Below are 57,671 nucleotides of genomic sequence, written 5' to 3'. Positions count from 1 at the left end.
TCGCCCAAACAACCGGACAGCTTGCCAGCACAATGAATGACATTGTATCGAGCTATCGATTGGAAGTGTCAGAAGTCAACCAACAACTGCAAGAGTTCAAGCTCTCTTAAAACGAAAAAAGTGGCCTCGCGCCACTTTTTTTTATTTCTGATATTTCTGCTGAGTAGAGCTACTTTCGCAGCCCTAGAGAAATTCGCACGAAGTCACCATCTTCAAACTCAACCTTGTGGTCAAAAAGCGAAGAAGAATAAATCGTACGTAAGAAACTATGCCTTTCACCATGTGTGCCGCGAAATAACATCGAAATGTCAGCAACAAGACGATTACGGTTGTTAAAGTGTGCGTTTAAGTCTTGCGATAGAACACACAACAAGCACCCTTTGCTATTATGCTGCAAATCGACTTTCTCTGGACTTGATACTAAGACGGTCGTATTTAACTCTTTCTCAAGTGTATTGACCAAGAGTAAAAAACTGTCTAAATGCGGCAGCTCATCACCCTCAACTGGCGTGAGAAGGTTGTCCAGCATTGACTCAATATCTAAGTTTTGCGCTCGCGCATGACTCACCAACGAACGCACTTTCTTCTTAAATGGCTTGTACTTTTTACTGTTGGCCGCCTTGTTTAACCAAGCAGACAGGATATCGTTAACATCTGAGCGAGACTTTCTCGACAGTACTTTACCAGTATGATTGGTGCGCAAATGGAGCAAAGCATGAAGAGCGAGTTCAGCCAGTAGAGGTTCAAACTCAGGTTTAATTTTAGTATGGATACTGCGCATATTTACTAAAGATGGGTACTCGGTAAGAACTTGGTCAAATCACATTCGATTGGGGAACGACATGCTACCGAAAAGCAACCTTTAAGTACAGCCATCAAGCGGCCCCATATCGATTAACTCTGCTATCTATAGCTCAAATCCATGATTAAATTATGCAAAACTCGCCAATCGTTGCTCAACTATCTGCTTCGCTTGCAGGATTTTGTTCACCTTAGGATGCTTTGGGTCCTGCTTCATTAAGTTCGCGATCACAATATCAATACTGGTTGTAAACTGCTGCTCAAGAGACTGACGGTCTGGATGGCCCGCTACGTTGTACTTAAGCATCGCATTAATAAAGTGCGAATGGTGATTGATATAATATGGCGCCTCTTTCGCTTTGATCGCTAAGGAATCAACCATACTGCCAGACGACTCTTTGGCACGTGCACTCTTTATCGCATCCAACTTACTCGCGAGACGCATATCAACACGTTTCAAGATCAGCCCATTCACCGCTGCCGCTAGATTCTTCTTTGAGACATTTTGTTGCTGCAGTCCCGGTACCCACTGCTGAACTAGGCCCAAACAACCAATGTGCAGCGCAACCGCAATAAGAATCAATTTACGATGTTGCCAATGTGTCTGTGCATACAAAACATCGAGGCGTTTTGGTGAGCACACAGGGTTACAGCTATTCATCTGCAATAATAGCTGATATAGCCCTTTGGTCACCTTACGAGAATCAATCACCGATGGCTGTGCTAGAACGAGGATCTGATTGAGTGTCGCTTTCAAGCTAGCAGGGTTTAACTTACCTTTAATTTGAAAAGCGATGATAATATCGAGAAACAGACGTAACTCTTCGATTTCAACCCGCTGAGCATCACTCACTATCGCATCGTCGTCGGCTTTCGCGAGGCAGCACAGCGCTTTGTCATACTCACCTACCCCAACATGCAGCATTGAACAGTTAATCGTCAGTTCAACGCGATGAGGGAAGCGCTGACACAAGTTACTCATCACAGCGACCGCACGTTCCACATTGCTATCAAGCAACGATTGGTACGCCGTAATCTGTGAGACGATAGGATCTTCAGGATAACCTAGTAGCTCGTACTCATGCGCCAAAGCCAACGCTTTATCATCATTTCCTAATTCAAGGTGAAGAGTGATCTGTTTTATCAGGGGCCATGGATGTTTAACTTGCTGATGCAGGCGTTCTAAGACTTCAAACGCTGCGCCGTAATTGTTTTGCTCAACATAGTAATCAACCACGACTTTGTGGCAGCCGAACCATTTCTCCCCTTTACGCCTTAATTGAGCGTCACAGATATTCATCACACTCTCAAAATATCCCAGCACTAGATGCTTATGCACCGCGGTCAGAATATCGCGCTTCAGCAGACTGACTGACACGGTCTGTTTGAGCTGAATATAGTTGAATGGATGGCCAAGAATGTTGTCAGGTTCTAACTCCTGCACTTCTTTGAGCTGTGCTTCATCACTGCTATTGGCGATCATGACAAAAGAGCAATCACGAGAAAATGATCTGCTCTGCTGATATAGGAAAAAATACTTAGCACCCACGACGCGTTTCTGGCTCATGTACGAGCAAATGATCACGTCAAACGAATATTGGTTAATCAACTGTCGGTAGGTAACAACGTTCTGTGCTTTATGCACTTTGTCATCAGCACTACCCATTTTTTTCAGCATGTTTTTAATCGAGGAACAAAGCATGCTGTTTTCTTCAACGATCAATATTCGCTTGTTTCTTAAATCTAAATTGCCAGCCATCTATCTGTATCTATCGCGTTCTCTAAGAATGAGACAAGGTAAAAGCCAGTTTTCACTAGCCCTATCTATCCGATGTTCTAGATACACAACAGAGAAGGAGTTTACAAATCAATCAATCTAAAAAGATAACTATTCTTTTATATTCATATAGTTAAAATGAATTTCACATCCACATTAGAATTCACAATGAAAATACTAAAAAGAAAATCATAAACAAAATGCGGCCCTTTTGTTCACAAAACAAACAACAATAATGAATGGGGCATTGGGAAATTTCAGCAGAAAAGCAAAAAACCCGGCAACTCTAAGAGTTACCGGGGCTTTCTAAGAAATGGGTAAAACACCTACTCGTAAAGTATGACGGATAGTGACACTAGCTTGAAGTGGGGTGAAGTTTTCTCAGCCCTATCCTGCCCCATAAGCGAAACACTTTAACGACACCTAGCACAAATCTCGCAGTGGATAACTATTTGGTCTCTGTTCTATTGTACATTCACAAGGCAAAAAAAATTTGAGTGCATGTCGAAAATGGCGAAGTGCAAACGTCCTTGAGAAGGAAACAACAAACCAGAAGGAAACTTAAGATGAAATACATGCTTTTGCTTTACGCAGCACCTGATCAAGAGCCGGCATTTGGCACCCCTGAATTTGACAAGATGATGGAAGATTTTGCCATTACCACTGAGACTTTCGAAAAGGATGGGATATTTGTAGGAGGCGAAGGGTTGCAGGAGACTGAAACGGCAACTTCACTACGGATTAAATCCGGTAAGGTGGAAACCATGGACGGCCCCTTTGCGGAAACACGTGAACACTTGGGGGGATACTACATCATTGACGTTCCCGACTTGGACGCCGCACTGCGATGCGCAGAAATCATTCCCGTGGCTAAATTTGGCACCATCGAAGTCCGCCCTCTATTGGATTATAACGAAGCAATCTAACGTATGAATAATGCCCCTTCAAAAACTATCGCTGTCAGTCATGTGATTAATGATGTCTTGAGTAAAGACAGAGGGCGGCTTTTGGCTGGGCTTATTTCACGCCTTGGTGATTTTCAAGTGGCCGAGGATGCACTACAGGAAGCATCGATTGCAGCGTTGAAGCACTGGACTCGATCTGGCCCTCCTCATAACCCTGCGGCTTGGCTGCTAAGAGTCGGTTTAAATAAGGGCATCGATCATTTTCGCATGATGCAACGAGAGCAGCGTAAAGCGGGGGATCATGCTGATATTTTCACCGATGATAAGGTGTATGACGTTCCTGAAACCATTCCGGATGAACGTCTGCGCCTTATCTTTACCTGTTGTCATCCAGCCTTGGAAGAAAAATCGCGTATCGCTTTGACCCTACGTACCGTGTGCAATTTGACTACAAAAGAAATTGCTGCCGCTTTTCTTGACAGCGAGCATACAATGGGACAGCGATTGTATCGCGCAAAAGCAAAGATCAAAGCCAAAGGAATTCGGTTCTCTATCCCTGAAGCTGATAGATGGCATGACAGGCTGGATACGGTGTTAACAACCATCTATTTGATATTCACCACTGGCTATGTCATGGAAGCTGAATGCCCTCGCTCCCTGTGCCAAGAGGGTATATTTTTGGCCAGACTTCTTAACAAACTACGGCCCAATGATCCGGAAATAGAAGGGGCACTTGCATTAATGTTGCTTACGGATGCGAGAAGCACAGCTCGAATAAATGACGATGGAGCCATGGTACCCATTGAAGAACAAAACACTTCACTATGGCAACAAAACAAGATTGATGACGCTCAGCGTACCCTTTCCAATGCGATCGAAAAAAGACAACCAGGGCCGTTTCAGATTAAGGCTGCTATTACAGATTGTCATATGACAAGGCCCAGCCCCGATTGGTACCAGATGTCTTTGCTTTATCAATCGCTATGGCGATTCGAACCTACTCCGGTTGTCGCCTTGAACTGGGCAGTAGTGATTGCAGAAACCGAGCGTGCAGAACTTGCGCTCAAAAAATTGGACGAATTAAAAGAAGACCTTAAAGATTACCAACCTTGGTATGCTGCACGTGCACATATTCTCAGTAAATTAGGGCAGAAAACAGAGGCGAGCATTTTTTACAAACTGGCGATTGAGAGGTCATTAAGTGTATCGACACGTAAGTTTTTGAAGCTGCGATTACGAGATGTCAAAAATTGATTTGCTCTTTGTGGGCATTAATGAGGTAGTCAACCACTCTTTAGTTGCTCAATAGACGTTAAAAAGGCATCTACGGTACCACCAGAAAAGCAAAAGCCCCGGCAACTCTAAGAGTTACCGGGGCTTTCTAAAGAAATGGCACGCCCTATAGGATTCGAACCTATGACCACATCCTTAGAAGGGACGTGCTCTATCCAGCTGAGCTAAGGGCGCGCTACAGGGACAGGATTATACGAGGATGAGCCGTTAAAACAAGGGCTTTGTTTAACATTATGATCTGATTGACTAAAAAAAGGTCACGGAACTCTATTTTGATTAAAAACACCACAAAGCAAACGTTTGCTTATAGATGTTCGTCAAATAATTTGCGACAATGCGCTGCAAATAAGTCGCTATAAATTCTTAAGGTATGTCATGACAGCTCAAAATATCGACGGAACTCTTATTTCCCAAACCGTTCGTTCAGAAGTAGCAGCTCGCGTTAAAGCTCGTAAAGAAGCGGGACTTCGCGCTCCGGGACTTGCGGTTGTTTTAGTTGGTGAAGACCCTGCATCTCAGGTGTATGTAGGAAGTAAGCGACGCGCTTGTGAGGAAGTGGGCTTTGTTTCAAAGTCATTTGATCTTCCAGCGGACACAACAGAAGAAACGCTGCTTGCGCTTATTGATGAACTCAATAACGATGATCAAATTGACGGTATTTTGGTTCAGTTGCCGCTACCTGCGGGCATCGACGCAACACACGTACTAGAGCGTATCCACCCAGAAAAAGACGTTGATGGTTTCCACCCTTACAACGTTGGTCGTCTAGCACAACGCATTCCAAAGCTACGTTCATGTACACCAAAGGGTATTATCACTCTGCTTGATCGTTACAACATTGACCTTCGCGGTAAACACGCTGTGGTCGTTGGCGCTTCAAACATTGTTGGCCGTCCTATGACGCTAGAATTACTGCTGGCAGGCTGTACAACAACAACTTGTCACCGTTTCACTAAAGATCTAGAAGGCCACGTACGCCAAGCAGACCTTGTTGTGGTTGCGGTTGGTAAACCAAACTTTATTCCGGGTAACTGGATTAAGAAAGGCGCGGTTGTGGTCGATGTGGGTATTAACCGCTTAGAGTCAGGAAAACTTGTCGGTGACGTGGACTACGAAGTCGCGAAAGAGAACGCAAGCTTCATTACTCCTGTACCGGGTGGTGTCGGCCCTATGACAGTTGCAAGCTTGATTGAGAACACCATGCTAGCTTGTGAGCAGTTCCATACGAACAAGTAAAGCTCACAACGCTTCATAGAAATAAAAAAGGGTTGATGTTTAACATCAACCCTTTCTTTTTGTCGGTCATTCCCGAGAGGGAAGAATGACCGAGTTGGGAATCTCTTACAGTAATTCAACAACGAAAAGAAAATCCTTACTCACTCATCCTTCGTTCTAAGGAATGACACACTGGTTATTAACGCTTGCAATTAAAGGCTTAAAATCACACCAGCAATAGATGCGCTCATCAGGTTCGCCATAACACCTGCAGCAATCGCGCGGAAGCCATATTTAGAGATAAACGGACGCTTCTCGGGTACCACGCTACCTAGACCGCCAATCAACATGGCCATGGTAGAGATGTTAGCGAAACCACACAGCGCAAAAGTAACAATCGCTTGAGAGTGTGTACTTAGCTGAGCTTTCACATCCATCAATTGAATGAAGGCGACAAATTCATTTACAACGATCTTGTTACCGATCAGAGAGCCCGCTGTAATCGCTTCAGACCAAGGAATACCTAATAGCCATGCAACTGGAGCAAAAAGATAGCCCAAGATAAGCTCAAAGCTCAGCTCCATACCCACTAGGCTACCTAGCCAACCGAGCATACCGTTTAGCATCGCAATCACACTGATAAATGCTAGGAGTGTTGCACCAACTGCTACCGCAATACGCAGACCCGACATTGCGCCATCTGCCATCGCTTCGACTACGTTGGTTGCACGTGGCATTTCAACGTTGTCTAGTTCAGTCGCTGTATCAATCGCTTCTGTTTCTGGCACCATGATTTTGGCCATTAGAAGACCTGCAGGTGCAGACATAAATGCCGCTGCAATTAAGAAGTTAAGATCAACGCCCAATGACGCGTAACCCACCAACGTACCACCAGCCACTGAGGCAAGGCCACCGACCATCACAGCAAAGAACTGCGAGTCCGTCATGTGCTTTAGATATGGTTTAACCACTAATGGCGCTTCAATCATACCGACAAAAATATTCGCAGTTGCAGACAGCGACTCTGCACGGCCAATACCTAGTAGCTTTTGTAGACCACCGCCGATCACATTGATCACCTTTGGCATTAAACCAATATGGTACAAACCTGAAATCAGTGCAGAGAAGAAAATGATAATACCAAGAACATTGATCGCGAAGGTAAAGCCACCTGTCGCTAGGCCACCAAACAGAAACGCAATGCCTTCTTGACCATAGTTGATCAAGTTAGATACCGCGCCAGTCACTGTGTTAAGTACCTCTTTACCTGCAGGCACATACAAAACGAGTAGTGCAAAAGAAATCTGCAAAGCAAACGCTAAAGATACGGTTTTGAGGTTGATGCTTTTACGGTTAGTCGACAGCAGCCATGCAACAAACAGGATGGCCACAATACCAAGAATTGAGTTCATAAAATGAATCCGACAAAAGGGGGAACAAGAGTGGCGACGGAGTGTATAGAATCAAAAATGAGATGCAAATCACATTTGTTAATTTCATGAGATCTTGGATTGAACAAAAATCAGCCACACAATCAAGTGACTGATTTTATTGAATATAAACGTTTGCTTATTGATTTTATTTCCGTTTGGAAAAGATGTTTCTGAATTTGGAAACAATCATTTGGCCCGCCATCACGATTATGGACGCTGAATATAAGGACTTAATCGTTTGTCCCAGTAGCAAGGTGTACCAATGGTTTGCTTAATAAACTCAATCACAGCAGCGGTCTTTTTCGGTAAGTAACGACGACTTGGGTAAACCGCATAAAACGGCATCACCTGAGAGGCACACCAATCAGGAAGAAGCTGAATCAGCTGACCATTTTTAAACTCATCTCGGATCAAGTAAGTCGCAAGGTAGGCAATCCCCCACCCTGACACAGCGGCGTCTCGCACGGCTTCCGCTAAATCAACCGAGTAGTTGCCAGACACTTTCACGCTTAGCTGATCATCATGATTTGAAAAAGCCCACCGGGTGTAATCTCGTTCCCAACTACGGTAGATAAGGCAATTATGACCCGCAAGGTCATTAGGGTGTGTCGGGGTGGTATTCTTGACTAAATAATCAGGAGAAGCGGCAACCACAAAGTGAGAATCCGCAATTCTTTGCGCCACATACCCTTCTGGTAGATGTTCATTGTTGGTAATCCAGAGATCGAGCCCCTCCTCCAACATATCCACCTTGTAATCAAACAAGTGCAGCTCTACTTGCAGTTTTGGGTAACGCTCCCTTAGCTCATTGATGGCAGGAATAATATGCAAGGTACCAAACGACTGCGACAGACCTAGTTTAACCAAGCCGGCCACTTCATCTCTTTGGCATTCAACTTCGCGCTGAGCTTCATCGATGATCTCAACCATCTTGGCGCAGTGCTCATAATAATCTTGCCCAGCTTCAGTAGGGGTAAAGCTGCGTGTGGTTCGTTGAACCAGTTGAATACCCAACGACGACTCTAATGAAGCAAGCTGCTTACTGACATGAGAAACCGACACTCCTAAGCTTTTCGCCGCAAGAGTGAAGTTTTTATGTTTGAGCAAGGCAGCAAAGACCACCATTTGTGATGCGCGTTCTGACAGCAAAATCGTTTCCCAAAAAAGAAAGGAGCTCAATTGAGCTCCCTTAGAATGTATGATTTGGTTCTTATAGCGTGATTCTATCAGCTAGATGGCTAACCGCCAGTGCGAAGTAGTAAGAGCGATTCCACTTCATAAGAACATTGTAGTTGTTGTAAACCAGATAAACTCGCCCGTTCGCATTGTCTGGTGCCGTCAACCATGCATCAACATCGACTTGTGGTAATGAACTTCCATCGTAACGAGTGATACCCAGTTGGTTCCATTGGGCTAAGGTTTTCTCTTTGCCTTCAACGCGTCCCTCTAAGTTCATATCGAAACCTGACGGCAGTTTCACCTGACGACCCCAAGTGTACTTATCATTCCAACCATACTGACTCAAATAGTTCGCGGCTGAAGCGAACACATCCGCCTCGCTATTCCAGATATCCTTCTTACCATCTCCGTTGCCATCAGCGGCAAAAGAGAGGAACGAACTCGGCATAAACTGACACTGCCCCATCGCCCCGGCCCAAGAGCCTTTAAAGTCTTCGTAAGGAATATGGCCTTCATCTAAAATCTGCAATGCGGCCATGGTCTCTTTACGGAAGAAAGCTTCTCGGCGACCGTCATAAGCCATAGTCGAAAGTGCATCGATTACTGGGTAGTTACCAGTAAATCGGCCAAAGTTACTTTCGATTCCCCAAAGGGCAACGATGAATCTTGGTTGTACTCCGTATTCTTCACCAATTTTTCTCAGCTCTGCGTAATGCTCTTTATAGAGCGACTTTGCTTGCTCAACTTTCCAATCAGGCACCGCGCGTGGAATGTATTCATCCAACGTTAAACGCTTTTCTGGCTGGTTCTTATCGGCTTTAACAGCGCGAGGTTTGTGTTCAACGTTAGCAAAAGCTTGGTTGACGACTTGCTCGGAGATGCCTTTTTCACGGGCTTCTTTTTTCAACCCTTCAATATACTGCTCAAAACTAACTTCGTTAGCGTAAGCCGTAGACGCAATGGCCAGACCTAGTGCAACTGACAATAATTTCTTCACTTTTGCCCTCCTTGAGCAAAGTAAGCAACAATCCGAGTTTAAGTCGTTATTCGTCTTCGGATTGCTGACGAGCTTGTTTTTGCTCTTTGTATTCTTCTAGTAAATTCTTTGGTGGCGGCGGTAGTTGTAGGAAAAAGCCTTCATCTTCAAGTGATTGTTTCACTTTTTCCACATCAACTTGTGCCAGGCTACGCCCTTCAAGTTTCACCACCATGACCATAGTAGGTTTGCCAAACATCTGCATTAATGTGTCAGGAACTTGTGAAAAATCATCCTTTTTAGGGATATATAAGTAAGCGCCTTCTTTTTTAGAACTTTTGTAAATTGCACAAAGCATGGGAAACCTTTGTCCGTTTGATTCATGGAACGTTAGCGTTTTGCCATTTTTGAGAGCAAAACAGTCAATTGATTGCAAGATAGCTTGCTGTGCTTATTTTAGGAATATAACATGATACCCCTAGTCTCAGGCAACGCCCTTAAGAGGTTGTAAGTAAAGATGTCACATACCCCAGACCTAAAAGGCAGTAGCTTTACTTTGTCAGTTTTACACCTTTCTGACAACGATGTAGAAAAATCAATTCATTTCCTACAAGAAAAGGTGACTCAGGCACCTGCGTTTTTCGCCCAAGCGCCAGTTGTTATTAATATATCTAAAGTGGATGGTGACATCGACTTTTCGAGGCTAAAAGAAGGCATTTCTCTGGCTGGAATGATTCCCGTTGGCGTGACCGGTTGTAAAGATAAACGAACCGAAACCTCGGCATCAGAGGCTAAATTTGCCGTGATGTCTGCAAGTAAATCGCCAACGCAAGCTCCAGCAAAGATACAACCGACCAAAATCGTTCGCTCACCCGTACGTTCAGGTCAACAGATTTACGCAAAAGACGCTGACTTAGTGGTACTTAACCATGTTAGCGAAGGCGCTGAAGTCATCGCAGATGGCTCAATCCATATACACGGCACATTACGTGGCCGAGCGATTGCCGGTGCGAATGGCAACAAAGACGCAGTCATTATCTGCAACAAGCTCAATGCTGAATTAATGTCTATCGCTGGTCATTATTGGCTAACAGAACAATTTGCCGAAGAGTATTGGCAACAAAAAGTCATGTTTAGTTTGGACAATGACTCGCTTAAGTTCGAGTTATTAACAATTTAAGAATTATAAGGAACACATAATGGCACGCATTATTGTTGTAACGTCAGGCAAAGGCGGTGTTGGTAAAACAACATCAAGCGCAGCTATCGCGTCTGGCCTTGCGATGAAGGGTAAAAAGACGGCAGTGATCGACTTTGATATTGGTCTACGTAACCTTGATTTGATCATGGGTTGTGAGCGTCGCGTGGTTTACGATTTCGTTAATGTTATCAATGGCGAAGCAACACTGAACCAAGCGATGATCAAAGATAAGCGCACAGACAATCTATTCATTCTGCCTGCTTCACAAACGCGTGATAAAGATGCGCTAACCAAAGAAGGCGTTCGTCGTGTGCTAGACGAGCTAGACGAAATGGGCTTCGACTTTGTTATCTGTGATTCACCTGCAGGCATCGAGCAAGGCGCGCTAATGGCACTATACTTTGCAGATGAAGCCATCGTAACGACAAACCCTGAAGTCTCTTCTGTACGCGATTCTGACCGTATCCTTGGCATTCTTGACTCTAAGTCTCGCCGCGCAGAAGAAGGGCTTGAGCCTGTAAGACAGCACCTGCTGTTAACGCGTTACAACCCAACTCGTGTTACACAAGGTGATATGCTGAGCGTTGAAGATGTGGAAGAGATTCTACATATTTCTCTACTGGGTGTTATCCCTGAAAGCCAAGCTGTACTAAACGCATCAAACAAAGGTGTGCCAGTGATCTTTGATGATCAGTCAGATGCTGGTATGGCTTACGATGACACAGTTGAGCGCCTGCTTGGCCAGCAAGTGGATTTCCGCTTCCTGACTGAACAGAAGAAAGGAATCTTTAAACGTCTATTCGGAGGCTAAATCGGCATGTCATTACTAGAATTTTTCCGTCCGCAGAAAAAGAACTCTGCGAACCTAGCCAAAGAGCGACTGCAGATCATTGTCGCTGAGCGCCGTAGCCAAGGTGATCCAGCACCTTCGTACTTACCGCAGCTTAAAGAAGATATTCTTAAAGTGATCAGTAAGTATGTCGCGATTGACCCATCGATGGTTGAGCTCTCTTTTGAACACAAGGATGATGATATTTCAGTGCTTGAGCTGAATGTAAAATTGCCTGAAGACGAAAAGTAACTCTGAGGTGGTTTGATTTTTATAAGGCCGATGTTAACGCATCGGCTTTTTTGTATCTGACAACCTCAAGAGATTCCCTACTCCCTCATTCTTCGGTCTATGGAATGACAAATGTTGATATAAAAAAAGCCCCAGTCCGTCGACTGGGGCTTTATCTTTTCCCGATAGATAAGTGTCGTGCTAGCGAAAACTTATCTCATAACTAACATCTTGCTTATGCGTTAGCTTTTTCTTTCTTAGCTTTTGGTGCTGCTTCTTTCGCTACTTGGTCTGCTTTCTTCTTGATTACAGTAGTACCTTCGAAAGTTTCACCTTCAACGAACGCTTTACCGTAGTAAGACGCTAGTAGAACTTCTTTCAGCTCAGTGATTAGAGGGTAACGTGGGTTAGCACCTGTACACTGGTCATCGAACGCTTCAACAGCAAGTTCTTCTAGTTTAGCGATGAAGTCTGCTTCAGAAACGCCAGCCGCTTGGATAGATAGAGGAATGTCTAGATTGCCTTTCAGCTCTTCAAGCCATGCTAGTAGACGTTCAATCTTCTGAGCAGTACGGTCACCTTCTTGGCTTAGGCCTAGGTGGTCAGCTACTTCAGCGTAACGACGACGTGCTTGTGGACGGTCGTACTGAGAGAATGCAGTCTGCTTAGTTGGGTTATCGTTCGCGTTGTAACGTACAACGTTAGAGATTAGTAGTGCGTTCGCCAGACCGTGCGGTAGGTGGAACTCAGCACCAATCTTGTGCGCCATAGAGTGACATACACCTAGGAATGCGTTAGCAAACGCAATACCAGCGATAGTTGCAGCGTTGTGTACTTTCTCACGAGCGATTGGGTCGTTAGCACCGTTCGCGTAGCTTGAAGGTAGGTACTCTTTTAGCATCTTAAGTGCTTGTAGAGCCTGACCGTCTGAGTATTCGTTCGCTAGAACAGATACGTAAGCTTCTAGAGCGTGAGTTACTGCATCGTAACCACCAAATGCTGTTAGAGACTTAGGCATGTTCATAACTAGGTTAGCATCAACGATAGCCATGTTTGGCGTAATTTCGTAGTCAGCTAGTGGGTACTTAGCACCAGTCTTGTCGTCAGTAACAACGGCGAATGGAGTAACTTCTGAACCCGTACCTGAAGTTGTAGTGATACATACAAGCTCAGCTTTCTTACCCATTTTAGGGAACTTGTAGATACGTTTACGGATGTCCATAAAGCGCATTGCTAGTTCTTCGAAGTGAGTTTCTGGGTGCTCGTACATTACCCACATAATCTTCGCAGCATCCATTGGTGAACCACCACCTAGAGCTAGGATTACGTCTGGCTGGAAGCTCTTCATTGCTTCTGCGCCTTTCTCAACTACAGATAGTGTTGGATCCGCTTCTACGTCGAAGAATGTTTGAACTTCGATGCCTTGCTCTTTCAGTAGTTTCACTACTTCATCAGCGTAACCGTTGTTGAATAGGAAACGGTCAGTTACTAGGAATGCGCGTTTCTTACCTTCTAGGTCGCTCATTGCGATTGGAAGGCTACCACGACGGAAGTAGATAGACTTAGGTAGTTTGTGCCACAACATGTTTTCAGCTCGCTTAGCTACAGTTTTCTTGTTGATAAGGTGCTTAGGACCAACGTTCTCAGAGATAGAGTTACCACCCCATGAACCACAACCTAGAGTTAGAGAAGGTGCTACGTTGAAGTTGTAAAGGTCACCGATACCACCGTGAGTAGTTGGGATGTTTACAAGGATACGTGCAGTCTTCATCTTGTCACCGAAGTAACGGATGCGGTCTGCGTTAACGTCTTGGTTAGTGTAAAGACCAGATGTGTGACCGATACCACCGATTTCAACCATAGTTACCGCTTGAGCCACTGCGTCTTCGAAGTCGTCTGCGCGGAATAGGCCTAGAGTCGGAGACAGTTTCTCGTGTGCGAACTCGTCGTCGTAAGAAACTTTACCAAGACCTTCACCAACTAGAACTTTAGTATCTGCAGGAACTTTAACGCCCGCCATTTCAGCGATTGCAGGAGCAGGTTGACCTACGATTTTTGCGTTTAGGTTGCCGTCGATAAGCAGTACTTTACGTACTTTATCTGCGTCAGCTTTAGATAGAACGTGAGCTTTATGAGAAGCAAAACGCTCTTTCACTTCGTCATATACTTCGCTAACTACGATAGCTGCTTGCTCAGAAGCACATACTACGCCGTTATCGAATGTTTTAGACATAAGGATAGAAGCTACAGCACGTTTGATGTCAGCAGTTTCGTCGATAACTACAGGAACGTTACCTGCACCTACACCGATTGCTGGCTTACCTGAAGAGTATGCTGCTTTAACCATGCCTGGACCACCAGTTGCAAGGATAAGTGCAATACCATCGTGCTTCATAAGAGCGTTAGAAAGCTCTACAGATGGCTGGTCGATCCAACCGATGATGTCTTTTGGTGCGCCCGCTGCTACTGCTGCGTCAAGAACAAGTTTCGCTGCATCGTTAGTAGAGTTCTTCGCACGTGGGTGTGGCGAGAAGATGATGCCGTTACGAGTCTTAAGTGAGATTAGAGATTTGAAGATTGCTGTAGACGTTGGGTTAGTCGTTGGAACGATACCACAAATGATACCTACAGGTTCTGCGATAGTCATTGTGCCTAGGTTGTCATCTTCCTCTAGGATGCCACACGTCTTTTCGTCTTTGTATTTGTTGTAGATGAACTCTGAAGCAAAGTGGTTTTTGATTACTTTGTCTTCAACAATACCCATGCCAGACTCTGCAACCGCTTGTTGAGCTAGCGGGATACGAGCGTGGTTAGCTGCTAGAGATGCTGCACGGAAGATTGCGTCAACTTTCTCTTGTGAGAACGTTGCAAACTCTTCTTGAGCCGCTTTAACGCGTGCTACTAGAGCGTCTAGTTCAGCCAAATTAGTTACAGGCATAGTGAATCTCCTAAAATAGATAAATATTAAAAACTTTTTATTAAGCTCACTGCTCTCAGACAGACGTCTTAGTAAATTGCTTTCAGGGCTGAGTATATTATTTCAGGTTGTGAAAAAAATTGACCCAGATCAGTTACCCAAAAAGAATTAACTAATTAGTGGTACTCAATTCTCAAAAAGACGCATAAACACATGATTTACATAGATTTAAATCACATTTTCCATTCGAACAAAAAAGCATCGAACGAACCATCAAATTTGAAAAACGGCCACATTCTGTAAAAAAGTTTCATTTTTTGACCACAAACTTACATGTAATCCATAAACCTTGTGCTACTGAGAGTATATGCAAAACGTATTTTCTCTCTATTTTTTGCCTCGTTTTATGTGAAAAATGTGCGAATGTTAACGTTTGTGTCATTCGAGCGCTTCTTGACCACCATTCTACGTAACAAAGTATGTCATTGCTGTTTACCAATCATTCAATAATTAGATTTTCTCAGTTATGAAATGGCTTTAGCTTTAGTTTTTTTCATTCGTTCGTAAGCACAAATTGGACTATATTCGCGCATGTATCCCTGTTCCCTCTTTTATTTGTGTAGGCACGCCGAATGCAAACGTTCGAAATCGCTATTTTTTTGCAGTTTTTCTTGGGTTTAGTCGCAGCAGTTAACCCTGTAGGCATTATGCCGGTATTCGTTTCTTTAACTGGGCACATGACCCAGGAAGAAAAGAACAAAACCGCAGTCACCGCCAACATTGCCGTCGCGATCATTTTGATTGTCTCTTTACTGGCAGGTCAGATGCTGCTCGACATGTTTAGCATCTCTTTGGACTCTTTCCGCGTTGCGGGTGGCTTACTTCTATTGAGCATTGCGTTTTCGATGATGAGCGGTAAGTTGGGTGAAGATAAGCAGAATAAGCAAGAAAAGACCGAATATGTCAGTCGCGAACAGATTGGTGTTGTGCCGCTGGCGATGCCGCTTATGGCCGGTCCTGGTGCAATCAGCTCGACCATCGTCTACGGTTCTCGCTATCCAAGTGCGTTTGATACGGTCGGTATCATTGTGACAATTGCCCTTTTCGCACTATCTACATGGCTTCTGTTTCGTTCGGCACCACTGATCGTACGTTTCTTAGGTCAAACGGGGATTAACGTCATTACTCGTATCATGGGTCTGATACTGGGTGCGCTTGGTATCGAATTTATCGCCAACGGATTACGTAACCTGTTCCCAGGATTAGCCTGATTATCAGAATATAGGTATGATAGAGCGACTGTTTAATAGGTCCGCTTTATCATGCCTCGCAATTCACTACGCCACCATTTATACGTCATCATCTTTGGCACACATACTAAAGCAGGTCGAGCATTCGACATTGCCCTGATTGTTGCCATCATCGCATCGTTATTAGTGCTCATCTTAGAATCGTTGCCAAATGTGATGTCTCGATGGTCACAAGAATTACGCTACATTGAGTACAGTTTTACAGCCCTGTTCACTGTCGAATATTTATTAAGGCTCTATTGCTCACCTAAGCCAAAATCCTACGCTACTAGCTTCTACGGCGTTGTCGACCTGCTGGCGATTCTACCGACCTACTTGGCTCTGATCTTCCCTGGGGCCTCGTTTATGGGCGTGATTCGCTTACTCCGAGTGATGCGCATTTTCCGCGTGTTAAAACTTGTGCGCTATTTGCAAGATTCAAATATTCTTTTGCGTTCTCTACTTATGGCACGCAGAAAAATCCTAATATTCTTCAGCACCGTGGGTATTTTAGTCACCATTTTCGGCGCTTTGATCTTTGTTATTGAAGGCCCTGACAATGGCTTTACCAGTATTCCAAAAAGTATCTATTGGGCTATCGTAACAATAACAACGGTTGGCTATGGTGACATGGTGCCTCAAACCCATCTAGGTAAGGCAATCGCCTCTTTAACCATGCTACTCGGTTATTCAATACTTGCCGTTCCCACTGGTATCATAACCGCAGAGTTGAGTAACGAGATGAACGCACACAAAGAGCTAGTAAAATGCCCTAACTGCAACCGTTCCGGTCACGACTCAGATGCCATGCATTGTAAACACTGTGGCAGTGAACTGGCCGATCCAGATTTACGGGTCGTCAGACAAGATGACAATTTGAAGCCATAAATAAAAAAGCTCCTAGATAGGAGCCTTTTTATTATCTTTTGCTATCGAATCTACTAACAGCCAGTGGTGAAAACTTCTGATTGAAAAACAGTGCCCTCTTCCATTGCAGCGGTGTACTTGACGTAGCACTGAGTTTGTTCAATCGCGGTGTTAAAGTCGCTTCCGGTGAAATCACCAAGGATTGCTGACTGAGTCACCAACCAATAGTCTGGGTCAGACACACTACCATTATTGTGTGCAGCCCATACCCATTCTGCATCCAAGTCATGATATTCAGCATCAGCATTAAGGAAGTTTTCTAGACCTCCGCGCTCTACGGTCGGATAGCCAAATGCGACATGACCGGTCTGTGAACCGAGGTCAATATGATAACTCGGGTTCGTTTCTTCGCCATCAATCGCCGCTTTTGAATAGGCCAGTTGCGCCGCACTATCAACTGCCGCTTTCATTCCTTGAATACTCGCTGATCGCGCATCATGGCTGTAGTTTAAAAATCTAGGCGCGGCGACAACGGCAAGAACACCCAGAATCACTATCACCACCACTAACTCAATTAACGTAAAACCTTTTGCTTTCATATCAACCCCACTACATTTGCTGGCGCAAGGTTAAAAAAGAAATGTCAGTGGGCGATTAGCAGGCATAAAAAAAGCGCCCATAAGGACGCTTTTCAGAGCTTTCTTACAACTTACTTTTCAGCAAGGATGATACGCAGCGTACGGCGTAGCGGTTCTGCTGCACCCCATAGAAGTTGGTCACCAACAGTGAACGCATTTAGGAAATCATCACCCATTGCCATCTTACGTAGACGACCAACTGGGATAGAAAGCGTACCTGTCACTTTCGCTGGAGTCAGTTCTTGCGCAGTAATATCACGATCATTTGGAATTACTTTAACCCAATCATTGTGAGTTGCAATCATCTCTTCGATCTCGTCCATAGGAACATTTTGTTTTAGCTTGATAGTCAACGCTTGAGAGTGACAACGCATTGCGCCGATACGTACACAAGTGCCGTCGATTGGCACTGGTGCATCTTGGAAACCAAGAATCTTGTTCGCTTCAACGCCCGCTTTCCACTCTTCTTTGCTCTGACCATTGTCACGCTTCACATCGATCCAAGGGATCAGTGAACCTGATAGTGGCACACCAAATTTATCGGTTGGGAAAGATGGAGAGCGCATGGTATCTGCCACTTTCTTATCGATGTCGAGAATTGAGCTAGATGGGTTAGCAAGCTCTGAGCTCACTGAATCATTGATTACACCCATTTGAGAGATAAGCTCACGCATGTTTTGTGCGCCAGCACCTGAAGCTGCTTGGTAAGTCATGGCACTGGTCCACTCAACCAGACCTTTCTCAAATAGACCACCTAGGCCCATTAGCATCAGGCTCACGGTACAGTTACCACCAACGAATGTGTTGGTGCCACCATGAATACCTTGTTGGATTTGTGATAAGTTCACTGGGTCTAATGTAATAATTGAATCTTGCGCCATACGTAATGTAGACGCGGCATCAATCCAGTAGCCTTTCCAACCCGCTTGGCGAAGTGCTGGGTATACTTTTTCTGTGTAGCTACCGCCCTGACAGGTAACAACAGCGTCTAGCTGCTTAAGGCTTTCGATATCAAACGCATCTTGAAGCATACCCGCATCTTTACCTAAGTTAGGAGCTGGAATACCCACTTGAGACGTGCTGTAAAATACCGGCTCTATAAGGTCGAAGTCTTTCTCTTCTACCATTCGTTGCATTAGCACAGAGCCAACCATGCCACGCCAACCGACTAAACCTACTCTCATTCTCAACTCTCCGTGTAATCAATTTTAAAAAGGGAATGATTCAATATTCAATTTTCGCAGCAAAATCTCAAGGGAAATTTGCATCAAATCTGTAACTTTTATTTCTTATTTTCAAAAAACACACTTAGACGCGCGTTTTGGTTGGTTTTCACCCAGTTGTTATAACTGCGACAAAAACCACCCACAACCAGAACAAATACACACCTTACGTGCCACAGAAAATTTACATTTCAAAACATTTCAGATCATTAAAATTAAACTTTAACACTACATTTAACCACAAAAGAACACCAACTCAGATATAAATCACACCATAACGACATTATCTCGAAATATTATTCCAACTAAGATAAAGTGCACTTCATACCTAATAGGAGTTAGCGCTCCTTCGAGAAGTAGTGCTAAGCACACTACTTTCACTCGCTAATTACTCTAATAAGAGGCTCTGTATGACGCAACTTACCCCCCGTCTGCCAAGCTTGATGCAGGTTGTAATTTCCTTAGGGTTATTTCTACTACTGGCATTTTCGTTTACAGCACAACTAGATTTACCAATCCAACTGGCGCTGTACATCGGCTGGTTTATCATCATGTTCCTTGGTATCCGTTTAGGCCATCAATATAAAGACTTAGAAAAAGCGGCTCTCAACGGGATTTCTAACGGACTTGGTGCTGTACTTATTCTTCTAGCTGTTGGCGCCCTAGTTGGTACTTGGATCTCTGGCGGTATCGTACCAACTATCATTTACTATGGTCTAAAAGCAATCCACCCTTCTATTTTCCTTCTTGCTACGATGATCATCTGTTCATTGACCGCGCTTGCTACGGGAACTTCTTGGGGTGCAGCGGGTACAGCCGGTATTGCGATGATGGGTATCGGCCAAGGCTTGGGCGTTCCTGCACCAATCACAGCGGGTGCTGTGCTATCAGGCTGTTACTTTGGCGATAAAATGTCGCCGCTGTCTGATTCGGTGATCCTTGCTTCTTCAATGTCTAACGTTGAAGTGGTTGAACACATTAAGGGCATGCTACCTATCGCTCTGATCAGCTACATCATTACTGGCATTATGTTTACTGCGTTTGGTTTCCACTACGCTGGTAACGTTGATATGTCTCAGGTGCAGTCTGTAATTCAAGCAATGGAAGAGCAGTTCTACATCACGCCGTATTCGTTTGTCCCTGTGATCATCGTGTTGGGTCTACTGGCAATGCGTATGCCTTCTTTCCCAGTGATCAGCTTCGGTTCTCTACTGGGTATTATCTGGGCGGTAATGATTCAAGATGTCGACTTCTTACAAGCGTTCAACACCGCTTGGGCACCGTTTGAAATCGAGTCTGGCGTAGGCTTTATCGATTCAATCCTAAACCGTGGTGGTATGTCATCAATGCTGGGCTCAGTTGCGGTTATCGTATTTGGTCTAGGTTTTGGTGGTCTACTGGATAAAGTGGGCGTGCTTGAGACTATCGCGAAACTGTTTGAACGCCGTGTTCAAAGTGCAGGCTCGCTAGCAACTAGCACCATCGGTACTGCATTCATGGGTAACGTTTTTGGCTCTGCAATGTACGTATCTTTAATCCTGACACCAAAAATCTGTGCTAAGAACTACGACCGTTTAGGCTACAAGCGTAAGAACCTATCTCGTAACGCAGAGTTCGGCGGTACGCTAACATCAGGTATGGTGCCTTGGAGTGATAACGGTATCTACATGGCAAGTATCCTTGGTGTAGCAACCCTCTCTTACGCGCCATTCATGTGGTTAAGCTTCGTGTGTATTATCGTGACAATCATTACCTCCTACATGGGCTGGTTTGTTGATAAATGCGAACCAACAGCACCTGCAACTGATAATGAAGCAGAAGCTGAGCTAGCAAAGCAGACTGCATAACTCAAAGTCTGAACATAAAAAAACGCCTCTATTGAGGCGTTTTTTGTATCTACTAAACGAGATTATTGACTGTTCTTTGCCGCACTACGTCGCCCTAACAAGTAACCCAGTCCAAGTGGCGCAAAGAAAATCGCAACGATGAAGAGGATAAAGTAAATAATCGTACTCTTAATGAGCTCAACTAACTTATCAACCGCTAAGGTCACCACATCTTGAGAAACCTTATCGATATCTTGAGTAAACTGCTCACGTTCAGCGCTGATGATTAACGCAATTTCTGCACGCTCTCTTGCGACCATCTTTTCTAGCGCTTCACGTTCTAAGCTCAACTGCTCAATACGCTGAGTCGTACGTAGGTCAATCTCTTGCACTAAAGGTTCAAGTTGAATCGACATCTGACGCGCTAGATCTTCCATATACTGAGGGTTATTCTCAACAAAGTCTTGGAATGACTCCGATGTTGCTTGCAAGCTCTGAAGCGTCTGAGTTAACTGTTCGCCACTAATAGAGCTATTTAATGCGATAAGCTGTGCTTTCCATGTCATCAATTTTGGCGTTTGCTCAGACACTAAGCTGAGTCGGTCAGAGACATCGCCTAATGCTTCCGGCATGGTACCTAGAGTTGAAACCGCTTCGTCTTCACTGATCTGGTTAGCCTCAAGCCATGCGCGGTAAGCAGGTGTTCTGATAAAGCTTAAGTCTTCAAATGGATGAGCATTAGCAAATTCACTGACAAACTTCTGAGTTTGAGAATAACTACTACCTTTAAGTAGCGACTTCGCTAGCTTGTTGATGTCAGACGCTAGCTCAGCTGAAACGCGCTTTGCATCATCGTTAACGAATAGCTCTTGCCCAGCACCAGTATTAAAAAACTGATTCATCTGCTCGGTGAAAACCCAACTATCGATCAATGCTGCCATCGGAGACACTTGATAAGAAGAACGTTGTAAGCCTTCTTCTGCATTGATTTTCCACAGCAATACATAAGATTGATACTGCTTGTCTTGAGGATCGTACTGCTCAGCTGTGGCATCCGCAGCTTGCTCTACTTGCGCAAAAAACTGCTGAGTATACTCGCGCGTCATCAAACGCATATTGAGTTCTTGTTGTGTCAAAGGTGTTGTCTGGCTATCGATTTTCACTTCAAGTAGCGAACAGCCCGAGATTGGAAGGACGAAAGCCAACAGCCATAGAACAGGTAGGCGGCGAAGCAGCATATAACCTCACATGCAGAATTAAAAAAGCCAAGTATTATACAATCCTTAAGTCAGGATGAAGTCAACTCTCTACTTTAGCATTCTCTTTTAGGAAAATTCTTGCTTCTTCAAGGGCGTTATCCAGTCGTGTCTTGAGTTCATCGAGTAAATCAGGCACTGCAGTGATATCTTCTTTGATCGCGACTTCAACTTTACTTGCCGATTCTCTCAATTTTGAAGCACCCAGGTTACCTCCAACCCCCTTTAAACTATGCGCTTTTCGCTGCGCTTCTTCTGGGGAATCCGTGAGTAAGCTGGTGATTCGCTCTACGTCTCCAGAGTGATCTTCGATAAAGACCTCCAACAGCATGCAGACAGACTCCACATCTTGGTTCAAGGAGTCCAACATCTTGGCAAAATCTATCTCTGGCTCCCCTAGTCCAACTTCTACTGGTGAGTCAGCAACAAAAGAATCAGGCTGCTCTTTGTTGCTTTCACTTGCTTCAGAGTCTTGTGGTTCAGTATCTGATAATTCTTCCGCATGATTAGGGGCAGAGGCAGCTGCGATACGAATTAACCAAAGGTAGCCAGCCATAGTTAAAAAGCTGACAAAAATGCCAAGCCAAATATGTCGAGTCAGTAGCTGATTGAACTCATTTCGTTGCAGCGCTATCTGAGCATGGACATCATGAGTGATCAGCTTATCAACGATATATTGCCCCTGAGCATACCCTCCTAACACGGTAGAAATCTGCGCCAGTACTTGCTGTAAGTCCTGTCGTTGCTGTGAAGGTAACTTGGTCGATAGAAAATAGACTTGATCGAGTTCGCGATAGATGGCTGGGCTTGAACCGTTGTCGCTGTACATCGCATCGAGCACGTTGGCACTAAGACGTAGGTAGAGCTCTGCTACATCCTGCTGCCCCTTATAGTCACTTCGCATAGCACGGATCTGTTCAACCAAATTGAGCAGATCTAAATTGTTATCGAGGTAAATTTGAGTTTGTTCGATAAATCGATCAGTGGTGAAGAGCAGTTGATGAATATCAGGTAGGAACCAGCTTTTTTTGTAATGAGCATCGATTTGCAAGCGCAGAGCGTAAATTAATTGGATATTCAGCGCTTGTGTATCAGCCATATGCGTTCGATACGGAGAGTCAAAAGTGAGGGTTTCACGCAGTTCTTGAATTCCACTGCCTAGCTCGTAGATTTGCTCTTTGGTTTCACTGGTCGAACGGTAGCTGCTCGCCAATAAACCGATACAAATCAACCATAGGCTAAGTAGCAACCAGCCAAATTTGAGCACTCTGCCTTCCATTGTCCTGCCTGTATTCAATAAATCCCTGTAATACAAGCATATACACAATATTCAAGAAGTGCAGGACTAACTGCGAAAATGTTGCAGTTAGTCCGATTCTGAAGAGGCTTACTTGTTGCGAGTAAGCTGATCTTTCAGGTTTGGCGGAGTGCCTTTAATCGTCAATGTATCGGTTTCAGGATCGTAGAAAATACGCTCACCCAATAACATGCTATCAAAGCTCACATTGAGACCGCCACCAGCGCCAACATATTTAGTCAGCTTGCGTACCGCAGTTCGGTCACCAGGAAAACTCTCTTCTAGCTCATAACCTTGTTCTTGTGTGTAGTCTAAGAAGCTGGTGCCATCTTGCGCAGGAGGTAGCTCACCCGACAGTTCACGGACTTGAACTTCATCGCCTGATTTGATCTGTTCATTACAGTAGTCAGCCACTTGTTTTTTGTAGCTAATGACTTCGTCTTTTTCTAGCTTAGAGTCTGCGCAGAAGTCTTCTACCGCCTGCATCAACACTTGGTTTTGTTGCTTAGTATCTAAGCCTACTTCAGCCTGTAAAAAATCTAAGAAGAAATCAGCAACTTTACGCCCTACGCGTCCTTTAATGTAGGCAAGGTAACGATTGGACTCTTTGTCGGTTTCATAGCTTGTTAAATCAATGCGAGCCGCAATGTCCATCTTGCTTAAATCAAGGTAATCCGTCGCACTGATATCTAGACCTTCTGTCACTTTCAAACTTTGGTTCGATGGAATGATCGCAACGAATAGGTAATCTGTTGCCAATGACTGATATTCAGCGATAACAAGTATGCCTTCATCGGCAAATGGATACTTTGCTAGCTCATCTTTCAGACGGTTTGCACTAGATTGTGAGAAGTCGTAGAAATTCTTATTTCCTTGACGTAAATCTTGCAACCAGTGCTGGAATTCACTGTCAGACTTGAAAGAGCCAAAGCCCTTACCCGCTTTGGAATTGAATACACGGTGAAGCTCTGCCACTAGATTTTCAGTAGAAGCATCATTAGTTAGTGACTCGGAACGGAAATTTACAACCAGTTCCTCTGAATCGTTTTTTTGCAGTTGATGCAAGATAACATTAGAAAGGTGAAGGCTCATGATGAAATTTATCGCTGCGTAGGTTTCAGTTGCGTGGCATTGTAGGTTATCATAAGCCGCTTTACTATCATCATTAGAGTCTTTATGCCGATTACATCTAAATACAGCGACGCACAAGTAGAACAAATCCTTACTGAAGTAGCCGCAGTACTTGAAAAACATTCAGCTGGTCCTGAACTTGCATTAATGATTGCTGGCAATATCGCAACCAATGTCTTAAATCATGACGTTGCCGCTTCACAACGTAAGGCAATTGCTGAAAAATTTGCAGAAGCGCTTGTATCTTCAATCGAAGACAAAAAACACTAAGAAATAATAACGGATAATAGAACAATTACATGGTCGATAACGTAAATACATACGGCGAACGCGTATCACGCTTAGTAGGTTGGGGACACTGGTTTTCCTTCTTCAACATCATTGCTGCGATGTTGATCGGAACCCGCTATATCACTCAATCTCCATGGCCAGAAACCCTGTTAGGGCAATTCTATTTAGCGGCGTCTTGGGTTGGTCACTTTGGCTTCCTGGTATTTGCACTTTATCTGCTGGTTCTATTCCCGCTCACCTTTGTCATACCGTCACGTAAGCTATTTCGTTTAGTGGCGGTCTGTTTTGCTACCGTTGGGCTAACCGTACTTCTGATTGATACTCAGGCGTACCAAACCATCAACTTGCACCTAACCCCTGTGGTTTGGGAAGTGCTATTTAGTGATGAAAGCTCAAACATTAGCGCTGACTTACAGCATCTATTCATTGTGCTTCCTCTTATCTTCCTACTGCAGCTTGCCCTGTCTGAATGGGTGTGGAGAAAGCAACGTAAACTGTCGCACAAACACGTGGGTCGCCCGATTGCAGCCCTATTTTTCGTCAGTTTTATTACTAGCCATTTAATTTATGTTTGGGCCGATGCGCACTTTTACAGCCCAATTACGGCGCAAAAAGCCAATTTCCCACTCTCTTACCCGATGACCGCAAAGTCGTTTATGGAAAGACACGGTCTATTGGATCGTGATGAGTACCTAGAGCGTTTAGAGCAAAGCAAAGGCGAAACTGAACTGGTTCAATACCCACTAGAACGTATTGAGTTCGACCGTCGCTCTAACCCACTCAACATCCTAGTTGTTAGCGTCAACAACTTGCGCTCAGATGCACTGAATGCCGAGTCGATGCCGGCAACGTATCAATTTGCGCAAAACAACCTAAGCTTCAATAACCACTTTAGTTCGAGCAACGATTCTTATGGTGTGTTTGGCTTGTTCTATGGTTTACCAAGCAGCTACTCTTCTAGCATTCAAACTCAAGGCTCTCGTCCTATTCTTATCGACACCTTGAAAGAGAAAGAGTACCAATTTGGTCTGTTTAGCGGCGATAACTTCGATGAACCTCTTTATGGCGAAACCGTATTCCGCGGTATGAACTTTACCGGTATTGCCTTTAACGATCGTACATCAGCAGATTCTCAAGCGATTGATACTTGGGCTACTTGGGCTGCAGAGCAAGGTAAAAAACCGTGGTTTAGCTACATTGAGCTTACAACGGTAGACAACTTTAGCGCTTACTCTTCAGCTAAGGGACAAACGGCTGCTGAAAAGCTTAAAGAAGGTTACTTTAAATCTGTAAGTGAAGCGGATAATGAAGTCGCACAGCTGCTCGCTAAAGTCGAAGAGCTTGAGCTTTCTGATTCGACAGTGATTGTGATCACTTCAAATCACGCCACTGAGTTTAATGAGAGTAAGACTAACAGCTGGGGTTCAAATACTAATTACAGCCGTTACCAACTTCAGGTCCCAATGATCATTCATTGGCCTGGTACCGTAGCTGGCGAGTATCAACATCGCACTAGCCACCTTGACCTCTCTGTTACTCTGCTGCAAGACCTATTGGGAGTTTCGTCAAACCCTTCTGACTTTAGTAGTGGTAGAAACCTATTTGATGAAAGCAAACGTCGCTGGATTCTTGCCGGTGACGCACGTGAACTCGCACTGATCACCACCCAAAATACAACCGTGATTGATAAGTTTGGTAACTACAAGTTATACGACCAAGATTACCATCGCTTAAAAGACCAGAACCCTACATTGCCAGTGTTGATGCAAGGGTTAACTGAACTACAACGATTCTACGTTAAGAGTAACTAATTCAAGATCTTATGATTGACGGTCAATTGAATTGATCTTACATTTTCCCATAGCGGACTGTAGCGCAGCTTGGTAGCGCACCGTCATGGGGTGTCGGGGGTCGCTGGTTCAAATCCAGTCAGTCCGACCATGATTTAAAAAAGAGAGCTCCGGCTCTCTTTTTTTGATTTTATTTGCCTAAAAAGCGCAAGAAATAGGCGTCAGAATACTTTTTTCAATTTAAGTGCTCATTATTAAAGCAAACAATAAAATTAGGGGTTTACAAGCTTTCGTAAGCCTTATATTATTCGCGTCAACAACGGAGAGATGGCTGAGTGGTTGAAAGCACCGGTCTTGAAAACCGGCATACGTTAATAGCGTATCTAGGGTTCAAATCCCTATCTCTCCGCCACATTCAAAACCCTAGTCGAAAGACTGGGGTTTTCTCGTTTTTAAGCCGTGAAAGTCATGATTGGGATTTGGACAAATCCCTCCTTGAATGCAAGCCCAAACTAGGCGTCCCCGCTCTCCGCCACATTTAGTAAAAAAGCCGCTAAGCAATTAGCGGCTTTTTTCGTTTTCGTATATAGCAAAAACAGTAACTCAAAGGTGGTTAATATGTTCAAACTGCCCTTGAACATAGCTGCCTAAGTGAGTGGAAAAATGCCGCGTCTCAATCAAATCAATCAGTTTGTTTTTCAGCTCTGTAGGGTAGATTCGCTTATCCGCGAGCTGAGGGATTGGCACCCATTCAACCGCTTGAATGTAGCCTTCGTCATTAAGCCCTTTTAGATTCTCAAGGTGTGGCGTGCCGAGAAAGCTATTAATCAGATAGAAAAACTCTGCATGGTAACGTTCAGTGTGCGTTTCCAGAAACTCTCGCACACAAATCAGCTCTCCAGCCTGAACATCAATCCCCGCTTCTTCTTTAAATTCTCGAACCACACACGCTCTTGAGCTCTGATCGCCGGGTTCCATTCCACCACCGGGCGGCACCCAATATTCACCACTGAAGTCCTTTACGCGAAGTAGCAGCATTGCACCATCTCTAATTAAGATGCCCGCGGCACGAATCCGGTGTTCCATCAATCTTCCTTCTAACGTCCATAGACTTTAAGCGCAGCACGAATTAGTTGCATGTGGATTGGGACGAGTGCTTCATGCTGACTCCGATAACCACCACCAACCACACAAGCGATAGGCAGTTGCTTGCGCTTTGCTAACTCAAACATAAACTCATCACGTTTATAGATCGCTTCACTTGATACACTTAAGTAGCCTAGCTCATCATCCTTATGAATATCGACTCCAGCGTCATAAAGAATCAGATCAGGTTGATGAAGGTTGACCGCCATCTCAACAACAGAAGTAAATGTCTCGAGAAATTCATCATCACCGGTCTCTCTCGCTAAAGGCACATCAAGATCGGAGTGAGGCTTTCTCGCTGGAAAATTTTTATCACAATGGAAAGATAAGGTCACAATACTTGCGTCCTCTTCACATAAAGTCGCTGTACCATCACCATGGTGAACATCGCTATCGACAATCAGGACTTTATCTATGTTATCTAACGTTAGCGCTCTCTTGGCAGCCAACACTAAATCATTAACTAAACAAAAACCGCTGCCAAAATCATAGTGTGCATGGTGATAACCACCGCTGAGATGGATTGCGACACCATGTTCAATCGATTGGTTGACTGTTTCGCACGTACCGCCAGCCGAAGTGAGCGTTCTCGTGATGAGTGTTTCGCTCCATGGAAAGCCTATTCGTCTCATCTTAGGTGCTGGTAATGTGCCGGAGAAAAGCGAATCAATATAATCGCAGCAATGTACTTGGCTTACCGCTTGTCGCTCCAACATCGTGGGAACGACATGTATGAATTGCTCTTTCCAAGCATCGTTGACATTAATTTCGCAATTTATCGCGTCATAGAGTAGACGATATTTATTGATGGGGTAACGATGCCCTTCTGGAAGGGGTAACTCCGAATAGATCGAATGGTAAATCAACGGGATCATAATGCACTAAACCAAACTAAGATGGAGTTATGGTATCAGCTTGTATATTGAATTCAAAAATAGTTAAATGATATTAATTATCAATTTCATTTAACTATCTCTATGCAAAAAACTACATTGTTCTTAATCTTCGGTGCCATCTCCGGCTCATTGGTTGCCATCGGCCTATTTTCAATCATGCTATTTTGTTCATGGTGGCTAGTTGATTTTGTCGCTCTTACTTAGCAAACTAACCTAACTATTTATTTAAAAAGGAGTTGGCAATGAAGAGCGTTCTTATCACTGGCGCAAATCGTGGTATTGGCTTGAGTTTGGCAAAACTCTATCTGGCACAAGGCTGGCAAGTTCATGCGACCTATCGCGATGCTGATAGTTCATCTGAGCTACTGCAATTAGCATCGGCAGAACAACTCGACTGCCACCAAGTTGACATCACCGATTATCCCGCTATCACTGCTCTTGCTTCTCAACTCCCTGCCATCGACCTATTGATCAATAACGCTGGTTACTATGGTCCTAAAGGGTATGGTTTTGGTCAAACGGATGTGGAAGAGTGGCGCAAGGTGTTCGAGATTAATGCCATCGCTCCACTAAAACTCGTCGAAGCATTTGTGACAAACCTACGCCAAGGTTCACTTAAGAAGATTGCCTGTCTCTCTTCGAAGGTTGGTAGCATGGCTGAAAATACGTCGGGTGGCGGCTATATTTATCGCTCATCAAAAGCCGCTCTGAATTCCGTTGTGAAGAGCCTAAGTAACGATTTAACCCCTGAAGGTTTCATCGTATTAGCTCTTCATCCAGGATGGGTCCAAACGCAGATGGGTGGACCAAATGCGCTGATTGATACCGACACATCAGCGACAGGGCTTGCCCAAGTCATTACCAGCGCGGAACTTACCCATAGCGGTATGTTTATTAACTACGATGGTAGTGAAATCCCTTGGTAATTTAGATCTACGCTTATTAGATGCGTATTCGTTTATTTACCACCTCATTCGCTGCCATGCTGCTCGTTGGTTGCGATAATCACTCCCCTGCTACTCTGTTTACGACTTATTTAGACAGAGTAGCCAGTGTGCAAGACGCCCCCGTATTAGAAGGATCCTCTCTAAACCAAGCTCTACCAAGAAAGCGCGAGTTATCGGTGGACATTCCCCCTATTTCACTTGGGTTACTCGACAGCTATCAGCTAAGACAATGTGGTCTATTTCAACTTATCGCTGAACGTAACTCTGTATTAGGCAAGGTAGCGGACCAATTTAGCAACTACGATTACCAACATGCGCTTTTGCTTGGCTTAACTCAATGCATTACCAATAACGACATTTCTAATGAGCTAAAACAAACCCTTCAGCAGATAAAGCAGCAGAAACAGCTCCATTTACCGATGCACCAGTGGAACTTGCTCTACACAAGCGATGCGATGCAATCTCAATTGAGTGGTACGGAGTGGCTGAAGGAAGGGATTGGCGCGCAGGTTAAACAAGTAAAAAATGCACTCTCTACTATAGCGAACACCTTTGACAATCCAGAGTCGACAGCAGAGCTCACCCGAATACAGGAAACATTAGAAAAGACTCCTATTGTTGGTAACCTTAACTATTCGCTTGTCCAAGCGACTTGGCATCTGGCAACAGTTACTGAGCAGCTTTACCGTTACGACAGTAAGATTATTTGCGGTCCGCAGAGAGACATCACCAAATATCGTTACCTCAACAATGTCTTCGAACAACGCTACATTGGGACGATTCAGCCTTACCTAGCAACACTCGATAGCTATTATCAACAGTTGACTCAGATATCGCCGCTCTTTGCCCCTAAGCCTGAACTTCATGACTATGTTTATCCATTAGAGAGCAATCACCAAGCCTTTCGCGATGCAATTAAAGTACATGTCGGTTACTGGCAACAACTATTCAAGCGCTGCGGGAGAAAAGTCGGTTAGGACTTCTTTGCCCGTGAAGTGGTTGACGTTTTCTTGCGATAACCACCTTTCTTTTTCTTGAACGCTGGTCGCTCTACTTTGGGTAGGTGGCGCAATGACTCCGGAACATCGCCGGTTTTTACTTGGTCCATTAGATTATTGATTCGAGTTTGCAACGCTTGCATAAACGGCGCATACGCTTGATTGCGCTCTGCCATGCCTTGCAGCTGATGCTCCCAGTGAGCCGTCATATCTGGGTAAGTGGAATCAGACGGCAACGCATGCACTAACCCCCTTCCTGCTGGGCTACTGATAATCGATTTACCTTGTCGAGTGAGTAACTGACGCTTGAACAAGGTATCCAAAATGCCCGCTCGGGTTGCTTCTGTACCTAAACCATCAGTCTCTTTTAAGATTTTTTTCAGCTCTTTATCTTCAACAAATCGTGCAATACCCGTCATGGCTTGCAGCAAGGTTGCTTCGGTGAAATGTTTCGGCGGTTCAGTTTTACGATCCTTAATTTCACCTTCACGACAGGTCAGCACCGTACCTTCAGCCAGTGGAGGCACTGTATCAACACTGGCATCGTCGTCATCGACCTTGCCCATCAGCTCTTTCCAGCCAGCAGAGACCAGTTGACGCCCTTTCGCGATGAAGGTGCCACCAGCAATATCAAACACTAACTTCGCTTCGGCATAGACTGCTGCAGGGTAGAACTGCATCAGGTATTGGCGCGCGATCTGTTGATAGATTTTCATCTCATTCCCCGACAATCCATTCACGGAGGCTTTTTTCGGTGTTGGGATAATGGCGTGGTGAGCATCGACTTTGTTGTCGTTCCAAGCTTTCGATTTCAAGCTTAAATTTGCTCCATTCACAGCTTGGCTTAATTCATTGGCATTATTGGCAATCGCTTCACAGACACTGCCCGCTTGAGCAAAATGCTCTTTTGGCAAGTAACGACTATCGGAACGCGGGTAAGTGATCAGCTTGTGCTTCTCATACAGAGACTGACAGGTATCTAGTACTTGTTGCGCACTCATACCAAAGCGCTTAGCCGCATCAATTTGCAATGCAGAGAGTGAGTAAGGCAGTGGCGCGGATTGCTTAGTTTGCTTTTGTTCTGACTCAACGACCGTAGCTGGTTGATTGGCAATGCGATTAGCCACATTCTCAACCAGTTTACGGCTAAGTACTCGACCCTCTTCATCTTGATAGGGTTTACAAGCTTCACTCGGCTTCCAACGTGCACGAATATCAAAAGCGCTGTTACCATCTTGATAAGGGATTAGCGCATGCAAGGTGAAGTAGTCACGCGGGATAAAGTTTTCTATCTCTTCGTCACGTCTAACCACCAAGCCCAATACAGGTGTTTGCACACGACCAACCGAAAGCACTCCTTGGTATCCCGCTTTTTGCCCTAGTAAGGTATAAGCACGCGACATGTTCATGCCATATAACCAGTCAGCACGAGAGCGAGCCAGTGCAGATACCGACAAAGGAATAAAGTCGCGATTGCTGCGCATCTGATTAAGCGCGCGTTTCACTGCAGGCAAGTTAAGGTCACTAATCAACAAACGCTGAGTGGCTTCTTTCTTGGTTTTACTAACTTTACAGTAATCGAGTACTTCATCTACTAGCAGTTGCCCTTCTCTATCAGGGTCTCCGGCATGAATAATTTGATTGGATTCTTTGAGTAGCTTCCGCACTACCGTAAGCTGTTTGCTCGCAGACTTTCTTGGTCTTAGCTGCCACTGTTCAGGAACAATGGGTAAGTCGGCTAAATTCCACTTTTTGTATCTGTCATCGTAAGCGTCAGGCTCTACTTGTTCTAACAAGTGGCCAATACACCACGTCACCACATCGCCATTTCCACAACGGATAAAACCTTGATCGTTTTTTTTCGGGCCAGGTAGTGCAGCGGCAATAGCTCGACCTAAGCTGGGCTTTTCGGCAATAAATAGACGTGACATAAAGATTAGATACACAGATACAATAAGGGCCACATTATCGAATGTGGCCCTTATAAATCAATAAAAAACTGTAAATTTAAACAGTATTTTTAATTCTTACTCTTCGTCAGAACCTGCACGTTCAGCCGCTTCTTTGATTAGAGGCTGAAGTTCACCTTTCTGGAACATTTCAATGATGATGTCACAACCACCGATTAGCTCGCCTTCAACCCAAAGTTGAGGGAATGTTGGCCACTGTGCGTAAGCTGGAAGCTCTGCACGGATATCTGGGTTTTGTAGGATATCTACATAAGCGAACTTCTCGCCACATGCCATAAGTGCTTGAGCAGCTTGAGAAGAGAAACCGCAGCTAGGTAGTTTTGGTGAACCTTTCATGTATAGAAGGATCGTGTTTTCTGCGATTTGCTGTTTGATTTTATCGATAGTTTCCATTGCTTCCTCTTTAATGGAGTTACTGCAAATATTCTGCATATTCTAAACCATTAGCACAGAATAAAAAGCCTATAATATGTATGGTTATAATTTGTGTGCGATGGCAACAGCCGTCACCAGAAATTTGTTGTCTTTTCAGATAGAAATTTACCGTCAGTGCTTTTAATAAAGTAAAAACTTGATAAACTAGATGACAAGTCAGCAAATTGACCATGGTTGGCACTCTGTGCGAGCCATGAATAATAAATATCACTGGAAGCAATCGAAAGGGTCTTCCCCTTTCATCTAAATGGAGAATCGAGCAATGGCATTTGAACTACCAGCTCTTCCTTACGCGAAAGACGCACTTGAACCACACATCTCTGCAGAAACTCTAGATTTCCACCACGGTAAGCACCACAACACTTACGTTGTTAAGCTAAACGGCCTTATCCCTGGTACTGAGTTTGAAGGTAAAACTCTAGAAGAGATCGTTAAGACTTCTACTGGCGGCGTATTCAACAACGCAGCTCAAATCTGGAACCACACTTTCTACTGGCACTGTCTAGCGCCAAAAGCTGGTGGTGAGCCAACAGGTGCTGTTGCAGACGCAATCAACGCTGCTTTCGGTTCTTTCGAAGAGTTCAAAGCGAAGTTCACTGATTCTGCAATCAACAACTTCGGTTCTTCTTGGACTTGGCTTGTTAAGAAAGCTGACGGTTCTCTAGAAATCGTTAACACTTCTAACGCAGCAACTCCTCTAACTGAGGAAGGTACTACTCCACTTCTAACAGTTGACCTATGGGAACACGCTTACTACATCGACTTCCGTAACGTACGTCCAGACTACATGAACGCATTCTGGGCTCTAGTTAACTGGGACTTCGTTGCAGAGAACCTAGCTAAATAATCCTTCCTTATAGGATTTAAAATTTAGTCGTATAAAAAGCCAGCACTTAGCTGGCTTTTTTCATTTCTATTGCTGATTTATCTAAAGTTTTCTGCCCATACGTCGCTATAAAAGCATCATACGAGGGGCAATATGCAAATCCATACTTTAGACAAAGCAGCCATAATTAACGAGCTTGGGTTCGGCACGGGGATTAACCACGCCGTTCATGAAGGTCGTCGTGCTGATTTTGCGCTAATTTTGTCTATGTTCTCAAATGATGTTCGCGACAATACTCCTGTCGAGAAAATCGATGAAATTGACACCTCAGAACAAGCTCTTCGTAAACGATTCGAACTCCAGCCCCCTCAGCCATTGTGCTCAGTTCAAAGCTCGTACGATATATCGGCGCAGCAAGCTTCTTTATTTCACAGTTCAGGCCTGCCAAGTGCAAAGCTCAGTCACTATCTCACGCCCGATGCGCTTACCTATCTGCCAGAAGACACTCATGGCCTTCCTGAAGAGGTTTACCACAACCTATCTGGCCACCAGCGTCGCGCGATGAGAGAAAAAGAGCCCAAAGAATTAATGCCGGTCGATTTATACAACCAGTTGATCAAAGCACAGCGTACTTTCCAGATCCAAGCTCAAGCCTAACGATCGTTTAAGATCACATTTTGGCCGTCTCATTTTTCGGACTTTGTTAGCAAGGCTGCTCGATAATGTGAATAAGGCCAAAGATTCATAAGTTGTCATATAATCCGGCCAGTTATTTGACCTTATTCACAACTCAATAACAGTTAATCTACCATGCTATGTGGACAAGTTTTCACGCTGACATAGCTTATGGGGGTAAGCAAATGGATATTAAAAGTGCTGTAGTATTAGTGACATCCGCCGGTTCGCAGGTAGGAAGTACACTTGCTTACCACTTCGCTTCACTAGGGGCGACAGTCGTGTTGTGTGATAAAAGTAGTCCACAGTTGCAGCACACTTATCAACTATGTCGCGAGATCTCTGAACAAGTCTATCAGTTCAAAGTTTCGGATCATTCATTGCAATCGATTCAAGATTTATTTGAGTTTATGGATCAACGCTTAAAACGTTCCCCCGACGTATTGATCAATACACTGACCGCACAAGCTATGCCGAATATTTTTGATCAACAAGCGAGTGATGTGTTCACGCAGCGTCTGTCCTTAATGGCCGCAACAATGTTTAGCTTCGGTCAGGCGACCGCAGAGAGAATGCGTAAAGAAAAGAAGAATGGCGTTATCGTCAATGTCATTTCTCATCCTGAATATCAGGACTTATCTGGATTTGATAACGCAACCTCTATGGTGGCAGGGTTTACTCAAAGTTGGGCCAAAGAACTCACACCATTCAACATCCGTGTTGGCGGTGTGGTACCGACTTTAGAGCACAACAATACTCACTGGGCTGAGATTCAGGATGAGCTCATTCGCAACACTGAGTACATCGTCTCCAATGACTATTTCAGCGGCCGAGTAATGGCAGCCTAAAGACCTTATTTAGCCTCAAAGCGAGCGCAACACTCGCTCTGATGCCTCTTCAATCAGATCTAGCACTAGCTCAAACCCTTTATCGCCACCATAGTACGGGTCAGGTATTTCGTCGTAACCTGAATCACCGAACTCCAAAAACAGTTTTAGTTTGTATTTGAAGTGTTGCGGACACTGATCCTCTAAATCGGACAGATTGTCTCTATCAGCCGCTAAAATCAGGTCAAACTCTTCAAAATCGGTGGCAACAACCTTTCTCGAACGAATACCTTTAAACGAGTAACCGCGCTTCTCACCCGCTGCTTTTGAGCGAGCATCCGGTGGATTCCCCTGGTGATAACCAATCGTCCCCGCTGAGTCGACCACAACTGGAATATTCAATTGCTCCGACTTTGTCCGTAAAATCGCTTCCCCTGTTGGAGAACGGCAAATATTCCCCATACAAACGACCAGTATCTTGTTCATTTTCATCCCTAAATAATGTTTACGACTAATCCATCATAACGAAAAACATTAGAACTAAAAGCGAGAAGATTATCTCTTTTGAGGGGTAAGCGAGATCATTAGACACAAATCAAAATAAGGGAGCATGATTAGCCATACTCCCTTACTTCCCGATCAATGACGATTCAAACGACCTACCAATTCTACCGCTCGCAATTGAGCCAGTGCTTTATTGAGTTCTAGCTGTGCTTGCTCGAAACTCAAGCCTCCCTCTTGATGCTTACTGATATTTTCAAGCGCCATTTGTCGCGCTGCCTCTGCCCGTGCCTGATCGATATCTTCACCATGCAAAACCGTATCAGCTAACACGGTGACCACGTCAGGCTGTACTTCGACCATGCCACCCGAGATATATAAAATGCTCGGTTCTTTTTTAATGTCAGAGACAAAGCTGGCAATACCAGGTTTTATTTTGCTGATAAGCGGCGAGTGCTGCGGGCGAATACCCAACTCACCACTGGCACCCGATATCGCTAACGCATGAGCGGGGCCTGAAAACAGGGTTCCCTCCGCACTGACAATTTGCAGTTCAAAGGTATTTTCATTAACGGCTATAGCCATATGACCTCCTAACGCCTTATAACGACTTCGCTTTTTCTAGCACTTCATCAATTGAACCACAGTACAAAAACGCTTGCTCAGGGATGTCATCATATTGACCAGCGAGTAACCCTTTAAAGCCCTTAATAGTCTCTGTTAATGGCACAAACACGCCTTTCTGCCCAGTAAACACTTCCGCTACGTGATAAGGCTGAGTCAGGAAACGTTCCACTTTACGTGCGCGAGAAACTAGCTGCTTATCTTCTTCAGACAGTTCATCCATGCCGAGAATAGCAATGATATCTTTCAGCTCTTTGTAACGCTGCAGTGTCATCTGAACATTTTGCGCCACATCGTAGTGCTCTTGACCAACAATCATTGGGTCAAGTTGGCGTGACGTCGAATCCAAAGGATCAATTGCAGGGTAAAGACCGAGCGCTGCAATGTTACGTGACAATACAACTGTCGCATCTAAGTGAGCGAACGTGGTTGCCGGTGAAGGGTCGGTCAAGTCATCGGCTGGTACGTATACCGCTTGGATAGAGGTAATCGAGCCTGTCTTGGTTGAGGTAATACGCTCTTGAAGCACCCCCATTTCTTCAGCAAGTGTTGGCTGATAGCCAACCGCAGAAGGCATACGGCCAAGCAATGCCGACACTTCTGTCCCCGCTAAGGTGTAGCGGTAGATATTATCGATGAATAGCAACACGTCACGGCCTTCATCACGGAAACGCTCCGCCATGGTAAGCCCAGTCAGCGCAACACGTAGGCGGTTACCCGGTGGCTCGTTCATTTGACCGTAAACCATCGCAACCTTATCGAGAACGCCGGCTTCTTTCATCTCGTAATAGAAGTCGTTACCTTCACGAGTTCGCTCACCAACGCCAGTGAAAACCGACAAACCTAAGTGAGCTTTTGCAATGTTATTGATTAGCTCCATCATGTTTACCGTCTTACCAACCCCAGCGCCACCGAACAGGCCAATTTTGCCACCTTTTGCAAAAGGACAAACCAAATCAATCACTTTTACCCCGGTTTCGAGCAATTCAGAAGAGTTGGATTGTTCTTCATAGCTCGGTGCTGAGCGGTGAATACCATAATTCATTTTCTCGCCGATGGGACCGCATTCATCAATCGGTTCACCCAGCACGTTCATGATACGACCTAAGGTTTCTTCACCAACAGGCACCGTAATTGGCTCACCTGTTGATTGCACACTTAAGCCGCGACGCAGACCGTCAGATGAGCCCATTACGATACAACGAACAATGCCGCCACCCAGTTGCTGCTGCACTTCAAGAACTAATGAAGAGAACTCTTGATCAACGACACGCAGCGCATCATAAACGCGTGGGCCCGTGTTATGTTCGAATTCAACGTCAACGACAGCGCCGATGATTTTTACAATTTTACCAATACTCATTCTATACCTCAGAATTCTTACTATACCGCTTGCGCGCCCGACACAATTTCGCTCAACTCTTGAGTGATAGCCGCTTGTCTTGCTTTGTTGTAAACCAACTGAAGATCATCAATAAGCTGCCAAGCGTTGTCTGTTGCTGCTTTCATCGCCACCATTCGCGACGCCTGTTCACAAGCGATGTTTTCAACCGTACCTTGATAAACCTGAGATTCGATATAACGTTGAATCAGCTCATCTAAAATGACTCGCGGTTCTTGTTCGTATATGTAATCCCAACGAGACTTTTTCTTCGCCTCTTTCGCGTTCTCATCGATTGGAAAAGGCAGTAGCTGCTTAATCGATGGTGACTGAACAATGGTGTTCTCAAACTCATTGAACGCGATGTACAAACGGTCAATTTCGCCTTGGTTATAATGCTCAAGCATCGCTTGCACAGTACCGAGTAAATCTTCCACTTTAGGTTGATCGCCCAACCCCGATGCTTGAGCGACCACATTGGTCACTCGATGAAAGAAGTTAATCGCCTTTAAGCCAACCAATGTCGCATCAACCTCAACGCCTTTATCACGCCAATGGGTCATCTCAGAAAGCACACGCTTAAATAGGTTATTGTTCAAACCACCACATAAACCCCGATCTGACGAGATAATGATGTAAGCGACTCGTTTTACCTCGCGCTCTTCTAAATACGGGTGACTATATTCAAGCGTACCCGACGAAATATGGCCGATTACGCGCCGCATACTCTCTGCATAAGGACGGTTCTTCTGCATGCGTTCCTGAACCTTACGCATCTTACTGGCGGCTACCATTTGCATCGCACTAGTAATCTTCTGAGTACTATTAATACTGGCGATCTTAGTGCGAATTTCTTTTGTACTGGCCATGGTAAGCTCCGTTTTTAACTATTAGAGAATGACGCCACTACCAAGATTTGAGAGCAATAAACTCGTCAAGAAGCTTGGTAAGCTGAGCTTCAATCTGGTCGTTAAAATCACCGCTTGCGTTGATCTCATCTAACAAATCAGAGAAGTTCATTTTCGCATAAGCGATAAGGCCCTCTTCGAACGCGCCGACTTTCGCCAGCTCAACAGTATCTAAATAGCCGCGTTCTGCTGCGAAAATCACGGCAGATTGCTCGGCAACAGACATCGGGGCGTATTGTTTTTGCTTCATTAATTCAGTCACACGCTCACCGTGGTCAATTTGACGACGAGTCGCATCATCCAAATCCGATGAAAACTGAGCAAAAGCCGCCAGTTCACGGTATTGAGCCAGTGCGGTACGAATACCACCGGAGAGTTTTTTAATGATCTTGGTCTGCGCCGCGCCACCAACACGAGACACCGAAATACCCGGATCAACCGCAGGACGTAAGCCTGAGTTGAATAGCTGAGTCTGGAGGAAGATCTGACCATCGGTAATTGAAATAACGTTGGTCGGCACAAATGCTGATACGTCACCGGCTTGAGTTTCGATGATAGGTAACGCAGTTAGTGACCCCGTTTTTCCTTTCACTTCGCCATTAGTCAAGCGCTCCACATACGCTTCGTTTACACGTGCAGCACGCTCTAGCAGACGTGAGTGGAGGTAAAAAACATCACCAGGAAAGGCTTCACGGCCAGGTGGGCGTTTGAGCAGCAATGAGATTTGACGGTAAGCAACGGCTTGTTTAGACAGATCATCATAAACAATCAGTGCATCTTCACCACGGTCACGGAAGTATTCGCCCATAGTGCAACCCGCGTATGGCGCAAGATATTGCAGTGCCGCTGATTCTGATGCGGATGCCACTACCACGATGGTGTTTTTCAATGCGTCATGTTCAGCAAGTTTACGGACAACGTTGGCAATGGTTGACGCTTTTTGACCTATCGCGACATAAATCGATTTTACGCCCGAGTCTTTTTGGTTGATGATCGCATCAATCGCGAGCGCAGTTTTACCTGTTTGGCGGTCACCAATCACCAGTTCACGCTGACCGCGACCGATTGGCACCATTGAATCGACAGCTTTGTAGCCGGTTTGGATTGGCGTATCCACAGACTTACGGTCGATGACTCCTGGGGCAATGATTTCGACAGCGTGATATTGTTTGGCATCTATTTGACCCAAACCATCAATAGGTTGGCCTAGGGTATTCACCACGCGGCCAAGTAATTCAGGACCCACAGGCACTTCCAGAATACGGCCAGTGCCCATGACGGTCATTCCTTCACTCAGGTCCGCATAAGGGCCCATGACTACTGCCCCAACGGAATGACGCTCAAGGTTGAGTGCTAGAGCATAGCGATTATCAGGCAGCTCTATCATCTCGCCTTGCATAACGTCGACCAAACCGTTGATGGTAATAATGCCATCACAGATAGACACTATGGTGCCTTCATTACGCGCTTGCGTACTTACATTGAATGTTTCAATGCGTTGTTTTATTAGGTCGCTAATTTCTGTTGAATTTAGTTGCATCTTAAATTCCTACTACACGTTCAAGCTGGTCGCGAGACGTTGGATTGAGCTCTGGAGCGAGCCATCAATAACCAACTCACCAGCTTTTACTACAATGCCACCGAGAAGATCGGCGTCGATCTCGTTCGATAATGTGATACGTCGTGCCAGCTTCTTCTCAAGGTACTTGGTCAGAGCTTCAAGTTGGTCTGACTCTAATAGCTCAGACGAATACACGATTGCATCGAGTCTCAAATCACTTTCATCTTTGAGCTCAGAAAAGGCTTCGGCGACGCTGCGCATTACAATAAGACGTTGGTTTTCAGCCATCACCTTAATCAAGTTCTGCATATGCTCATCGATAAAACCCTCACAAACAGAGAACAATAAGTGAATAAAGTTATCCGCTTCGGCTTTACCGCCTTGGTCGAGCGCTTTTACTTGGTTGATTAAGGCTGGTTGCTCAATAACATCCGCAACCAATACCAACGCGGTTTTCCATTCTTCAAGTGACCCATTCTCTTTGGCAAAATCAAAGGCCGCTTTGGCATATGGGTAAGCAATGGTTTGAATATCCGACATTTTGCTCCCCTAAGGCGTTAGATATCTTTGATCATCTGATCAATAAGTTGACGGTTAGTAGCCGTATCCAAATTCTTATTAATCAGCTTTTGAGCGCTTTGAATTACCAGATCCGACATTTCCGCTTTAAGCTCTTGTCGCACACGATTACGCTCACTTTCGATCTCAAGTTCACCTTGAGCAATCACACGAGCTTTTTCGATTTCAGCTTCTTTAACAGACTCTTCAATTAACTGTGCTCGACGTTTTTGGCCCTGTTCGATCATCTTATTGACGTCTTTTTTTGCTTGTTCAATAAGTTGATCACAGTTAGCGCGAGCCAAGGCAAGTTCCTTAGCCGCATCTTCTGTATGGCGTAGCCCTTGCGCGATTTCTTTTTGACGCTCATCGAGCAGAACGACAAGTGGCGGCCAAACATACTTCATACAAAGCCAGACAAAAATCGCAAAGGATATTGCTTGGCCTAGCATCGTCGCATTTAAGTTCATCTCGTCCTCACTTAATTAACGGATAGTACTTAGTTGTTAAATATCGTAAGAATTAATTACGCAACAGCGAAGATAATATATAAGCCGATACCCACGCCGATCATCGGCACCGCATCAACAAGGCCCATCATAATAAAGAATTGTGTACGCAGCATTGGAGTCATATCTGGTTGACGCGCTACGCCTTCCAAATATTTACCCGCTAGATTACCGATACCGGAAGCTGCACCAGCGGCACCTAAACCAATTAACAGTGCACCAGCAACATAAAGAACTGCACTTACCATATCCATAAATAACTCCGATATTTTTTAATGACTTAAAATTTAACTTTAAATATAATTCTAGTGATTCTCTTCCACTGCCATTGCTAAATAAACAACAGTGAGAACCATAAATATAAACGCTTGCAAACAAACAATAAGTATGTGAAATAATGCCCATGGAACACTTAACGCCCATTGCATCCACCATGGCATTAATGCGATCAAGATAAATATCATTTCGCCTGCATACATATTGCCAAATAATCGTAACCCTAAAGAAATAGGTTTAGATATTAACGTTACTAATTCCAGTACAAAATTAACTGGGTAAAGTAACGGATGTTGGAACGGTTGAGTGGTTAACTCTTTAATAAACCCAATTAGGCCTTTTGCTTTGAGTGTATAAATAATCACTAAGAAAAAGACACCCAGGGCCATCGACATCGCCACATTGACGTCTGCAGAAGGTAAATCTCGGAAGTGTTCAAAACCAAGCATGCGAGCAAAAGCAGGAACAAAATCAACCGGTATCAAATCTATCGCGTTCATTAGCAGAACCCAGACGAAAATAGTCAGAGCCATTGGACCAATGAGCTTATCTTTTGCTTGGAAGATCTCACTTACTAGGTTGTTTACAAACTCAAATACCACTTCAACAAAGCATTGCAAACGACCTGGCACACCGCTGGTTCCCTTAGATACAGCAAATCTAAACAAACCAATAAAGAGCAGTCCAAGAATCCAAACCATGAACATTGAGTCCATGTTAATCGCCCAAAATCCCGTACCTTTCGTCAGGAATGTTAGGTGATGCTCTATATACTCATGAGCGGATTGTACGCTTTCCACTTACCCCTCCTTACTATCTGAATTGGGAAGGTATTTATAGAGCAGCGGTGCGACAAAATATCCTAAAAACGTAATAGAATAACTTGTAATCATGACCACATTTCTCATTTTGAAAAAGTGGAAAACCAGAGCAAACGAAATAACCGTATAGACTAGCTTCATGCTTCCACTTAATTGCATTAAATCTTTGATATCAACGTCAGGCCTAAACTTAGCTTTTCTGCTGGCTAAAAACATTCCAAACATTCCTGGTAAAATAGCCAAGATGACACCAATTAATGCGGACTCAATATTTACCCCCCTGTTATATGAAGAGAAAATTTCAAAAATAATTGCGAACAGACCGAAGAGTAACTGACACCACATTATTTTCTTCATCGCCAGTAGTATATCGTCACTAGCAGTACTTTCTTTCATGACTACACCTTTTAGTAGAGTCCTATTTTTGTAACATTTAAGATTCAAATTTAAATAACTAATTAGCCATTTATTCGCATCACCAAAAATGCTTCAAAAACAAATTACTCCTACAAACGATGCATGTGAATTGCAAAAATCGAACACTTTCATTCCATTAATGGTGGGTAAATATTTCTCTCAATTACCGGACGGCATGAATATAAAAGTAGGATTTGAATATGATTTAATGTAGATATTCAATGAGTTAGACAAGAATAAGGCATATAACAAGAACTATGAAACATTCGATGTAATTATACACAAAGGTAATTCCTATATTGTTATGGCTATTTACCTATCGTAATTTTATTCATTCCATTATTTAAATTATTAATTCCATTTAATCAATAATCATATTTTCCTAGCAAAACCATATGCAACCAACGACGAGATAATTAGACACTAATAAGCAATTTGATAAAAAACTGAGGCATTGATAGATCGAGTCCATCGACTCATATTGAGATAAGCTATAAGCACAGTGTCATATTGGTAACTAGTGTGATTATATTTAACTTCTGCTAAACGAGAGGCAGTGACTTGAGTCCCTGAATTATCAATGGTTTTTCTTCACTAACCATTGCTCTATCATAAAGAAAATCTAACGTGTAAAAAGGAATTCCCATGTCTGTAGAAGACGATAAGCAAACGCGTCACAAAGCGAGACAGCAAAAAGTCAAAGAGCAAGTCGATGCTAGAGTGGCTGCTGCTCAAGAAGAGAAAGGGTTACTGCTGATAATCACTGGTAATGGCAAAGGTAAATCCACATCAGGGTTTGGCACGGTAGCACGCGCCGTCGGCCACGATAAGAAAGCAGCCGTTGCACAGTTCATTAAAGGCACTTGGGCCAACGGAGAACGAAACCTACTCGAAAAGCTTGGGGTAGAGTTTCACGTTATGGCCACTGGGTTTACTTGGGAAACTCAAAACAAAACAGCGGATACCGAAGCTGCACAAATAGTTTGGCAAGAGTGTAAGCGCCTACTTACTGATGAATCCATTGACTTAGTGCTGTTTGATGAACTGACCTATATGGTGAGCTATGGCTATATCGATCTTGATGAGGTCGTAGAAGCACTAAACAACCGCCCTAAGATGCAATCTGTGATTATTACTGGCCGCGGCGCTCATCGCACGTTAATTGAAATGGCTGACACCGTTTCTGAGGTGAAGAATGTGAAGCACGCGTTTGAGTCTGGAGTGAAAGCACTGCAAGGCGTGGATTGGTAGCAATAGCATCACTCAAAAATTGATTAGCTGGCAGCAAAGGTTACAATGCTGCCAGCTTTCTTAGATTATGAGATATAACGACTCAGAAGCTCTTTTTGCCTTTCAGACATAACGGCTAGTTCATCTGAAGCCTCAAAGCAGTGGCCAATACTCTCCGTATTATCTGTTACAATTTCCGACACTTGAACAATGCTTTTAGAAACAGAATCTGTGACCTCCGCCTGCTCTGAGGAAGCAGCAAATACTAACGAGTTTTGTTCCGAAATCTTTTGCACCGCCAAAGTAATCTCATTGAATGCACCTAGGACATGCTGTGATGACTCTTGGCTACCCTTAATCAAGTTCACATTATGAAGCGTCAAATCACTCACAATTGAAGCTTGTTCTTGTAGCGCCTCAATAACATTCTGTATTTCAGCAGTCGAATCTTGAGTTTGAACAGCAAGCCCTCGAACTTCATCCGCAACCACGGCAAAGCCTCTGCCTTGCTCCCCTGCTCTTGCCGCTTCGATAGCAGCGTTCAGAGCAAGCAAATTTGTCTGATCAGAAATGTTATTAATCACTTCAATGACACGACCAATATCTGAAGAGTGACCTTTTAACTCTCCAATCATTTCAGCTGAGCGATTAATTGATTTTGCGACTTCTTCACTACTTCTTTGTGCGTCATCAATATGCTTTTGACCAATTGAAACGAATTCAAGTGCCGAGTCAGATGCTTCTTCTGCCGCGGCAGCATTAGCGTTTACCTCCTTTGCAGTACTCGAGAGCTCAGTCACAGCCACACTTATTTGAGCAAACTGCTCCTTTTCCAAATGCGAACTTTCTCTTGATTGATGCATGATAGAATTTAGCTCTGTTGCTGCTGCTGCAACCCCATCACTGTTGACGTTTACTTGCTCAATAATGTGTCCAATAGACTCCCCTAGGCCATTAATCGAACTCGATAAGCTGCCTAGTTCATTTTTCCCGATATATTGATACCTTACGCTAAAGTCACCGTTAGCCATTTCATTCAGCTTCATAGCTACGTCATTGATTGGTTTGGCAATAGTGCTGGCTACATAAGTAATGAACAACAGAGATACCAAAGAAATGATGGCTAATTCGATGAGGCTGTGAATCGCTACTTGCTCAGCATCCGCTTGGGTTTGACGGAAGTCCTCACGAATACTTGCATTTATCTCATCAGAAAATTCAGCCAAAGATTGGATTAGCTTCGACGCCAATTCGTCCGACTCCTTTAAAAAGTCAGCGTATTCCTCACTATTTACAGAATACGTATTTTTTACTTCTGGAAGTCTTCGGACATGATTATAGTAGTTTTTATAATTCTCTAGTCGCAACTGGGTAGCACTTTTACCATCATCGATAAAGTTTCTCTCAATGCTTTGATACCAAGAGTCTAAAGCACTGATAAACGTCCCATCTAAGCCTTCTCGACCAGCCGCTTTCAAGAACAATAATCTTATTTCATACGTCGACTGTATTTCATTGTCATAAACTGAATTGATCTTGCTGAGAGATGAACTACTGTAGCTATTCAGATTTGTAATATCACTATTCAGGACGTTCAAGTTATAGATATTAACAACGGTAAATAGTACTACCATTGACAAGAACGAGAGCAATAGCTTTGTTTTAATTTGGAGCTGAGATAGGAATTTAACCATACGTCTTTTGTCTCAATATACGTTAATGAATTTAAGACAAAATTACACAGACTTAACAATCGTGTATGTAGGTACATTCTTTTTTAACGGCATCAAGTGTAGGCTTTCCCCTTCAAGGGTAGGAAGAATAAGTAGGAGTCGAGACGGTATTTTAGCCTGAGGTGGCGCAAAAAAGCGTAAGAAATAAGCACCTTAAGCTGATAGTTTTATCCAATTAGGAAAACCGAGCAAACATTGCGTTCGCTCGGTTTTTGTACAGATTTTAGTTAAAAAGTCCTTTCAGTAAACCATCAACGGCTTTCTTGGTCTCTTCATCTTTAATCTTGTCTGTCAGTTTCTCTACACCACGGTCGATTTCTTTCTGAGCTTTTTGCTTAAGCACATCATCAAACACAAGTTTGAACTTAGGCTCTGCCCATTTACCCGACACATTGATTGGGATAGTGACATCTTTCAACTCATCGATGTCTTTACCGCCTTGCCCTTCTAGCGTACCAACAACAGAAGTGCTGACCGTGAAGTCGACCGTTTGATTAATGTAGTTTGCTGCGCCGTTACCACGAATTCTCAGTAATGGAGACTGCATAGTCAGGTCGTTGGTCGATACATTGCCTTTATTCAGCTTCAGGGTTGCTTTCATCGCGCTAAAGTCAGTCTTCTGAACTTCACCTTTCGACTCTACTTTTTGGCCCTTAATCTTGGCGTAATTTTCACGGATCAATTGTGCTACGTTGATGCCATGAACCGCACCGTCTTCGAAGTTAATCGCAATCGTGCCAACCAAGTTCTTCTGAATACCTGTTGGCGTTAGGCTGCTGCCTTTGACATCAACATTAATATTACCGGTACCTTCTAGCATATCGTTATTCGCCACATCTTTAAGCAGCGGTAACACCTTAACGCCTTTGATGCGCTTTTTCGCTGTGTAAGAAGCTGGAGACTTACGTGCATCAAGTCGTGCAGTGGCACTGATCGAACCTTGGTACAAGTTAGAGGTAAACGATTTCAGCTCTGCAATACCGCGATTCACTGAGAAGCTTGCCTTAACATTTTGCATCTTAGCGTTGTTGGCTTTGAACTTATCGATAGTGATATCGCCCATCACATCTAACGTTTTCAGTGCAGATAGGTCTGGTTCAACTTCTTTAGCGGGCTTTTTAGGTGATGTCTTGGCCGTTTTAGACTCACTGTTAGCAGGCGCTGACTCCGAGTTAGTTTCACTTGCCTTACTTTCTTGAGCCTGACCCAAGCCAAGGAACTCATCCAAATCAATATTTGGGCTGTGCAGTGAGAAACGAACTTTCGGGATGTCTGCCAAAGTAATGTCTGCTTTACCATCAAACGCCAATGCATTTGCAGTCAACTTCTCAAGCACAAAACTCAGGTGGCTCTTGGTTAAATCAAAAGAGAGATCCGACGCCATGTCCACTTTCATTGGTGATTGCGGCAGCGAGTCACCTTTGAATGTCGCATCCAATGTCAGTTGGTTCATCACAACTTTACTGATCGCTTGATCCACTGTCAGTGACGCTGCACCTTTCATATCGATCTCTAAGCCCGCAGCTTGACCCACAACTGAGTATGTCAATGCGTTGGCTTTATCAAACTCAAACGTTTCTAAGCCAATTTTTGCACTGTCGATCTGAGTAGCAGGATCGCTGAAGCTGGCATCTAAGTTGATATTGCGTAGAGCATATTGTTGGAAACCTTTCGCTAGCTTAAATTCAGCATCGCCACTAGCAGCAAATTTCTGCTTGTTCGCTTCGCCTTTCACCGCGAAATCCACTTTGGTCCAGGTGTCCACTGCAAACTCAGAAAGATTCAGTGAGACATCATAGAGCTTAGTGAATGTGCCAGCCTGCTTATCTTGGATTTCAACCGATGCGTTAGATACCGTCACACCGGCTAGATTGATTGTCCACGCAGAAGCACCGCTTTGTTCTGTTGGTGTTGACTCTGCCGGCTTTGAATCTGACGTTGTCGCAGCTGGCGCAGATTCAGTCGCGGTCGCTTGAGCAGTTTGTGCTTGCGTCAACGCATCAATGTTCTTAGAGCCATCTTTCAATGTTTCTAACGAGAAAGCCGCGCCATCTAAGGTGATATTGCCGATTTCTAGTTGTTGGCTGAATAATGGCATCACAGAAACATCGATGCCAACCGTGTCCACTTTGAACATGTTTAGTTGCTCAAAGCCTTGCGGGTTACGCAGCTCTGTTTGGCCGAGCTCAAAACCAATTGATGGGAAAAATTGCCAGCTAATATCACCTTCAATCACAAGATCTAACCCAGTATGGGTTTTCGCTTGCTCGACAATAAGCGGCTTAAACTGGTTAGGGTTAACCAGTACAACGAGCGCAATTATAGCGCCCAAAATTGCAACCACAGGAATTGCAATAAACAGGAACAGTTTCTTCATCAGCATTATCCTTGCTAAACGAGTCTTACCAAACAGGCAACAACCCCAAGTATAAGTCTTCAAAAAGAATATTTGAGACCATAAAAAGAAAGTGGCACTTAAAGTGCCACTTATCTCATAAAAAATAAAGCCTGATTACTTATCAAATGATTAAGCTTTCAGAAGTTTTGCAATGTGCGCTTTTAGTACATCGATAGCGATACGGTTTTTACCACCACGCGGTACGATAATGTCTGCGTATTGTTTCGATGGCTCGATGAACTGCATAAACATTGGACGAACCGTCTCTTGGTACTGCTTTAGAACTGAGTCCATAGTACGACCACGTTCTTCTACATCACGCTTAACGCGGCGTAATAGACAGATATCAAGTGGTGTATCCATAAATACCGTCGCATGCATTAGGTCACGCAGACGTGGGTCAGTCAGAAGTAGGATACCTTCAAGGATGATAACCTTCTTCGGCGTCATCGGCGTAGTATTGTCTGTACGAGTATGATCTGTGTAGCTGTACTCAGGAACTTCTACCGCTTCACCTTTGACTAGCTTTTCTAGATGCTCACACAGTAAGTCGTGATCAAGCGCGCTCGGGTGGTCATAGTTGGTTTTAACACGCTCTTCCATGCTTAGGTGGCTTTGATCGTTGTAGTAGCAATCTTCCGTAATCACACCAATTTGATGATCGCCCACTTTCTCACGTAATTCGTTATAGATAGTGCTCGCGATTAAACTTTTTCCAGAAGCAGACGCGCCAGCAATACCGACGATGACGCATTGATTATTATCAGACATTATTCTTGCACCCGATGATTTAGATTGGTGTCTTATGCTAATACTAGCAGTGCCAGTATGGACAAGCCCTAGGTATGAGCATAATTTTGGATAAACCGCCTGATTATAGGGAGTTAAGACCTTTGTTGCTAGCAAGGATTGTGAAGAAATAAGTAAATAGAATAAAAGCCACTCACGCAATCGATTACACAGAATAAAAACAAAAAGAGCGCTCATTGGCGCTCTTTATTAGTGGATAAAAAATCCGCTATTCGACCATGGTAAACATAATGTTTTCAGGCTTAGTCTTGCCTCGCCAATATAAACGAGAGCTTACTGCTTCTGCCATTGCCAGATATTGCTGCGCATGTTCAGACCCAGGGCGAGCTGCCACTGTCGGCTTGCCATTGTCGATATCTTCACGCATTTGAATATGCAGTGGAATTTGCGCTAACAAATCTAGACCATACTCGCTCGCCATTTGCTCCGCTCCGCCAGCGCCAAAGATGTGCTCTTTCTCGCCGCAGTGACTACAAATGTGGTAGCTCATGTTTTCAACCACACCGACAACCGGCACATCCACTTTGCCAAACATAGCGGCGCCTTTACGTGCGTCAGCCAATGCTAAGTCTTGAGGCGTTGTCACAATCACAGCGCCTGTCACTGGCACTTGCTGAGAAAGAGTCAACTGAATATCGCCGGTACCCGGCGGCATATCAATCACCAAGTAATCCAGTTCAGGCCACTCTGTTTCATTGAGCAGTTGCGACAGTGCTTTTGCTGCCATTGGACCACGCCAGATCGCCGCTTCATCTTTAGAAACTAAATAGCCAATTGAGTGAGTGTAGATACCATGGGCAGCAATAGGCTGCATCCACTTATTGTCACGCACTTCCGGTCTAGCCTCAGTCTGACCAATCATCAAAGGAACCGAAGGACCATAGATATCAGCATCTAGCAGGCCAACTTTAGCACCAGACTGAGCAAGCGCCAGTGCTAAGTTCACCGACGTAGTCGACTTACCTACCCCGCCTTTCGCTGACGTCACCGCAATAACGTTTTTAACCCCTTTAATCTCATGAGCAACATGGGTTTCTAAAGGCTTAGGCGCAATGTTGATTGAGTAGTCAAACTGAGCCACCTCTGCTGACGCTTGTCTACTCGATATCCACTCATTCAGCCCAACAACTAAGTCATTGGCTGCAAAAGGAATATCAATAGTGAAACCTTCCGGTTTCACTGAAACGATATTAGCTGAAGAGGCCCATTCCGAAATAAGAGATGGGTGCTCAAATTGGTTCAACCAATCACAGAAATCTTGCTTTGAAGTGAACTGACGCATAGGTCCTCCTTATGCATCTAATCGTAACACTCCACCAGCCGATACTGAACCCTGAAAAAACTAGGGTTTCCCATATTGGAAGCCTTGGAGTCACTGGTGGGATAAGGTAGTATTACTCTCTATTTTTTTATACATCATTAGAAGCGAATATTAAGTATGGCGACTGATCCAAGAAAACTACTGGTCACTTGTGCCCTTCCGTACGCTAACGGTTCGATTCACCTAGGTCATATGCTTGAACACATTCAAGCGGATATCTGGGTTCGCTACCAACGCCTACGTGGCAACACTGTAAACTTCATCTGTGCTGACGATGCTCACGGCACGCCAATCATGCTAAAAGCACAACAGATGGGTATTACGCCAGAAGAGATGATCGCTGCAGTAAGTGAAGAGCACCAAAAAGACTTCGCTGGCTTCGATATTAGCTTTGATAACTACCACAGCACACACTCTGAAGAGAACCGTGAACTGGCTTCGCACATCTACCTAGAGCTTAAGAAAAACGGTTTCATTTCTAGCCGTACTATTTCTCAGCTATTTGACCCTGAGAAAGAGATGTTCCTACCGGATCGTTTCGTAAAAGGTACCTGTCCTAAGTGTAAGTCAGAAGACCAATACGGTGATAACTGTGATAACTGTGGTGAAACGTACAGCCCAACTGAACTGATCGATCCTAAATCAGCAGTATCTGGCGCGACACCAGTCATGAAAGATTCAGAGCACTTTTTCTTCGACCTGCCTCAGTTTGAAAGCATGCTACAAGCGTGGACTCGCTCTGGCTCACTTCAATCTGAAACAGCGAACAAGATGCAAGAGTGGTTCGAGTCTGGTCTACAGCAGTGGGATATCTCGCGTGATGCACCTTACTTCGGTTTCGAAATCCCAGGTGAAAAAGACAAATTCTTCTACGTATGGCTAGACGCACCGGTTGGCTACATGGCTTCATTCAAGAACCTATGTAACAAGACTGAAGGCCTAGACTTCGATGAGTACTGGAAGAAAGACAGCACAACTGAGCTTTACCACTTCATCGGTAAAGACATTGTTTACTTCCACTCGCTATTCTGGCCAGCAATGCTAGAAGGCTCTGGTTTCCGTAAGCCAAACAACGTATACGTACACGGCTACGTAACGGTAAACGGTGCGAAGATGTCTAAGTCTAAAGGCACATTTATCAAAGCAGCGACGTACCTAGATCACCTAGATCCAGAATGTCTACGTTACTACTATGCAGCGAAACTAAACAGCCGTATTGATGACCTAGACCTTAACCTTGAAGACTTCACTCAGCGCGTTAATGCTGACGTAGTAAACAAGATTGTTAACCTAGCATCTCGTAATGCTGGCTTCATCAGTAAGCGTTTTGAAGGCAAACTATCTGCTAACTTCGCAGAAACTGAGCTATACAATGAGTTCGCTGCAGCAGCTGGTCGTATCGCAGAGCTATACGAGACGCGTGAATTTGGTCGTGCAATCCGTGAAATCACGGCACTGGCAGACAAAGCAAACCAATACGTTGATGAGAAAGCACCGTGGGTTGTTGCGAAAGAAGAAGGTAAAGACCAAGAGCTACAAGACATCTGTTCTGTTGGTATCAACCTATTCCGTGTTCTGATGACTTACCTGAAACCGGTAATGCCAGAGCTTGCTGCACGTACTGAAGCGTTCCTAAACGAAGAGCTAACTTGGGAAGGCATCACCGCACCACTAACGGATCACGAAATCACTAAGTTCAAAGCATTGTTCAACCGCATCGATCCTAAGAAGGTTGAAGCGATGATCGAAGCTTCTAAAGAAGACGCAGCAGCAGAAGTTGCAGCAAAAGAAGCGGCAGAAGCAGCTAAGAACAAAGCAAGCCAAACAGAGCTAGACAAAGATCCAATCGCAGACGAGATTGAATTTGATGCTTTCGCTGCAGTAGATATGCGTATCGCACGTATCATATCTTGTGAAGAAGTGCCAAAAGCAAACAAACTGCTTAAGTTCCAACTAGACATCGGCGGTGAAACTCGCCAGGTATTCTCTGGCATTAAGTCAGCGTACAAACCTGAAGAGCTAGAAGGCAAGCTAACGGTAATGGTAGCTAACCTAAAACCTCGTAAGATGAAGTTCGGCATGTCTGAAGGCATGATCCTAGCCGCTGGCCCTGGTGGCAGCGACCTATGGATTCTTGAACCGCACGAAGGCGCTCAGCCTGGTATGCGTGTAATGTAAGCCTAGGTTAACCGATAGACTAAACCCCGCTTTGATAGCGGGGTTTTTTATTACTTTTTAATCACTTAGCTTTCACTACTATGGGGACTAACTGCACCAACTAAGAACAAGACGATTACCAACAAACACTCAAGCCATTGAAATATAAAGAAACTTAACCATGGCACCAAACATGCCTACCACTTTATAGGTAAAACATATAAAGGAGTTGGCTATGTTTGTATTACTTTCATTACTTTGTTCATGTGCCGTCTTGGCTTTTCTATTTCATTATTCGAAAAAGCGCCAAGTCATACTACAGCGCAAATTCGACACTCTTGTTCAACTGCGAACCCTACTTCGTTTGTGTCGAGAGCACCGAAAGCTCAGCCACCATGCACTCAGCGCAGCAGTAACCGATAAGTCTTTGCACAGTACCAATACACTCTATGCCGAGATCATCGAGTGCTCAAATAACCTTATTGCTACCGCCCCGTTTGACAATAAGCCCATGTATCGAATCTACCAGTTAAAACTAAAAGCAATGCATGATGACTGGCATACGCGCTCTGTCTCGCGCAATCAAATTATTCATGGTAAAGCGATTCGTCATGCGATGTTCTTGATGGATGAAATCGCCTTGGCTTGGCTCATCGAATCAGAGCGTGAAGACCTCAGCGATGAGTATCACTTAAACTGGCAACAAATACTTGAAAGCATGGAAGTGCTGACTCAACTTCGACTGTGCATTCCAGACAGTGAGAGTCCAGACGGGTTTATGCGACTTAAATACTACTGTGACAAAACGCGAAGAAAGCTCAACCAACTGTCATTAATTAGTCCGCTTTCGGTCGCCTCACCAGCCAGTATTGACTCAATTCATCAGCTAACCGAGATTTCTTCAGCAATGAGTCTACCGATCAGTACCGAAGAGATGTACAGCGTTACCAGTGATATTTCAGCGACCATCTCTCAGGTTTATGATCAGATGCTATCTGAAATGTCAGAGAGCCTATATCTTCCTCTCCCTTCAATCGCTTATTCATAATTTAGTCGTCATATGGGCACGGCATGTGCCCTTTTATTTCTATCGCTATACAAGCAACTCTGCTAAAGTCACGCCCAACTATATCTCGTCAGCGATGACTTACCACAAAGAGAATCTTGTGACTAATAACGAAATCTTACGCCGTATCCAGCATTCACTTAATTTGAAAAACACTCAAATAATGAAGGCTTTTGAGCAGGTAGATACCACGGTAGCACCTAACCAAGTCAACGACTGGCTAAAGGCAGACTCAGATAAGTCTATGACTAAGATGAAAGACAAAGAGCTTGCTCTATTTCTTAATGGTTTCATCAACCTCAAACGCGGTAAGAAAGAGGGTGAACAGCCAAAACCAGAGCAAACACTGACCAACAACATGATTTTCATGAAGCTACGCATTGCTCTGAATATGAAAGCAGAAGATGTGTTGGATGTTCTCGAAGTGGTTGGTGTTAGCCTGAGCAAATATGAAATCGGCGCTTATTTCCGCAAGCCAAACAATAAGAACTACAAAGCATGTGAAGATCAATTGCTATGTGATTTCTTAAGCGGCGTCCAGTTCACTAATCGCCCTGATTCAGAAGAGTTTGTCGCTTAAGCGCTAACTTATCTGCCTAGATACAAAAAACCTCAATTGGTTCATCCCAATTGGGGTTTTTGTTTATCTGTAAAGGTGCTTATTACTCAACTGAGTATTTAAAGCATCTTGCGTGCAGCTTCTACTACAACTTTGATCGAACGAGCTTCTGTCTCTTTCAGTGTTGAGTGGTCTGGAATCTCTTTCTGCGTACGGTTGATGATTACACCGGCAACACAACCTGCTTTAAGACCAGAGCTTGCACACATGGTAAGTAGTGTTGCAGATTCCATCTCAAAGTTAAGTACGCCCATGTCTTGCCATTCTTGCATAGAACCTTGGAAACGCTTAACAACACGGCCAGAGAAAGTATCGTAACGCTCTTGACCTGGGTAGAAGGTGTCACTTGAAGCAGTTACACCCATGTGTACTGTTGCGCCTGATTCTTCAACTGCCGCTTTCATCGCTGTTGCTACTTCAAAGTCCGCTACTGCTGGGAACTCCATTGGAGCAAAGTGTAGACTTGCGCCATCTAGACGAACAGAGCCCGTTGATACAATCATGTCACCCACGTTTACATGTGGTTGAATCGCACCAGTAGTACCAACGCGTAGGAAAGTACGAACACCAAGCTGAGCTAGTTCTTCAACTGCGATAGATGTTGATGGACCACCGATACCTGTTGAACAAACAACAACAGGCTTGCCGTCAAGCTCTGCACGGTAAAGTGTGTATTCACGGTGACTTGCGAGGAATACTGGGTTCTCCATTTCCTCTGCAATTTTTTGTACACGCGCTGGGTCACCTGGAATGATAGCCAGAGTTGCACCAGCAAGATCTTCTTGAGTAACACCAAGGTGGAATACAGCTTGAGACATAGGTCGCTCCTTATGATGGCAAGTCAGCCGATGAGTTAGGTCTGCTTGCTCTATAAATTTATCGGGTACAGGAGATACTCTAACTAACCACTGAACTCTTTGAAGTGACAATGATCACAAATAAGATCGCAACAAATAATTACATTACACACAAAAACGGTTTACATCACACTTTACCGCAACAGTTACTGCTAATTGCATAAAAAACAGCCCTTCCATCAAAGATGCAGGGCTGTTTCATTGAGAGCTCTCGCTATAGATTTAGGCTTGATCGAGCTTAGATTTGAACTTAAGTAGCCTTAAAGCATTCAGCGTTACAATGGCAGTCGCACCGCTGTCAGCCAGTACCGCAACCCAAAGGCCTGTAATACCCAATAAGCTTGTGACCAAAAAGACACCTTTTAAGCCAAGCGCAAGCGCGATATTTTGGCGAATGTTAGTCAGCGTCGCTCGTGATAGCTCAATCATCCCCGCAAGTTCTAGCAAGCGGTTGTGAGTGATTGCCGCATCTGCGGTCTCAAGCGCGACATCGGTTCCGCCTCCCATCGCGATACCAATGCTCGATGCTTTCATTGCGGGCGCATCATTAATACCGTCGCCGACCATCGCGACATTACCTTGCGCAGATAGCTGTTCAACATAGGTCACTTTATCTTGTGGTAGAAGGCTCGCTTTAAAGTCGATATCAATCATTGAGCTAATAGCCTGCGCACTGCGCGGGTTATCACCTGTTAACATAATTGAATGAATACCTAGGCCTTTCAGGGCTTTAACTGCCTGAGCTGAGTCTTCTCGCAAAGTATCTTGCCATGCGATCAAACCAATCGGAGTGGTTTGGCTTTCAAGCGCCACAACAACCGTTTTGCCTTGGTTTTCCAGTTGCTCAATTTGATTTGTCAAAGACTCATCAAGGTCTATGGTCAACTTACTTGGCGCTGATACTTGATATTCAACCCCTTCAACTAAGCCACGCACACCACTACCGACTAACGCCTGCTTGTCTTGAGCCTCAATGATCTCAATACCCAGCTGTATGGCTTTATTGACAACAGATACCGCCAGAGGGTGACTCGAACCGACTTCAATCGCTGCGACTTTGGCTAGCAGTGATTCTTTTTGCCAGCCCGACAAAGCCACTACATCCGTCACTTCCGGTTTACCTTTAGTCAGTGTCCCGGTTTTATCAAAGGCGATGGTCTCAACGTTGCCGAGCTGCTCTAGTGCCGCGCCACCTTTAATCAATGCACCACGACGCGCTGCCGCCGCTAAGCCTGAGGTAATGGCCGCTGGTGTGGAGATCACCAGTGCACAAGGACACGCAATCAATAACAGTGCTAGACCACGATATACCCATGTTTCCCATGGCTGAGCAAACAGTAGTGGAGGCGTAATGATGACCAGTAGCGAAACCAACATCATTAGCGGCGTATACCAACGGCTGAACTTATCTAAGAATCGTTCTAGTGGCGCTTTGCGTGATTCTGCTTCTTCTATCAAGTGCAAAATACGGTCAATGGCGTTTTCACCTTGCTTAGAAGTAATGGTAAAGCGCACCACTTTATCAACCGCTACCGCGCCAGCCATTACTGATTCGCCTTGGTAACGTTCAACAGGGATCGACTCTCCGGTTAAGGCACTTTCATCAAAGCTTGCTAGCGCATCGGTTAACTTGCCATCTGCAGGTAAACGGGCGCCAGGAGAAACTTCAATCATGTCACCCGGTTGTAATTCACTCGCCGACACTTCAACGCGCTTACCATCAATTATCTTGGTTGCCGTTTCAGGCACCAGTTCCATTAATGCTTGAACACCGCTACGCGCTCTTGATGCAGCAAAAGCTTCTAGTTGCTCACCAATCAAAAACAGTAGCAACACCATCGCCGCTTCAACCGTTTCACCAAGATAAAGGGCACCAATGGCCGCAACACTCATCAAGGTTTCAATCGCAAACGGAGTACCTGAGCGCGCTAAACTGATCGCTTTTTTACCAATTGGATAAAGACCTGCTAAACAGGTAATGAAGAATAGCCATTCACTTACTTGAGGGAATGCAGGCTTCAAAACTGCAGCAATAGCCATCGCAGAAGCAATCGCGATCACTTGACTATTTTGTTTGATAACAGCCTTCCAGCCTTTAGGTTTTTCTTTTTGATTCGATTCGCCAGGATTAGAAAACGTAAAGCCAGTATCTAGGATGGTTTGTTCAACCAACTGAGCAGCGCCCGAGCTGTCTGATTTAATCACGAGCTTTTCTGTCGCAAACAGAACCTTCGCTTCTAAAACCCCTTCGACACGATTAACGGCAGTTTCTATTTTTCGGGCACAAGATGGACAGTCCATCCCGTTAACTTTCCAACTTTGGGTGAAGCGTGCGGAAGAGCTTCCGGACTCACCTTCTTCGTCAGTCGGATCCGCCCCACTGCTGCAACTGTTCGAGCTACAACAGCCTGATTCTGTTGTACTGACATCCGCCATTTGAATCGTAGCGATTTTAGGGCTTGAACATGAGCCTGTTTGGGAAGGATTTGCCGCAATTTTCTCAGAGCGGCATGCTTGATGTTTTGTGCACATATGTTTATCTCCATTCATTGTACACATCAAGTTTAAACCTTAGAGTCTACTCCAAGGTCAAACTTTTTCTGCAATTTCTTCCGCTACTTCTGCAGTGGCAGCAACATCATCGATCAAAACCGCATCATGGCTACAAAATGGCTGGCTATTAACACTGGTTATCGATGGATCAGCTTGCGCTTGCTCAGCACATGAACCTGCCATGAGATCAGAGATGTGCTTGCGCAAGACAATAATAGCAATGATACCAAACACCACCGTACCCAGCGCTTGTCCATAAAGAACACCTAACGCGCCAAACCACAAC

At 44.4% G+C, this 57,671-nt stretch carries 54 protein-coding genes and 3 tRNA genes (2 of these 57 only partly in view); 23 read left to right on the top strand and 34 right to left on the bottom strand.

The genetic code is table 11. From position 1 onward, the window contains the following. Positions 1 to 110, top strand: the end of a protein-coding gene (locus tag ACHUFZ_RS14835) for a methyl-accepting chemotaxis protein (RefSeq protein ID WP_394127755.1). It extends 1,888 nt beyond the left edge of the window; 110 of the gene's 1,998 nt are visible here — the last part of the coding sequence; its start codon lies off the left edge, out of view; it ends in the stop codon at positions 108 to 110. Positions 111 to 169: 59 nt separating this feature from the next. On the opposite strand, the gene ACHUFZ_RS14830 is transcribed toward ACHUFZ_RS14835, so the two are convergent. Together ACHUFZ_RS14830 and ACHUFZ_RS14825 are read right to left on the bottom strand one after the other, a co-directional pair. After that, entirely contained in the window at positions 170 to 781 is a 612-nt protein-coding gene (locus tag ACHUFZ_RS14830; protein ID WP_394127754.1) for a DUF2913 family protein, read from the bottom strand. Positions 782 to 931: 150 nt separating this feature from the next. Continuing rightward, positions 932 to 2,560, bottom strand: a complete 1,629-nt coding sequence (locus tag ACHUFZ_RS14825; protein ID WP_394127753.1) for a response regulator — start codon at positions 2,558 to 2,560, stop codon at positions 932 to 934. A gap of 584 nt (positions 2,561 to 3,144) precedes the next feature. On the opposite strand from ACHUFZ_RS14825, the gene ACHUFZ_RS14820 reads away from it, so the two are divergent. Next, complete coding sequence (locus tag ACHUFZ_RS14820) at positions 3,145 to 3,504, top strand: YciI family protein (RefSeq protein ID WP_394127752.1); 360 nt, start codon at positions 3,145 to 3,147, stop codon at positions 3,502 to 3,504. A gap of 3 nt (positions 3,505 to 3,507) precedes the next feature. Beyond that, positions 3,508 to 4,737, top strand: a complete 1,230-nt coding sequence (locus ACHUFZ_RS14815; RefSeq protein WP_394127751.1) for an RNA polymerase sigma factor — start codon at positions 3,508 to 3,510, stop codon at positions 4,735 to 4,737. A 136-nt stretch (positions 4,738 to 4,873) separates the two neighbouring features. Here ACHUFZ_RS14815 and ACHUFZ_RS14810 read toward each other — a convergent pair. Continuing rightward, positions 4,874 to 4,950: transfer RNA gene (locus ACHUFZ_RS14810), tRNA-Arg, on the bottom strand. 201 nt (positions 4,951 to 5,151) lie between these two features. Here ACHUFZ_RS14810 and folD point away from each other — a divergent pair. Next, positions 5,152 to 6,012, top strand: a complete 861-nt coding sequence (gene folD, locus ACHUFZ_RS14805; protein WP_394127750.1) for a bifunctional methylenetetrahydrofolate dehydrogenase/methenyltetrahydrofolate cyclohydrolase FolD — start codon at positions 5,152 to 5,154, stop codon at positions 6,010 to 6,012. Between the two features lie 191 nt (positions 6,013 to 6,203). Here folD and ACHUFZ_RS14800 read toward each other — a convergent pair whose 3' ends face one another. The 4 genes from ACHUFZ_RS14800 to ACHUFZ_RS14785 all read right to left on the bottom strand — a co-directional run bounded on the left by ACHUFZ_RS14800 (position 6,204) and on the right by ACHUFZ_RS14785 (position 9,937). Beyond that, a complete protein-coding gene (locus ACHUFZ_RS14800; RefSeq protein WP_394127749.1) occupies positions 6,204 to 7,403 on the bottom strand; it encodes a NupC/NupG family nucleoside CNT transporter in 1,200 nt (399 codons plus the stop codon). A gap of 228 nt (positions 7,404 to 7,631) precedes the next feature. After that, the gene (locus ACHUFZ_RS14795) at positions 7,632 to 8,573 is read right to left on the bottom strand and encodes a LysR family transcriptional regulator (protein WP_394127820.1); all 942 of its coding nucleotides are present in this window, start codon (positions 8,571 to 8,573) and stop codon (positions 7,632 to 7,634) included. A 61-nt stretch (positions 8,574 to 8,634) separates the two neighbouring features. Beyond that, positions 8,635 to 9,600: a lytic murein transglycosylase gene (locus tag ACHUFZ_RS14790; RefSeq protein WP_394127748.1), complete on the bottom strand. Its 966-nt coding sequence runs from the start codon at positions 9,598 to 9,600 to the stop codon at positions 8,635 to 8,637. 46 nt (positions 9,601 to 9,646) lie between these two features. Continuing rightward, positions 9,647 to 9,937 (bottom strand): YcgL domain-containing protein, encoded by a 291-nt coding sequence (locus tag ACHUFZ_RS14785; protein WP_394127819.1) that lies wholly within the window; start codon positions 9,935 to 9,937, stop codon positions 9,647 to 9,649. 159 nt (positions 9,938 to 10,096) lie between these two features. On the opposite strand from ACHUFZ_RS14785, the gene minC reads away from it, so the two are divergent. From minC to minE, 3 genes are read left to right on the top strand one after another with little or no spacing between them, the layout of a single operon-like run. Beyond that, positions 10,097 to 10,759, top strand: coding sequence for a septum site-determining protein MinC (gene minC / locus ACHUFZ_RS14780; RefSeq protein ID WP_394127747.1), 663 nt, complete (start codon positions 10,097 to 10,099; stop codon positions 10,757 to 10,759). 19 nt (positions 10,760 to 10,778) lie between these two features. After that, entirely contained in the window at positions 10,779 to 11,591 is an 813-nt protein-coding gene (gene minD, locus ACHUFZ_RS14775; protein ID WP_394127746.1) for a septum site-determining protein MinD, read from the top strand. Positions 11,592 to 11,597: 6 nt separating this feature from the next. After that, on the top strand, positions 11,598 to 11,861 hold the full coding sequence (minE, locus tag ACHUFZ_RS14770) for a cell division topological specificity factor MinE (RefSeq protein WP_394127745.1): 264 nt from the start codon (positions 11,598 to 11,600) through the stop codon (positions 11,859 to 11,861). 214 nt (positions 11,862 to 12,075) lie between these two features. Here the strand turns inward: minE and adhE are convergent, their stop codons facing one another. After that, positions 12,076 to 14,778 carry a bifunctional acetaldehyde-CoA/alcohol dehydrogenase gene (gene adhE, locus ACHUFZ_RS14765; RefSeq protein ID WP_394127744.1) on the bottom strand — a complete coding sequence of 901 codons (2,703 nt, stop codon included), beginning with the start codon at positions 14,776 to 14,778 and terminating at the stop codon, positions 12,076 to 12,078. A 611-nt stretch (positions 14,779 to 15,389) separates the two neighbouring features. Between adhE and ACHUFZ_RS14760 the strand changes: the two genes are divergently transcribed. Both ACHUFZ_RS14760 and ACHUFZ_RS14755 read left to right on the top strand, forming a co-directional pair. After that, entirely contained in the window at positions 15,390 to 16,028 is a 639-nt protein-coding gene (locus ACHUFZ_RS14760; RefSeq protein WP_394127743.1) for a YchE family NAAT transporter, read from the top strand. 51 nt (positions 16,029 to 16,079) lie between these two features. Continuing rightward, positions 16,080 to 16,934: an ion transporter gene (locus tag ACHUFZ_RS14755; protein ID WP_394127742.1), complete on the top strand. Its 855-nt coding sequence runs from the start codon at positions 16,080 to 16,082 to the stop codon at positions 16,932 to 16,934. 53 nt (positions 16,935 to 16,987) lie between these two features. Here ACHUFZ_RS14755 and ACHUFZ_RS14750 read toward each other — a convergent pair whose 3' ends face one another. Both ACHUFZ_RS14750 and asd read right to left on the bottom strand, forming a co-directional pair. Further along, entirely contained in the window at positions 16,988 to 17,512 is a 525-nt protein-coding gene (locus ACHUFZ_RS14750; RefSeq protein ID WP_394127741.1) for a prepilin-type N-terminal cleavage/methylation domain-containing protein, read from the bottom strand. Between the two features lie 110 nt (positions 17,513 to 17,622). Continuing rightward, positions 17,623 to 18,735, bottom strand: a complete 1,113-nt coding sequence (asd, locus tag ACHUFZ_RS14745; protein ID WP_394127740.1) for an aspartate-semialdehyde dehydrogenase — start codon at positions 18,733 to 18,735, stop codon at positions 17,623 to 17,625. A 449-nt stretch (positions 18,736 to 19,184) separates the two neighbouring features. Between asd and nhaC the strand changes: the two genes are divergently transcribed. Next, positions 19,185 to 20,621, top strand: a complete 1,437-nt coding sequence (nhaC, locus tag ACHUFZ_RS14740; RefSeq protein ID WP_394127739.1) for a Na+/H+ antiporter NhaC — start codon at positions 19,185 to 19,187, stop codon at positions 20,619 to 20,621. 62 nt (positions 20,622 to 20,683) lie between these two features. Here nhaC and ACHUFZ_RS14735 read toward each other — a convergent pair whose 3' ends face one another. The 3 genes from ACHUFZ_RS14735 to yejK form a co-directional block, all read right to left on the bottom strand. Then, on the bottom strand, positions 20,684 to 21,838 hold the full coding sequence (locus ACHUFZ_RS14735; RefSeq protein ID WP_394127738.1) for a chemotaxis protein: 1,155 nt from the start codon (positions 21,836 to 21,838) through the stop codon (positions 20,684 to 20,686). Positions 21,839 to 21,899: 61 nt separating this feature from the next. Then, positions 21,900 to 23,135 (bottom strand): Hpt domain-containing protein, encoded by a 1,236-nt coding sequence (locus ACHUFZ_RS14730; RefSeq protein WP_394127737.1) that lies wholly within the window; start codon positions 23,133 to 23,135, stop codon positions 21,900 to 21,902. A gap of 108 nt (positions 23,136 to 23,243) precedes the next feature. Further along, entirely contained in the window at positions 23,244 to 24,245 is a 1,002-nt protein-coding gene (gene yejK, locus ACHUFZ_RS14725; RefSeq protein ID WP_394127736.1) for a nucleoid-associated protein YejK, read from the bottom strand. A gap of 84 nt (positions 24,246 to 24,329) precedes the next feature. On the opposite strand from yejK, the gene ACHUFZ_RS14720 reads away from it, so the two are divergent. From ACHUFZ_RS14720 to ACHUFZ_RS14705, 4 genes are all read left to right on the top strand, one after another. Further along, complete coding sequence (locus ACHUFZ_RS14720) at positions 24,330 to 24,554, top strand: YejL family protein (RefSeq protein ID WP_394127735.1); 225 nt, start codon at positions 24,330 to 24,332, stop codon at positions 24,552 to 24,554. Positions 24,555 to 24,583: 29 nt separating this feature from the next. After that, positions 24,584 to 26,386, top strand: coding sequence for a DUF3413 domain-containing protein (locus ACHUFZ_RS14715; protein ID WP_394127734.1), 1,803 nt, complete (start codon positions 24,584 to 24,586; stop codon positions 26,384 to 26,386). Positions 26,387 to 26,439: 53 nt separating this feature from the next. Then, positions 26,440 to 26,516 (top strand) — tRNA-Pro (locus tag ACHUFZ_RS14710). 170 nt (positions 26,517 to 26,686) lie between these two features. Next, positions 26,687 to 26,777 (top strand) — tRNA-Ser (locus tag ACHUFZ_RS14705). A gap of 191 nt (positions 26,778 to 26,968) precedes the next feature. Here ACHUFZ_RS14705 and ACHUFZ_RS14700 read toward each other — a convergent pair. Beyond that, a complete protein-coding gene (locus ACHUFZ_RS14700) occupies positions 26,969 to 27,451 on the bottom strand; it encodes an NUDIX domain-containing protein (protein WP_394127733.1) in 483 nt (160 codons plus the stop codon). Between the two features lie 11 nt (positions 27,452 to 27,462). Further along, positions 27,463 to 28,386, bottom strand: a complete 924-nt coding sequence (locus ACHUFZ_RS14695; RefSeq protein ID WP_394127732.1) for a histone deacetylase family protein — start codon at positions 28,384 to 28,386, stop codon at positions 27,463 to 27,465. Between the two features lie 263 nt (positions 28,387 to 28,649). Between ACHUFZ_RS14695 and ACHUFZ_RS14690 the strand changes: the two genes are divergently transcribed. Beyond that, positions 28,650 to 29,333: an SDR family oxidoreductase gene (locus ACHUFZ_RS14690; RefSeq protein WP_394127731.1), complete on the top strand. Its 684-nt coding sequence runs from the start codon at positions 28,650 to 28,652 to the stop codon at positions 29,331 to 29,333. Between the two features lie 20 nt (positions 29,334 to 29,353). Next, positions 29,354 to 30,331 (top strand): DUF3080 family protein, encoded by a 978-nt coding sequence (locus tag ACHUFZ_RS14685; protein WP_394127730.1) that lies wholly within the window; start codon positions 29,354 to 29,356, stop codon positions 30,329 to 30,331. On the opposite strand, the gene ACHUFZ_RS14680 is transcribed toward ACHUFZ_RS14685, so the two are convergent. Both ACHUFZ_RS14680 and ACHUFZ_RS14675 read right to left on the bottom strand, forming a co-directional pair. Further along, positions 30,328 to 32,283 carry a DNA topoisomerase III gene (locus ACHUFZ_RS14680; RefSeq protein WP_394127818.1) on the bottom strand — a complete coding sequence of 652 codons (1,956 nt, stop codon included), beginning with the start codon at positions 32,281 to 32,283 and terminating at the stop codon, positions 30,328 to 30,330. The genes ACHUFZ_RS14685 and ACHUFZ_RS14680 overlap by 4 nt on opposite strands. A gap of 96 nt (positions 32,284 to 32,379) precedes the next feature. Then, complete coding sequence (locus tag ACHUFZ_RS14675; protein ID WP_053440283.1) at positions 32,380 to 32,715, bottom strand: Grx4 family monothiol glutaredoxin; 336 nt, start codon at positions 32,713 to 32,715, stop codon at positions 32,380 to 32,382. Between the two features lie 304 nt (positions 32,716 to 33,019). On the opposite strand from ACHUFZ_RS14675, the gene sodB reads away from it, so the two are divergent. The 3 genes from sodB to ACHUFZ_RS14660 all read left to right on the top strand — a co-directional run bounded on the left by sodB (position 33,020) and on the right by ACHUFZ_RS14660 (position 35,106). Further along, complete coding sequence (gene sodB, locus ACHUFZ_RS14670) at positions 33,020 to 33,604, top strand: superoxide dismutase [Fe] (protein WP_134835292.1); 585 nt, start codon at positions 33,020 to 33,022, stop codon at positions 33,602 to 33,604. A 132-nt stretch (positions 33,605 to 33,736) separates the two neighbouring features. Next, positions 33,737 to 34,240 carry a VC2046/SO_2500 family protein gene (locus ACHUFZ_RS14665; RefSeq protein WP_394127729.1) on the top strand — a complete coding sequence of 168 codons (504 nt, stop codon included), beginning with the start codon at positions 33,737 to 33,739 and terminating at the stop codon, positions 34,238 to 34,240. Between the two features lie 203 nt (positions 34,241 to 34,443). Continuing rightward, the gene (locus tag ACHUFZ_RS14660) at positions 34,444 to 35,106 is read left to right on the top strand and encodes an SDR family oxidoreductase (RefSeq protein WP_053440286.1); all 663 of its coding nucleotides are present in this window, start codon (positions 34,444 to 34,446) and stop codon (positions 35,104 to 35,106) included. A gap of 15 nt (positions 35,107 to 35,121) precedes the next feature. On the opposite strand, the gene ACHUFZ_RS14655 is transcribed toward ACHUFZ_RS14660, so the two are convergent. From ACHUFZ_RS14655 to ACHUFZ_RS14610, 10 genes are all read right to left on the bottom strand, one after another. After that, positions 35,122 to 35,571 (bottom strand): low molecular weight protein-tyrosine-phosphatase, encoded by a 450-nt coding sequence (locus tag ACHUFZ_RS14655; protein ID WP_394127728.1) that lies wholly within the window; start codon positions 35,569 to 35,571, stop codon positions 35,122 to 35,124. A 153-nt stretch (positions 35,572 to 35,724) separates the two neighbouring features. Then, positions 35,725 to 36,171, bottom strand: coding sequence for a F0F1 ATP synthase subunit epsilon (locus ACHUFZ_RS14650; protein WP_134835288.1), 447 nt, complete (start codon positions 36,169 to 36,171; stop codon positions 35,725 to 35,727). 16 nt (positions 36,172 to 36,187) lie between these two features. Beyond that, entirely contained in the window at positions 36,188 to 37,573 is a 1,386-nt protein-coding gene (gene atpD, locus ACHUFZ_RS14645) for a F0F1 ATP synthase subunit beta (protein WP_394127727.1), read from the bottom strand. A gap of 20 nt (positions 37,574 to 37,593) precedes the next feature. Continuing rightward, positions 37,594 to 38,460, bottom strand: coding sequence for a F0F1 ATP synthase subunit gamma (gene atpG, locus ACHUFZ_RS14640; protein WP_394127726.1), 867 nt, complete (start codon positions 38,458 to 38,460; stop codon positions 37,594 to 37,596). 37 nt (positions 38,461 to 38,497) lie between these two features. Beyond that, a complete protein-coding gene (gene atpA, locus ACHUFZ_RS14635; protein ID WP_394127725.1) occupies positions 38,498 to 40,039 on the bottom strand; it encodes a F0F1 ATP synthase subunit alpha in 1,542 nt (513 codons plus the stop codon). Positions 40,040 to 40,051: 12 nt separating this feature from the next. Continuing rightward, a complete protein-coding gene (locus ACHUFZ_RS14630; protein ID WP_394127724.1) occupies positions 40,052 to 40,600 on the bottom strand; it encodes a F0F1 ATP synthase subunit delta in 549 nt (182 codons plus the stop codon). Between the two features lie 17 nt (positions 40,601 to 40,617). After that, entirely contained in the window at positions 40,618 to 41,088 is a 471-nt protein-coding gene (locus ACHUFZ_RS14625; protein ID WP_394127723.1) for a F0F1 ATP synthase subunit B, read from the bottom strand. Between the two features lie 56 nt (positions 41,089 to 41,144). After that, on the bottom strand, positions 41,145 to 41,381 hold the full coding sequence (atpE, locus tag ACHUFZ_RS14620) for a F0F1 ATP synthase subunit C (RefSeq protein WP_004414863.1): 237 nt from the start codon (positions 41,379 to 41,381) through the stop codon (positions 41,145 to 41,147). 51 nt (positions 41,382 to 41,432) lie between these two features. Then, positions 41,433 to 42,203 (bottom strand): F0F1 ATP synthase subunit A, encoded by a 771-nt coding sequence (atpB, locus tag ACHUFZ_RS14615; RefSeq protein ID WP_394127722.1) that lies wholly within the window; start codon positions 42,201 to 42,203, stop codon positions 41,433 to 41,435. Then, positions 42,204 to 42,620, bottom strand: coding sequence for a hypothetical protein (locus ACHUFZ_RS14610; RefSeq protein ID WP_004418297.1), 417 nt, complete (start codon positions 42,618 to 42,620; stop codon positions 42,204 to 42,206). 666 nt (positions 42,621 to 43,286) lie between these two features. Here ACHUFZ_RS14610 and cobO point away from each other — a divergent pair. Continuing rightward, entirely contained in the window at positions 43,287 to 43,892 is a 606-nt protein-coding gene (cobO, locus tag ACHUFZ_RS14605) for a cob(I)yrinic acid a,c-diamide adenosyltransferase (RefSeq protein ID WP_394127721.1), read from the top strand. A 65-nt stretch (positions 43,893 to 43,957) separates the two neighbouring features. Here cobO and ACHUFZ_RS14600 read toward each other — a convergent pair whose 3' ends face one another. From ACHUFZ_RS14600 to apbC, 4 genes are all read right to left on the bottom strand, one after another. Next, on the bottom strand, positions 43,958 to 45,349 hold the full coding sequence (locus tag ACHUFZ_RS14600; RefSeq protein ID WP_394127720.1) for a methyl-accepting chemotaxis protein: 1,392 nt from the start codon (positions 45,347 to 45,349) through the stop codon (positions 43,958 to 43,960). Positions 45,350 to 45,827: 478 nt separating this feature from the next. After that, positions 45,828 to 47,981 (bottom strand): AsmA family protein, encoded by a 2,154-nt coding sequence (locus tag ACHUFZ_RS14595; protein WP_394127719.1) that lies wholly within the window; start codon positions 47,979 to 47,981, stop codon positions 45,828 to 45,830. Between the two features lie 150 nt (positions 47,982 to 48,131). Further along, entirely contained in the window at positions 48,132 to 48,773 is a 642-nt protein-coding gene (gene udk, locus ACHUFZ_RS14590; protein WP_134835104.1) for a uridine kinase, read from the bottom strand. A 247-nt stretch (positions 48,774 to 49,020) separates the two neighbouring features. After that, the gene (gene apbC / locus ACHUFZ_RS14585; protein ID WP_394127718.1) at positions 49,021 to 50,094 is read right to left on the bottom strand and encodes an iron-sulfur cluster carrier protein ApbC; all 1,074 of its coding nucleotides are present in this window, start codon (positions 50,092 to 50,094) and stop codon (positions 49,021 to 49,023) included. Between the two features lie 156 nt (positions 50,095 to 50,250). Between apbC and metG the strand changes: the two genes are divergently transcribed. From metG to ACHUFZ_RS14570, 3 genes are all read left to right on the top strand, one after another. Next, the gene (gene metG / locus ACHUFZ_RS14580) at positions 50,251 to 52,311 is read left to right on the top strand and encodes a methionine--tRNA ligase (RefSeq protein WP_394127717.1); all 2,061 of its coding nucleotides are present in this window, start codon (positions 50,251 to 50,253) and stop codon (positions 52,309 to 52,311) included. A 214-nt stretch (positions 52,312 to 52,525) separates the two neighbouring features. Next, positions 52,526 to 53,338: a hypothetical protein gene (locus ACHUFZ_RS14575; protein WP_394127716.1), complete on the top strand. Its 813-nt coding sequence runs from the start codon at positions 52,526 to 52,528 to the stop codon at positions 53,336 to 53,338. A gap of 118 nt (positions 53,339 to 53,456) precedes the next feature. Beyond that, positions 53,457 to 53,936, top strand: coding sequence for a YehS family protein (locus tag ACHUFZ_RS14570; protein ID WP_394127715.1), 480 nt, complete (start codon positions 53,457 to 53,459; stop codon positions 53,934 to 53,936). 98 nt (positions 53,937 to 54,034) lie between these two features. Here ACHUFZ_RS14570 and udp read toward each other — a convergent pair whose 3' ends face one another. From udp to ACHUFZ_RS14555, 3 genes are all read right to left on the bottom strand, one after another. After that, positions 54,035 to 54,793: a uridine phosphorylase gene (gene udp / locus ACHUFZ_RS14565; RefSeq protein ID WP_126575671.1), complete on the bottom strand. Its 759-nt coding sequence runs from the start codon at positions 54,791 to 54,793 to the stop codon at positions 54,035 to 54,037. A gap of 261 nt (positions 54,794 to 55,054) precedes the next feature. Beyond that, entirely contained in the window at positions 55,055 to 57,364 is a 2,310-nt protein-coding gene (locus tag ACHUFZ_RS14560; protein ID WP_394127714.1) for a zinc/cadmium/mercury/lead-transporting ATPase, read from the bottom strand. Between the two features lie 57 nt (positions 57,365 to 57,421). Then, positions 57,422 to 57,671 carry the 3' portion of an MATE family efflux transporter gene (locus ACHUFZ_RS14555; protein WP_394127713.1) on the bottom strand. The gene runs 1,217 nt beyond the window's last position, so only the last 250 of its 1,467 coding nucleotides appear in the window; the start codon falls outside the window, past its right edge — the gene reads right to left on this strand; its stop codon occupies positions 57,422 to 57,424.

It is taken from the genome of Vibrio hepatarius (genome assembly GCF_043642085.1).
Lineage (GTDB): Bacteria > Pseudomonadota > Gammaproteobacteria > Enterobacterales > Vibrionaceae > Vibrio > Vibrio hepatarius_C.
Note: the sequence above shows the minus strand (reverse complement) of the source record. Positions and strands in the feature narration are given on the sequence as shown.

Excerpts from the sequence above, each read along its gene's own strand:
- ACHUFZ_RS14760 (WP_394127743.1), top strand. The coding sequence starts at position 15,390 with ATGCAAACGTTCGAAATCGCTATTTTTTTGCAGTTTTTCTTGGGTTTA.
- ACHUFZ_RS14715 (WP_394127734.1), top strand. The coding sequence starts at position 24,584 with ATGGTCGATAACGTAAATACATACGGCGAACGCGTATCACGCTTAGTA.
- ACHUFZ_RS14755 (WP_394127742.1), top strand. The coding sequence starts at position 16,080 with ATGCCTCGCAATTCACTACGCCACCATTTATACGTCATCATCTTTGGC.
- ACHUFZ_RS14660 (WP_053440286.1), top strand. The coding sequence starts at position 34,444 with ATGGATATTAAAAGTGCTGTAGTATTAGTGACATCCGCCGGTTCGCAG.
- ACHUFZ_RS14630 (WP_394127724.1), bottom strand. The coding sequence starts at position 40,600 with ATGTCGGATATTCAAACCATTGCTTACCCATATGCCAAAGCGGCCTTT.
- ACHUFZ_RS14665 (WP_394127729.1), top strand. The coding sequence starts at position 33,737 with ATGCAAATCCATACTTTAGACAAAGCAGCCATAATTAACGAGCTTGGG.
- minC (WP_394127747.1), top strand. The coding sequence starts at position 10,097 with ATGTCACATACCCCAGACCTAAAAGGCAGTAGCTTTACTTTGTCAGTT.
- apbC (WP_394127718.1), bottom strand. The coding sequence starts at position 50,094 with ATGCGTCAGTTCACTTCAAAGCAAGATTTCTGTGATTGGTTGAACCAA.
- ACHUFZ_RS14695 (WP_394127732.1), bottom strand. The coding sequence starts at position 28,386 with ATGATCCCGTTGATTTACCATTCGATCTATTCGGAGTTACCCCTTCCA.
- ACHUFZ_RS14735 (WP_394127738.1), bottom strand. The coding sequence starts at position 21,838 with ATGCTGCTTCGCCGCCTACCTGTTCTATGGCTGTTGGCTTTCGTCCTT.
- ACHUFZ_RS14750 (WP_394127741.1), bottom strand. The coding sequence starts at position 17,512 with ATGAAAGCAAAAGGTTTTACGTTAATTGAGTTAGTGGTGGTGATAGTG.
- metG (WP_394127717.1), top strand. The coding sequence starts at position 50,251 with ATGGCGACTGATCCAAGAAAACTACTGGTCACTTGTGCCCTTCCGTAC.
- ACHUFZ_RS14680 (WP_394127818.1), bottom strand. The coding sequence starts at position 32,283 with ATGTCACGTCTATTTATTGCCGAAAAGCCCAGCTTAGGTCGAGCTATT.
- udp (WP_126575671.1), bottom strand. The coding sequence starts at position 54,793 with ATGTCTCAAGCTGTATTCCACCTTGGTGTTACTCAAGAAGATCTTGCT.
- atpE (WP_004414863.1), bottom strand. The coding sequence starts at position 41,381 with ATGGATATGGTAAGTGCAGTTCTTTATGTTGCTGGTGCACTGTTAATT.
- atpD (WP_394127727.1), bottom strand. The coding sequence starts at position 37,573 with ATGAGTATTGGTAAAATTGTAAAAATCATCGGCGCTGTCGTTGACGTT.
- yejK (WP_394127736.1), bottom strand. The coding sequence starts at position 24,245 with ATGAGCCTTCACCTTTCTAATGTTATCTTGCATCAACTGCAAAAAAAC.
- ACHUFZ_RS14730 (WP_394127737.1), bottom strand. The coding sequence starts at position 23,135 with ATGGAAGGCAGAGTGCTCAAATTTGGCTGGTTGCTACTTAGCCTATGG.
- ACHUFZ_RS14820 (WP_394127752.1), top strand. The coding sequence starts at position 3,145 with ATGAAATACATGCTTTTGCTTTACGCAGCACCTGATCAAGAGCCGGCA.
- ACHUFZ_RS14785 (WP_394127819.1), bottom strand. The coding sequence starts at position 9,937 with ATGCTTTGTGCAATTTACAAAAGTTCTAAAAAAGAAGGCGCTTACTTA.
- ACHUFZ_RS14595 (WP_394127719.1), bottom strand. The coding sequence starts at position 47,981 with ATGAAGAAACTGTTCCTGTTTATTGCAATTCCTGTGGTTGCAATTTTG.
- nhaC (WP_394127739.1), top strand. The coding sequence starts at position 19,185 with ATGACGCAACTTACCCCCCGTCTGCCAAGCTTGATGCAGGTTGTAATT.
- ACHUFZ_RS14830 (WP_394127754.1), bottom strand. The coding sequence starts at position 781 with ATGCGCAGTATCCATACTAAAATTAAACCTGAGTTTGAACCTCTACTG.
- minE (WP_394127745.1), top strand. The coding sequence starts at position 11,598 with ATGTCATTACTAGAATTTTTCCGTCCGCAGAAAAAGAACTCTGCGAAC.
- sodB (WP_134835292.1), top strand. The coding sequence starts at position 33,020 with ATGGCATTTGAACTACCAGCTCTTCCTTACGCGAAAGACGCACTTGAA.
- ACHUFZ_RS14720 (WP_394127735.1), top strand. The coding sequence starts at position 24,330 with ATGCCGATTACATCTAAATACAGCGACGCACAAGTAGAACAAATCCTT.
- asd (WP_394127740.1), bottom strand. The coding sequence starts at position 18,735 with ATGAGAGTAGGTTTAGTCGGTTGGCGTGGCATGGTTGGCTCTGTGCTA.
- ACHUFZ_RS14690 (WP_394127731.1), top strand. The coding sequence starts at position 28,650 with ATGAAGAGCGTTCTTATCACTGGCGCAAATCGTGGTATTGGCTTGAGT.
- ACHUFZ_RS14815 (WP_394127751.1), top strand. The coding sequence starts at position 3,508 with ATGAATAATGCCCCTTCAAAAACTATCGCTGTCAGTCATGTGATTAAT.
- ACHUFZ_RS14655 (WP_394127728.1), bottom strand. The coding sequence starts at position 35,571 with ATGAACAAGATACTGGTCGTTTGTATGGGGAATATTTGCCGTTCTCCA.
- ACHUFZ_RS14685 (WP_394127730.1), top strand. The coding sequence starts at position 29,354 with ATGCGTATTCGTTTATTTACCACCTCATTCGCTGCCATGCTGCTCGTT.
- atpG (WP_394127726.1), bottom strand. The coding sequence starts at position 38,460 with ATGGCCAGTACAAAAGAAATTCGCACTAAGATCGCCAGTATTAATAGT.
- ACHUFZ_RS14650 (WP_134835288.1), bottom strand. The coding sequence starts at position 36,171 with ATGGCTATAGCCGTTAATGAAAATACCTTTGAACTGCAAATTGTCAGT.
- atpA (WP_394127725.1), bottom strand. The coding sequence starts at position 40,039 with ATGCAACTAAATTCAACAGAAATTAGCGACCTAATAAAACAACGCATT.
- cobO (WP_394127721.1), top strand. The coding sequence starts at position 43,287 with ATGTCTGTAGAAGACGATAAGCAAACGCGTCACAAAGCGAGACAGCAA.
- ACHUFZ_RS14825 (WP_394127753.1), bottom strand. The coding sequence starts at position 2,560 with ATGGCTGGCAATTTAGATTTAAGAAACAAGCGAATATTGATCGTTGAA.
- ACHUFZ_RS14625 (WP_394127723.1), bottom strand. The coding sequence starts at position 41,088 with ATGAACTTAAATGCGACGATGCTAGGCCAAGCAATATCCTTTGCGATT.
- folD (WP_394127750.1), top strand. The coding sequence starts at position 5,152 with ATGACAGCTCAAAATATCGACGGAACTCTTATTTCCCAAACCGTTCGT.
- adhE (WP_394127744.1), bottom strand. The coding sequence starts at position 14,778 with ATGCCTGTAACTAATTTGGCTGAACTAGACGCTCTAGTAGCACGCGTT.
- udk (WP_134835104.1), bottom strand. The coding sequence starts at position 48,773 with ATGTCTGATAATAATCAATGCGTCATCGTCGGTATTGCTGGCGCGTCT.
- ACHUFZ_RS14800 (WP_394127749.1), bottom strand. The coding sequence starts at position 7,403 with ATGAACTCAATTCTTGGTATTGTGGCCATCCTGTTTGTTGCATGGCTG.
- ACHUFZ_RS14575 (WP_394127716.1), top strand. The coding sequence starts at position 52,526 with ATGTTTGTATTACTTTCATTACTTTGTTCATGTGCCGTCTTGGCTTTT.
- ACHUFZ_RS14700 (WP_394127733.1), bottom strand. The coding sequence starts at position 27,451 with ATGGAACACCGGATTCGTGCCGCGGGCATCTTAATTAGAGATGGTGCA.
- ACHUFZ_RS14560 (WP_394127714.1), bottom strand. The coding sequence starts at position 57,364 with ATGTGCACAAAACATCAAGCATGCCGCTCTGAGAAAATTGCGGCAAAT.
- ACHUFZ_RS14610 (WP_004418297.1), bottom strand. The coding sequence starts at position 42,620 with ATGAAAGAAAGTACTGCTAGTGACGATATACTACTGGCGATGAAGAAA.
- minD (WP_394127746.1), top strand. The coding sequence starts at position 10,779 with ATGGCACGCATTATTGTTGTAACGTCAGGCAAAGGCGGTGTTGGTAAA.
- ACHUFZ_RS14675 (WP_053440283.1), bottom strand. The coding sequence starts at position 32,715 with ATGGAAACTATCGATAAAATCAAACAGCAAATCGCAGAAAACACGATC.